The organism is Rhizobium sp. TH135, from assembly GCF_002855515.1.
Taxonomy (GTDB): domain Bacteria; phylum Pseudomonadota; class Alphaproteobacteria; order Rhizobiales; family Rhizobiaceae; genus Allorhizobium.
In genome coordinates this window covers 167,285-222,131 of the sequence record NZ_PKRP01000003.1, presented here as the reverse complement: position 1 = coordinate 222,131, position 54,847 = coordinate 167,285, and the positions used below count along the sequence as shown (strand labels likewise).

57 protein-coding genes and 3 tRNA genes (2 of these 60 cut by a window edge) are annotated in these 54,847 nt (G+C 60.8%); 30 read left to right on the top strand and 30 right to left on the bottom strand.

What is annotated here, in order from left to right:
• From C0V73_RS09995 to C0V73_RS09980, 4 genes are all read right to left on the bottom strand, one after another.
• On the bottom strand, positions 1-656 hold the 5' portion of the coding sequence (locus tag C0V73_RS09995) for a DUF2497 domain-containing protein (protein ID WP_102019855.1). 298 nt of this gene lie to the left of the window's left edge; only the first 656 of its 954 coding nucleotides appear in the window; the start codon lies at positions 654-656; its stop codon lies beyond the left edge, outside the window.
• Positions 657-850: 194 nt separating this feature from the next.
• The gene (locus tag C0V73_RS09990; protein WP_102019854.1) at positions 851-1,522 is read right to left on the bottom strand and encodes a protein-L-isoaspartate O-methyltransferase; all 672 of its coding nucleotides are present in this window, start codon (positions 1,520-1,522) and stop codon (positions 851-853) included.
• A gap of 144 nt (positions 1,523-1,666) precedes the next feature.
• The gene (locus tag C0V73_RS09985; RefSeq protein ID WP_102019853.1) at positions 1,667-1,993 is read right to left on the bottom strand and encodes a hypothetical protein; all 327 of its coding nucleotides are present in this window, start codon (positions 1,991-1,993) and stop codon (positions 1,667-1,669) included.
• 195 nt (positions 1,994-2,188) lie between these two features.
• A tRNA-Cys gene (locus C0V73_RS09980) sits at positions 2,189-2,262 on the bottom strand.
• Positions 2,263-2,518: 256 nt separating this feature from the next.
• Between C0V73_RS09980 and C0V73_RS09975 the strand changes: the two genes are divergently transcribed.
• Positions 2,519-3,331: a hypothetical protein gene (locus C0V73_RS09975; protein WP_102019852.1), complete on the top strand. Its 813-nt coding sequence runs from the start codon at positions 2,519-2,521 to the stop codon at positions 3,329-3,331.
• Positions 3,332-3,417: 86 nt separating this feature from the next.
• Here C0V73_RS09975 and C0V73_RS09970 read toward each other — a convergent pair whose 3' ends face one another.
• Together C0V73_RS09970 and C0V73_RS09965 are read right to left on the bottom strand one after the other, a co-directional pair.
• A complete protein-coding gene (locus C0V73_RS09970) occupies positions 3,418-3,642 on the bottom strand; it encodes a hypothetical protein (protein ID WP_143708329.1) in 225 nt (74 codons plus the stop codon).
• Positions 3,643-3,801: 159 nt separating this feature from the next.
• Positions 3,802-4,083 carry a hypothetical protein gene (locus C0V73_RS09965; RefSeq protein WP_102019850.1) on the bottom strand — a complete coding sequence of 94 codons (282 nt, stop codon included), beginning with the start codon at positions 4,081-4,083 and terminating at the stop codon, positions 3,802-3,804.
• Positions 4,084-4,246: 163 nt separating this feature from the next.
• Here C0V73_RS09965 and C0V73_RS09960 point away from each other — a divergent pair.
• The 3 genes from C0V73_RS09960 to C0V73_RS09950 all read left to right on the top strand — a co-directional run bounded on the left by C0V73_RS09960 (position 4,247) and on the right by C0V73_RS09950 (position 6,275).
• Positions 4,247-4,321 (top strand) — tRNA-Asn (locus tag C0V73_RS09960).
• A gap of 172 nt (positions 4,322-4,493) precedes the next feature.
• Complete coding sequence (locus tag C0V73_RS09955; RefSeq protein WP_102019849.1) at positions 4,494-4,721, top strand: hypothetical protein; 228 nt, start codon at positions 4,494-4,496, stop codon at positions 4,719-4,721.
• 105 nt (positions 4,722-4,826) lie between these two features.
• Positions 4,827-6,275, top strand: coding sequence for a deoxyribodipyrimidine photo-lyase (locus tag C0V73_RS09950; RefSeq protein WP_102019848.1), 1,449 nt, complete (start codon positions 4,827-4,829; stop codon positions 6,273-6,275).
• Positions 6,276-6,348: 73 nt separating this feature from the next.
• Here the strand turns inward: C0V73_RS09950 and C0V73_RS09945 are convergent, their stop codons facing one another.
• Complete coding sequence (locus C0V73_RS09945; protein ID WP_102019847.1) at positions 6,349-7,080, bottom strand: hypothetical protein; 732 nt, start codon at positions 7,078-7,080, stop codon at positions 6,349-6,351.
• Positions 7,081-7,264: 184 nt separating this feature from the next.
• On the opposite strand from C0V73_RS09945, the gene C0V73_RS09940 reads away from it, so the two are divergent.
• The 4 genes from C0V73_RS09940 to sseA all read left to right on the top strand — a co-directional run bounded on the left by C0V73_RS09940 (position 7,265) and on the right by sseA (position 10,973).
• Positions 7,265-7,516, top strand: coding sequence for a type II toxin-antitoxin system Phd/YefM family antitoxin (locus C0V73_RS09940; protein ID WP_102019846.1), 252 nt, complete (start codon positions 7,265-7,267; stop codon positions 7,514-7,516).
• A gap of 215 nt (positions 7,517-7,731) precedes the next feature.
• Positions 7,732-8,769: a cysteine synthase A gene (locus tag C0V73_RS09935; protein WP_102019845.1), complete on the top strand. Its 1,038-nt coding sequence runs from the start codon at positions 7,732-7,734 to the stop codon at positions 8,767-8,769.
• A 20-nt stretch (positions 8,770-8,789) separates the two neighbouring features.
• The gene (locus tag C0V73_RS09930; protein ID WP_102019844.1) at positions 8,790-9,521 is read left to right on the top strand and encodes an alanyl-tRNA editing protein; all 732 of its coding nucleotides are present in this window, start codon (positions 8,790-8,792) and stop codon (positions 9,519-9,521) included.
• Between the two features lie 27 nt (positions 9,522-9,548).
• Positions 9,549-10,973, top strand: coding sequence for a 3-mercaptopyruvate sulfurtransferase (gene sseA / locus C0V73_RS09925; protein WP_102019843.1), 1,425 nt, complete (start codon positions 9,549-9,551; stop codon positions 10,971-10,973).
• A gap of 10 nt (positions 10,974-10,983) precedes the next feature.
• Here sseA and C0V73_RS09920 read toward each other — a convergent pair whose 3' ends face one another.
• On the bottom strand, positions 10,984-11,898 hold the full coding sequence (locus tag C0V73_RS09920; RefSeq protein ID WP_102019842.1) for a DUF4344 domain-containing metallopeptidase: 915 nt from the start codon (positions 11,896-11,898) through the stop codon (positions 10,984-10,986).
• 160 nt (positions 11,899-12,058) lie between these two features.
• Here C0V73_RS09920 and C0V73_RS09915 point away from each other — a divergent pair, with 160 nt between their 5' ends.
• Both C0V73_RS09915 and C0V73_RS09910 read left to right on the top strand, forming a co-directional pair.
• On the top strand, positions 12,059-12,526 hold the full coding sequence (locus tag C0V73_RS09915) for a DUF1203 domain-containing protein (RefSeq protein ID WP_102019841.1): 468 nt from the start codon (positions 12,059-12,061) through the stop codon (positions 12,524-12,526).
• 116 nt (positions 12,527-12,642) lie between these two features.
• Complete coding sequence (locus tag C0V73_RS09910) at positions 12,643-13,740, top strand: catalase family protein (protein WP_102019840.1); 1,098 nt, start codon at positions 12,643-12,645, stop codon at positions 13,738-13,740.
• 59 nt (positions 13,741-13,799) lie between these two features.
• Here the strand turns inward: C0V73_RS09910 and ald are convergent, their stop codons facing one another.
• The gene (gene ald / locus C0V73_RS09905) at positions 13,800-14,918 is read right to left on the bottom strand and encodes an alanine dehydrogenase (RefSeq protein WP_102019839.1); all 1,119 of its coding nucleotides are present in this window, start codon (positions 14,916-14,918) and stop codon (positions 13,800-13,802) included.
• Between the two features lie 159 nt (positions 14,919-15,077).
• Between ald and C0V73_RS09900 the strand changes: the two genes are divergently transcribed.
• The 4 genes from C0V73_RS09900 to C0V73_RS09885 all read left to right on the top strand — a co-directional run bounded on the left by C0V73_RS09900 (position 15,078) and on the right by C0V73_RS09885 (position 18,556).
• Positions 15,078-15,539, top strand: a complete 462-nt coding sequence (locus C0V73_RS09900) for an Lrp/AsnC family transcriptional regulator (RefSeq protein ID WP_102019838.1) — start codon at positions 15,078-15,080, stop codon at positions 15,537-15,539.
• A gap of 90 nt (positions 15,540-15,629) precedes the next feature.
• Complete coding sequence (locus C0V73_RS09895) at positions 15,630-15,965, top strand: PilZ domain-containing protein (protein WP_102019837.1); 336 nt, start codon at positions 15,630-15,632, stop codon at positions 15,963-15,965.
• A 161-nt stretch (positions 15,966-16,126) separates the two neighbouring features.
• Entirely contained in the window at positions 16,127-16,465 is a 339-nt protein-coding gene (locus tag C0V73_RS09890) for a PilZ domain-containing protein (protein ID WP_102019836.1), read from the top strand.
• 102 nt (positions 16,466-16,567) lie between these two features.
• The gene (locus tag C0V73_RS09885) at positions 16,568-18,556 is read left to right on the top strand and encodes a bifunctional 2',3'-cyclic-nucleotide 2'-phosphodiesterase/3'-nucleotidase (protein ID WP_102019835.1); all 1,989 of its coding nucleotides are present in this window, start codon (positions 16,568-16,570) and stop codon (positions 18,554-18,556) included.
• Between the two features lie 66 nt (positions 18,557-18,622).
• Here the strand turns inward: C0V73_RS09885 and C0V73_RS09880 are convergent, their stop codons facing one another.
• Positions 18,623-19,561: a LysR family transcriptional regulator gene (locus C0V73_RS09880; protein ID WP_102019834.1), complete on the bottom strand. Its 939-nt coding sequence runs from the start codon at positions 19,559-19,561 to the stop codon at positions 18,623-18,625.
• Between the two features lie 131 nt (positions 19,562-19,692).
• Between C0V73_RS09880 and C0V73_RS09875 the strand changes: the two genes are divergently transcribed.
• On the top strand, positions 19,693-20,304 hold the full coding sequence (locus C0V73_RS09875) for an FMN-dependent NADH-azoreductase (RefSeq protein ID WP_102019833.1): 612 nt from the start codon (positions 19,693-19,695) through the stop codon (positions 20,302-20,304).
• 71 nt (positions 20,305-20,375) lie between these two features.
• Here C0V73_RS09875 and amt read toward each other — a convergent pair whose 3' ends face one another.
• Positions 20,376-23,513, bottom strand: coding sequence for an ammonium transporter (amt, locus tag C0V73_RS09870; RefSeq protein ID WP_245407935.1), 3,138 nt, complete (start codon positions 23,511-23,513; stop codon positions 20,376-20,378).
• A gap of 201 nt (positions 23,514-23,714) precedes the next feature.
• Entirely contained in the window at positions 23,715-24,035 is a 321-nt protein-coding gene (locus tag C0V73_RS09865; protein WP_102019832.1) for an HlyU family transcriptional regulator, read from the bottom strand.
• 112 nt (positions 24,036-24,147) lie between these two features.
• Here C0V73_RS09865 and C0V73_RS09860 point away from each other — a divergent pair, with 112 nt between their 5' ends.
• Positions 24,148-25,137 carry an alpha/beta fold hydrolase gene (locus C0V73_RS09860; RefSeq protein WP_102019831.1) on the top strand — a complete coding sequence of 330 codons (990 nt, stop codon included), beginning with the start codon at positions 24,148-24,150 and terminating at the stop codon, positions 25,135-25,137.
• On the opposite strand, the gene ilvA is transcribed toward C0V73_RS09860, so the two are convergent.
• Positions 25,130-26,380, bottom strand: coding sequence for a threonine ammonia-lyase (gene ilvA / locus C0V73_RS09855; protein ID WP_102019830.1), 1,251 nt, complete (start codon positions 26,378-26,380; stop codon positions 25,130-25,132). The genes C0V73_RS09860 and ilvA overlap by 8 nt on opposite strands.
• A 96-nt stretch (positions 26,381-26,476) precedes the next feature.
• Between ilvA and C0V73_RS09850 the strand changes: the two genes are divergently transcribed.
• Both C0V73_RS09850 and C0V73_RS09845 read left to right on the top strand, forming a co-directional pair.
• The gene (locus C0V73_RS09850) at positions 26,477-27,931 is read left to right on the top strand and encodes a TrkH family potassium uptake protein (RefSeq protein WP_102019829.1); all 1,455 of its coding nucleotides are present in this window, start codon (positions 26,477-26,479) and stop codon (positions 27,929-27,931) included.
• Between the two features lie 95 nt (positions 27,932-28,026).
• Entirely contained in the window at positions 28,027-28,626 is a 600-nt protein-coding gene (locus C0V73_RS09845) for a hypothetical protein (protein ID WP_102019828.1), read from the top strand.
• 30 nt (positions 28,627-28,656) lie between these two features.
• Here the strand turns inward: C0V73_RS09845 and C0V73_RS09840 are convergent, their stop codons facing one another.
• The 3 genes from C0V73_RS09840 to C0V73_RS09830 all read right to left on the bottom strand — a co-directional run bounded on the left by C0V73_RS09840 (position 28,657) and on the right by C0V73_RS09830 (position 31,438).
• The gene (locus C0V73_RS09840; protein WP_102019827.1) at positions 28,657-29,475 is read right to left on the bottom strand and encodes an ABC transporter permease; all 819 of its coding nucleotides are present in this window, start codon (positions 29,473-29,475) and stop codon (positions 28,657-28,659) included.
• On the bottom strand, positions 29,472-30,260 hold the full coding sequence (locus tag C0V73_RS09835; protein ID WP_172450121.1) for an ABC transporter ATP-binding protein: 789 nt from the start codon (positions 30,258-30,260) through the stop codon (positions 29,472-29,474). Before C0V73_RS09835 ends, C0V73_RS09840 begins: the two co-directional genes overlap by 4 nt.
• Before the next feature lie 143 nt (positions 30,261-30,403).
• A complete protein-coding gene (locus C0V73_RS09830; protein WP_102019826.1) occupies positions 30,404-31,438 on the bottom strand; it encodes an ABC transporter substrate-binding protein in 1,035 nt (344 codons plus the stop codon).
• A gap of 280 nt (positions 31,439-31,718) precedes the next feature.
• Between C0V73_RS09830 and C0V73_RS09825 the strand changes: the two genes are divergently transcribed.
• The 5 genes from C0V73_RS09825 (at position 31,719) to C0V73_RS09805 (ending at position 35,821) form a co-directional block, all read left to right on the top strand.
• Entirely contained in the window at positions 31,719-32,120 is a 402-nt protein-coding gene (locus C0V73_RS09825) for a DUF350 domain-containing protein (protein ID WP_102019825.1), read from the top strand.
• Between the two features lie 108 nt (positions 32,121-32,228).
• Positions 32,229-32,714 carry a DUF1190 domain-containing protein gene (locus C0V73_RS09820; RefSeq protein ID WP_210200160.1) on the top strand — a complete coding sequence of 162 codons (486 nt, stop codon included), beginning with the start codon at positions 32,229-32,231 and terminating at the stop codon, positions 32,712-32,714.
• Position 32,715: 1 nt separating this feature from the next.
• Entirely contained in the window at positions 32,716-33,873 is a 1,158-nt protein-coding gene (locus tag C0V73_RS09815; RefSeq protein ID WP_102019823.1) for a glutathionylspermidine synthase family protein, read from the top strand.
• Positions 33,874-33,957: 84 nt separating this feature from the next.
• The gene (locus C0V73_RS09810) at positions 33,958-34,917 is read left to right on the top strand and encodes a DUF808 domain-containing protein (RefSeq protein WP_102019822.1); all 960 of its coding nucleotides are present in this window, start codon (positions 33,958-33,960) and stop codon (positions 34,915-34,917) included.
• A 328-nt stretch (positions 34,918-35,245) separates the two neighbouring features.
• Positions 35,246-35,821 carry a hypothetical protein gene (locus C0V73_RS09805; protein ID WP_102019821.1) on the top strand — a complete coding sequence of 192 codons (576 nt, stop codon included), beginning with the start codon at positions 35,246-35,248 and terminating at the stop codon, positions 35,819-35,821.
• A 37-nt stretch (positions 35,822-35,858) separates the two neighbouring features.
• On the opposite strand, the gene C0V73_RS09800 is transcribed toward C0V73_RS09805, so the two are convergent.
• From C0V73_RS09800 to wrbA, 9 genes are all read right to left on the bottom strand, one after another.
• Positions 35,859-36,878, bottom strand: coding sequence for a hypothetical protein (locus C0V73_RS09800; protein ID WP_143708328.1), 1,020 nt, complete (start codon positions 36,876-36,878; stop codon positions 35,859-35,861).
• A gap of 146 nt (positions 36,879-37,024) precedes the next feature.
• The gene (locus C0V73_RS09795; protein WP_102019819.1) at positions 37,025-37,585 is read right to left on the bottom strand and encodes a recombinase family protein; all 561 of its coding nucleotides are present in this window, start codon (positions 37,583-37,585) and stop codon (positions 37,025-37,027) included.
• Between the two features lie 746 nt (positions 37,586-38,331).
• Complete coding sequence (locus tag C0V73_RS09785) at positions 38,332-39,207, bottom strand: hypothetical protein (protein ID WP_102019817.1); 876 nt, start codon at positions 39,205-39,207, stop codon at positions 38,332-38,334.
• A gap of 613 nt (positions 39,208-39,820) precedes the next feature.
• Positions 39,821-40,279 carry a hypothetical protein gene (locus C0V73_RS09780; protein ID WP_102019816.1) on the bottom strand — a complete coding sequence of 153 codons (459 nt, stop codon included), beginning with the start codon at positions 40,277-40,279 and terminating at the stop codon, positions 39,821-39,823.
• A 133-nt stretch (positions 40,280-40,412) separates the two neighbouring features.
• Positions 40,413-40,577: a hypothetical protein gene (locus tag C0V73_RS23255; protein ID WP_245407934.1), complete on the bottom strand. Its 165-nt coding sequence runs from the start codon at positions 40,575-40,577 to the stop codon at positions 40,413-40,415.
• Between the two features lie 72 nt (positions 40,578-40,649).
• Positions 40,650-42,329, bottom strand: coding sequence for a hypothetical protein (locus C0V73_RS09770; protein ID WP_143708327.1), 1,680 nt, complete (start codon positions 42,327-42,329; stop codon positions 40,650-40,652).
• Between the two features lie 95 nt (positions 42,330-42,424).
• A tRNA-Leu gene (locus C0V73_RS09765) sits at positions 42,425-42,509 on the bottom strand.
• A gap of 81 nt (positions 42,510-42,590) precedes the next feature.
• Positions 42,591-42,869 carry a PilZ domain-containing protein gene (locus C0V73_RS09760; RefSeq protein WP_245407933.1) on the bottom strand — a complete coding sequence of 93 codons (279 nt, stop codon included), beginning with the start codon at positions 42,867-42,869 and terminating at the stop codon, positions 42,591-42,593.
• Between the two features lie 166 nt (positions 42,870-43,035).
• Positions 43,036-43,632, bottom strand: coding sequence for an NAD(P)H:quinone oxidoreductase (wrbA, locus tag C0V73_RS09755; protein WP_102020337.1), 597 nt, complete (start codon positions 43,630-43,632; stop codon positions 43,036-43,038).
• Between the two features lie 195 nt (positions 43,633-43,827).
• Between wrbA and C0V73_RS09750 the strand changes: the two genes are divergently transcribed.
• The 5 genes from C0V73_RS09750 to C0V73_RS09730 all read left to right on the top strand — a co-directional run bounded on the left by C0V73_RS09750 (position 43,828) and on the right by C0V73_RS09730 (position 48,530).
• Complete coding sequence (locus tag C0V73_RS09750) at positions 43,828-44,613, top strand: competence/damage-inducible protein A (protein ID WP_102019813.1); 786 nt, start codon at positions 43,828-43,830, stop codon at positions 44,611-44,613.
• Between the two features lie 106 nt (positions 44,614-44,719).
• Positions 44,720-45,562, top strand: coding sequence for a universal stress protein (locus C0V73_RS09745; protein ID WP_102019812.1), 843 nt, complete (start codon positions 44,720-44,722; stop codon positions 45,560-45,562).
• A gap of 235 nt (positions 45,563-45,797) precedes the next feature.
• Entirely contained in the window at positions 45,798-46,295 is a 498-nt protein-coding gene (gene gpt, locus C0V73_RS09740; protein ID WP_006728625.1) for a xanthine phosphoribosyltransferase, read from the top strand.
• A gap of 157 nt (positions 46,296-46,452) precedes the next feature.
• A complete protein-coding gene (locus tag C0V73_RS09735) occupies positions 46,453-46,890 on the top strand; it encodes a DUF2231 domain-containing protein (protein ID WP_102019811.1) in 438 nt (145 codons plus the stop codon).
• Positions 46,887-48,530, top strand: coding sequence for a sorbosone dehydrogenase family protein (locus tag C0V73_RS09730; protein WP_102019810.1), 1,644 nt, complete (start codon positions 46,887-46,889; stop codon positions 48,528-48,530). The genes C0V73_RS09735 and C0V73_RS09730 overlap by 4 nt, the downstream gene beginning before the upstream one ends.
• Positions 48,531-48,622: 92 nt before the next feature.
• On the opposite strand, the gene C0V73_RS09725 is transcribed toward C0V73_RS09730, so the two are convergent.
• The 3 genes from C0V73_RS09725 to C0V73_RS23075 all read right to left on the bottom strand — a co-directional run bounded on the left by C0V73_RS09725 (position 48,623) and on the right by C0V73_RS23075 (position 49,762).
• Entirely contained in the window at positions 48,623-49,156 is a 534-nt protein-coding gene (locus C0V73_RS09725) for an SRPBCC family protein (protein ID WP_172450119.1), read from the bottom strand.
• Between the two features lie 2 nt (positions 49,157-49,158).
• On the bottom strand, positions 49,159-49,521 hold the full coding sequence (locus C0V73_RS09720) for a metalloregulator ArsR/SmtB family transcription factor (RefSeq protein WP_102020336.1): 363 nt from the start codon (positions 49,519-49,521) through the stop codon (positions 49,159-49,161).
• A gap of 76 nt (positions 49,522-49,597) precedes the next feature.
• The gene (locus tag C0V73_RS23075) at positions 49,598-49,762 is read right to left on the bottom strand and encodes a hypothetical protein (RefSeq protein ID WP_172450117.1); all 165 of its coding nucleotides are present in this window, start codon (positions 49,760-49,762) and stop codon (positions 49,598-49,600) included.
• Between the two features lie 160 nt (positions 49,763-49,922).
• Here C0V73_RS23075 and C0V73_RS09715 point away from each other — a divergent pair, with 160 nt between their 5' ends.
• On the top strand, positions 49,923-50,750 hold the full coding sequence (locus tag C0V73_RS09715; RefSeq protein WP_102019808.1) for a DUF1206 domain-containing protein: 828 nt from the start codon (positions 49,923-49,925) through the stop codon (positions 50,748-50,750).
• A gap of 36 nt (positions 50,751-50,786) precedes the next feature.
• On the opposite strand, the gene C0V73_RS09710 is transcribed toward C0V73_RS09715, so the two are convergent.
• Together C0V73_RS09710 and C0V73_RS09705 are read right to left on the bottom strand one after the other, a co-directional pair.
• The gene (locus C0V73_RS09710) at positions 50,787-51,416 is read right to left on the bottom strand and encodes an NAD(P)H-binding protein (RefSeq protein WP_102020335.1); all 630 of its coding nucleotides are present in this window, start codon (positions 51,414-51,416) and stop codon (positions 50,787-50,789) included.
• A 168-nt stretch (positions 51,417-51,584) separates the two neighbouring features.
• The gene (locus C0V73_RS09705; RefSeq protein ID WP_102019807.1) at positions 51,585-53,495 is read right to left on the bottom strand and encodes a methyl-accepting chemotaxis protein; all 1,911 of its coding nucleotides are present in this window, start codon (positions 53,493-53,495) and stop codon (positions 51,585-51,587) included.
• A gap of 837 nt (positions 53,496-54,332) precedes the next feature.
• On the opposite strand from C0V73_RS09705, the gene C0V73_RS09700 reads away from it, so the two are divergent.
• Positions 54,333-54,847, top strand: partial view of a vitamin B12-dependent ribonucleotide reductase gene (locus tag C0V73_RS09700; protein WP_102019806.1) — the 5' portion only. Its footprint extends 3,268 nt past the window's final position; the window shows 515 of its 3,783 coding nt (coding positions 1-515); it begins with the start codon at positions 54,333-54,335; its stop codon lies off the right edge, out of view.

Here is a 54,847-nt window from a genome sequence, read left to right as displayed (position 1 = left end):
GGTGCGGGCTCTGCAACAACAGGTGCGGCACGCTCGACGCGCACCTCAACCGAGGCGCTGCGGGCCATCGGAGCTTCCGTTGCAGCAAACGGCGCATGCTGCTCGTCGGACTGGGCGTGCAGCGAACCGGACATCACGGGCACGGTCGGCAGCGCTGCGCGCAGATCCGGGTGACGGATCTCGGCCAGCCGCGCCGTCATCGAGGGCACATCGACCGTACGGGCATCATGGGCTTCCGCAACCGGCTCGCGACGCAAAGCTTCCGGCAGGCCGGGCATTTCGGGGCGGCTTGTTGCCTGCACCGGACGCTCCATGCGCTCGGAGGCCGAGCGGACGCGGGCTGCGAGGTCGGCAAGCGAGACGCTTTTCGGCATGTCTTCCGCCTGAGACTGCGGCGCTTCGCGACGCGGCTCGGCTTCGACGCGCGGAACCTCGCGCTCGAACATCGGGAACGAAGGGCCGGCATCGTTGGCTGCAATAAAATCGCCACCGTCATAGCCAAGATCGGCCTCGCCGGCGCCGTCCTTGTCTGCGAAATGCGACGGGTCCTGCGACAGGCTTCCGCCATTCACCGGATCGTTGCTTTCGATGATCCGGCGGATGGATGCCAGGATCTCTTCCATGGACGGTTCACGCGCTACGCTTGGCTGAGCCATACTAATCCCCGTTGTCCTCAGAAACTTCGGCCGCGTCGATTTTCGCCGGGCCGATTCGCGCTCACCCTAGGATACGCGCTTGCCGAAAAAAATCACGCCCTGACAGGGAATTGCCGTGATGCACAACTTTGTTGCGTCGATGCAAAAAGGCCCGCACGCGGCGGGCCCTGTAGCACTCGTCTTGGAGACTGAGATCAGAAGACGAATTCAGCCGCCTTGCGGAAGCCCGGCAGCGGCTTGATCGCCGCATTGAAATATTCGGTGTAGGAGGTGATGCCGCCATTCTTGACGTAGAGGCGCGCACGCGCCGCGTTGCCGTAACCGACGACAGCCACGAGCCGACCACCCTCGCGGAGCTGCGACAAAAGCGCTTCCGGCATTTCCTCGATGGCACCATTGACGAAGATCACGTCATAGGGCGCCTCGGCCGCATAGCCGCCTTCGAGCTTTGCCGAGACAACGGCGACATTGTCGTAGCCCAGTTCGGAGAGCTTTTCGGTCGCCTTGGTCACCAGCGCCTCGTCGCTCTCGGTCGCGACAACAGAGCCCGAGAGCAGCGAGAGCAGCGCGGCCGCATAACCTGCGCCACAGCCGATCTCCAGGACCACGTCATCCTTGGTGATGGCGGCGAGCTGCAGGAGCTTGGCGAGCGGCGACGGCTCCATGATGTAGCGCGGCGGATTACCGTTCTGGGCGGGACAGACCAGCATGTCCTCGTCGATATAGGCGAGCGGCTTCAGTTCGGCCGCGACGAAGGCTTCGCGCGGCACCGAAAGGAAAGCGTTCAGCACGGAATGGGACGTGACGTCCGTGGTCCTGATCTGGTTGTCCACCATCTTGGTGCGTGCTGCTGCGTAATCCATCATCTTATTCGCGCCCCGTATCGACCGGCCATAGCGGCAATTAACCCCCGTGTCTTTAATTGCAGGCAGAGGCGCTTTCAAGCCGGTCGACGCATCGCACACCATAATATCGCGGCTGCGCGCTATCGCAGCCGCGAGGGAGCCGGGTCAGTCGGCCAGCGTGTAGCTGTCGCTCTCGCAGAAATCGACTTCATCACGCACATCATAGAAGCTGTCATTCTCGAAGACGGCGCGGATCTTGTAGACGCAGGCGTCGCTGCCATCGGCGATGGTGAGCTTCCGCGTCTGGCCGCCAAAGAGCCCCTTTTTCTTCAACAGTTCCGAACGCGTGCCGCCATCAGCCGGCGTCGCATAAAACTGCACGATCATGTTCGGGGTCTGGTTGTCGAGTGTGAAGGACAGATTGTCGGCGAGCGCCGGAGAGCCGGTGAGGCCAAGAAGGGTTGCAGCGAGAAGAGAAAAGGTGTTGCGCATGAGAGAGGCTCCGATTGCAGGAAACCAGCTCATGAAAGAGCGTGCCCGCCCGCGCAATCGGGTGGATCGGCCAAGATCGGGCGCACCTGCGCCTGTGGCGGGATCGGCTCAAGTTTGGCCGATCGCATGCACAAAACGATGAGGCCGACAGCGATGTCGACCACGCAAGACTTCAAGTTTTCAGAAAGGTTCGGATGGAGGCCTCGCCCGGAATTGAACCGGGGTACAAGGATTTGCAGTCCTCTGCGTCACCACTCCGCCACGAGGCCATCCGAGTAGAAAAGTGCGTGTGGTGGCGCGGATTTAGACGCGTTCCAGAAAAACCGCAAGAGTCATTTTCCGAAATTAGTCCTTTTAATTTTCTGGAATGGCGTTCCTTTTGGTTCCAAACCTGAAGCCGTCGGTCCGACCACGTCTAAGCCAGGACACACCAATGAGCCGCACCCCGAACAATTGACAACCTTAGCTCAGCCGATCGAAAGTTCCTCAACCAACCAGCATCCAAGGGATTGAACCAGAACCGACATGCGTAAAGTCAACTTCGTTCTCATTGGTGCCGTCGGCGGAGCCGTCGCCGTCTATGTTGCCCTAACCGCATTTGCGCAGGACGTATATCTTCCGGCAATCTCGGTCTCGGACGGCGCTACACTGATTTCGGGATTTGGTGGCGCTTTACTCGGCGCCATCGCTGGTGGTGCGGTTTCAGCTTGGTTGGCCAAAGCTTCAGCAGACAGAGCGGATGACGCTGAGCGAGAGAACCGAATATCGCGAGAAACAGTCCAGTGCCTCTCTGTAATGTTGAAAGTCCAGGAAATCGCGGACGGGTACTACACTCAGCGCAAGTACATTTGGGATGGTTTAAACCTTGCGAACGAGAAGGGTGCAGCTCACCTTCCAAAATGGCAATTCGTTCAACAGCAGGCGGGCGCGCCTGTCACGGCGCCGATCTTTGACTCCGAAGAGTTAGTACCCTTCATCAAGGGAAAACGTCCTGACCTTGTGGACAGGTGCAGACTTGCATCCCGGCGATATGCCGTATTGGAAGCGACAATTGATCTATATGGAAGCAAACGAGCTGCCCTTCAGGATCTGCTCGTGCCTTACAGCACGGCCTTACCAGGCGGCGAAGTCATCACGTCATTGCCTACATCAGGAACAGTCGACTCTAAAAAGGCAAGCTTAATGATATTGGAGCTGGAACGCTTGCTCCAAGACATCATAAAAACAGTCAATGAGGACTTCGAAACTACTAAGCGACTTTGTGACGACGTTTCTGACGCAATCCAGGATATATATGGCAGGAAAGCCCTTGGGAAACTAACGCTAATAGACGATTGAGCCTGCATCTTTGTCCGCACCAGCCGCATGTACGAACTGAAACCATGGCCTAATCGAACGCCGGAAAGCGCCCCGTCCGGCGGGTATCAGGCGTCCGCGCGCCAGCGGCGGCGGTCGAGCAGGCGGGTCGCGGCCATAGCGCTTGCGGCTTCTGCGAGCCGCACGGGATCGGTCACACCCGAGGTATAAAGCCGGATCACGGCCTTGCCTACGGCCTCGCGGTGGCCGTCATCGGGATGTTTCACTTCGCCGCGCTCGGCGGCGCGCATCGCTATATCGATGATGTGAAAATCGTTCGGCGTCAGAATCATCGAACTCTCCGCCTGAATGCAATTGTTCATGTGGTGCTGCCTTTCAGGGAACGAAACGACGAATGCCGTGTTCTGTATCCCGATCGAATCCGTCCACCTTAATGAACCCTTACCAGCGGGTCATTTCACTATGACATGCGCCTCCCCTTATCCGGGAGGTCAGTTTCCGCGTCTTGTTCCGGATCCACTCTTCCGCCGGCTCCACCAGACCGTCAAACGACGGCGGCGACGGCGGACGGCGGGAATATCATGCGACAGCACGATGAGGCCGAGCGGCACCATCCAGAAGCCGAGGATCGGGAGAAAGCCGAGAAATCCGCCGCCGACCAGCGCAGTCCCGGTGACGATTCGACCCGCGCGCGAGCGCGGCACCGGAATTTCGAGCCCGCCCAAGACGAGACGCCCGCGCGCATGATCAAGGCGGTAGCGGCGTTCGGGCATGCTAAAAACTCCTCGATTTCAGGGGATTCCTAGCCCCATTCAGCGCCCCAGCAGATGGTGCGTCCCCATATAAAAACAAGAGGATGACATTTTTTTTGAAAAACCGCTTGGCAAACGGGGCGAGCATCAGTATTACCCCGCTCACACCGCGGCAAGCGGCTGTTCCCTGGTAGCTCAGCGGTAGAGCATTCGACTGTTAATCGACAGGTCGCCGGTTCGAATCCGGCCCGGGGAGCCATCTTATTCCAAGGCCCGCGCCTCAACAGGCAGCGGGCCTTTTGGTTTTTCTGGCCTTGCGATCGAAACTACCAGTTCTCGCATGGTGATTCCGGCAGTCGTCTCGAAACCCCCTCTTCACCTTTCGCTGTTATCTCCACTTGTAACGAAAAGGCATGCAAGGAGGACGGCCGATGTGGCTCGAGCTTCACGACGGGGACGGCTTTCCCTTCTACGTCAACATGGACAATGTGGTGGATTTCCGCTGGTACGAGCGGGAGGGTTATACCTGCCTGCTGACGACCGCCCCGGTCGCCGAAAAGCTGCATCGCCTTTATGTGCGCGAGAACGCCCAGCAGATCATGGCAATGATCCGCGCCGAGCAGGCGCGCCGCGCAGCTCCCGGCCGCTCCGCCGCCTGACGGCACTTCCGGGTCCCACAACGGCAACGCAGAATCGTGATCGCGGCGTGATCCCCTGACCGTCGCGTTTCGTATGGCTAGAAAAGCCAACGAAGAAGATATTGCATGCCCCACACCTCCCCCAAGACCCTCATCCTCTGGTTCCGCAAGGATCTCCGGCTCGGCGACAATGCCGCGCTCGCGACCGCAGCTGCCGAGGGTTTTCGCATTCTGCCTCTTTATATCCGCGAGCCCGAGGACGCCGGCACCGGGCCGCTGGGGGCCGCTCAGGCATGGTGGCTGCATCATTCGCTCACGGCATTGGCCAAAAACCTTGAGGATCACGACTCAAGGCTGACCTTCCACAGCGGCTCGGCCGAAACCGTGCTTGCCGAGTTGATCAAGGAGACCGGCGCTTCTGCCGTCTTCTGGAACCGCCGCTACGATCCGCCGGGCATCGCCATCGACAAGGCCTTGAAGGCTAAGCTGATCGCGGACGGGATCGACGTGCGCACCTTTGCCGGCCAGATCCTGCACGAGCCGACCAAGCTCAAGACGGGTGCCGGCGGCCATTTCCGCGTCTATACGCCCTTCTGGAAGGCGCTTGACGGCTCCGGCGAGCCGCACGAGCCGATCCCGGCGCCAAAGGCCCTGCCCGCTCCCGATCACTGGCCGAAGAGCGAGGCGATCGACAGCTGGGACCTTTTGCCGACAAAGCCCAACTGGGCCGAGAGCTTCGAAGGACATTGGCAGCCCGGCGAAGCGGGGGCCCAGACGCGGCTCACGGACTTTGTCGAAAAGGGCCTCAAGAATTACCGCAACGGACGCGACCTGCCGGCCAGCGAGCATGTCTCGCGGCTTTCGCCGCACCTGGCGCTCGGCGAAATTTCGCCAGCGACGCTCTGGCATGCGACGCGCGGGTTGCCCGACAGCTATCCGCTCGACGATGTCATCCATTTCCGCAAGGAGATCGTCTGGCGCGATTTCTCCTATCACCTGCTCTTCCACTTTCCGGACCTCGCAACCAAAAACTGGAACGCCAAGTTCGACGCCTTCCCCTGGCGCGATGCTCCGGACCTGCTTCAAAAATGGCAGAAGGGCCAGACCGGCTACCCGATCGTCGATGCCGGCATGCGCCAGCTATGGCAGACCGGGTGGATGCACAACCGCGTGCGCATGATCGTCGCCTCCTTCCTGATCAAAGACCTTTTAATCGACTGGCGCGAAGGCGAGCGCTGGTTCCGCGACACGCTTGTCGATGCCGACCCGGCATCGAATGCCGCCAGCTGGCAATGGGTCGCCGGCTCCGGCGCCGACGCCGCCCCCTTCTTCCGCATTTTCAACCCGACCAGCCAGGGCGAAAAATTCGACCCCGAGGGCCAATATGTCCGCCGCTTCGTGCCGGAGCTGAAGGACATGCCGAACAAATTCATCCACAAGCCATCAGAGGCGCCGCTGACGGTGCTGAGGGACGCAGGCGTCAGCCTCGGCAAGACCTATCCGCTCCCGATCGTCGATCACGGCAAGGCCAGAGATGCGGCGATGGCGGCGTTTCAGGGGTTGAAGGGGGAGTGAGGAGTATGGGGCGGGGGTTGTTCAAATCAACCGGATGCCTTTGACGCCTCGCTGGAGCGCCGCAGAAGGCGGTTCATTTTTCGCTGTCACTAATCGAGTTGACCATATCAAGCGACCAAAAATCGAGAGCCGATAGCGTGGTCCACCCCCGTGGGCTGGAGTCTTTCAGCTTGAGGGAAACCATTTCGTTGTATGGCCCGGCTCGGAGATCTAACCACCACCCCAGCACATCCTTCACCCGCCCCTCGGTCACCGGCTCATCCGTGATCGACAGCGTGATCGCATTGAGCCTAAAGCCGGGACCGAAACTAGCCGCGAGATCGCCGGGACTGATGCGGCGCACCGAGGCCGGGTCGCTGATGTCGTCAAAGGTGACCAGCAGCGGATAATGCTTGCGCGGCACGTCGCGAGACTGGCCGGTGCTCGCCACCATCAGGTCGAGATAGGGAAACATCTCCTCCTTCAGCATCGCTTTTCCCTCAAGTTCCGGAAAAAAGGCGGTATAGGCCGTCCATTCGGTATAGTCCTGCAGCAGCGCGAACAGATAGCGACCCTGGCCCAGATCGACCGCGACCGCCTCGCCCGAGACACCGCCGCGCTGCATGCCCGCCGCGTCGCCCACCCCCGTCCATTTCGGCGGAAACTCGATCCGCGCCGATGTCACCGAACTTCCGGACTTCATCCCCTCCGGAGTCATCACGGACACCGTCAGTTTCTGATGCCATTGCCATTCCGGGAAATCGAAGAGCAGATCGCAGCCGGCGATCGGCAAACACATGGCCAAAGCCGCGAAAATCCTCAGCATCCCCTCCCCGCACAACCTTGAGCCGTGTCATCATCAGACTTCCCGGTCAGGCGTGAAGATCCGATGAAGAGAATGCTTCAATTTGTAACGATCGGCACACGTCTAGGCCCTCACCAAACTCGCACTTGACCTATCCGTCGCCCCGCATTCAATAGACCACCTATAGACACCTCCGGAGGCGAGCATGTCGAGCGTGAGCGTTGCCAATGCCAAGGTCAGACTTGCCAGCCTTGTCGATGAAGCCGCCACCGGCGCCTTCGTCACAATTACCCGTCACGGCAAGCCTGCCGCTATGCTTGTCAGTATCGAAGTGGGAGAGGCAGCGAAACGTGCGATGGCGAAGCCCAAGCCAAACTTTGGCGAATTCCTGATGTCCTATCCCGGCCCCGCCGATGTTGGGGTCCAAACACTTACATCCGTCGCCTTCAGAACCTAGCCTCCTCCCCCGAACGCATTTTCCCTCCCCCCGCCGCTGCGCGAAAAGCCATTCCTTGCCATTCCCTGCCTCCGAGCCGAAAACACCGGTTCACTCCCGCGCCAGCCGCTCCGCCCGCATAATCTTGTCCAGAAGGACAAAATTGCAGCGTTCCCCGGTTTTCTTCCCCGCGCATTTGGTTCTAGTGTCCGCGTCAGACAAAAAAGGCAGACATCATGGCATTCCACCCCTCCGTGCTCGAGGCGATCGGCAATACGCCTCTTATCCGGCTGAAAGGCGCCTCGCAGGCGACCGGCTGCACCATTCTCGGCAAGGCCGAATTCCTCAATCCCGGCCAGTCGGTGAAGGATCGGGCCGCCCTCTTCATCATCCGTGATGCCGAGCGGCGCGGGCTCTTGCGTCCCGGCGGTGTGATCGTCGAGGGCACGGCCGGCAATACCGGCATCGGCCTGACGCTCGTTGCTAAGGCGCTCGGCTATCGCACCGTGATCGTCATCCCGGAGACCCAGAGCCAGGAGAAGAAGGACGCGCTGAAGCTGCTCGGCGCCGAGCTCGTCGAAGTGCCGGCGGTGCCTTACAAGAACCCGAACAACTATGTGAAGATCTCCGGCCGCCTGGCCGCAGAGCTTGCGAAGAGTGAGCCGAATGGCGCGATCTGGGCGAACCAGTTCGACAACACGGTCAACCGCGACGCCCATATCGAGACGACCGCGAGGGAAATCTTCGAGCAGACCGGCGGCGCCGTCGATGGCTTCATCTGCGCGGTCGGCTCGGGCGGGACGCTTGCCGGCACCGGCATCGGCCTTCGCAACATGAAGCCCGGCGTCAAGATCGGCATCGCCGATCCGGAAGGGGCTGCCCTCTTCGAATACTACAAGAACGGCGAACTGAAATCCTCGGGCTCCTCGATCACCGAAGGCATCGGCCAGGGCCGCATCACCGCGAACCTCGAGGGTTTCACCCCGGACTTCGCCTATCAGATCCCCGATTCCGAAGCGCTCGACATCGTCTTCGACATCGTCGAGAACGAGGGCATCTGCCTCGGCGGCTCCTCGGGCATCAATATTGCGGGCGCCATGCGCCTCGCCGGGGATCTCGGCCCGGGCCACACGATCGTGACGATCCTCTGCGACTACGGCAATCGCTATCAGTCGAAGCTCTACAACCCGGATTTCCTGCGCTCGAAGGGTCTGCCAGTCCCGGCCTGGCTCGAAAAGCGCCCCGCCTTCGACCTGCCCTTCGAGACCGTCTGACATTTTTTGAAAGCACTGCCATGACCACCATCGCCCTCTACCGCGACGATTTCTATCTCTCGACGGCGGAGGCGGTGGTGACTTCGGTGCATGAGGACGGCGCGGTCGAACTCGATCAGACCTGCTTTTATGCCGCATCGGGCGGCCAGCCTGGTGATACCGGCTTCTTCGAACGCGAAGACGGCAGCCGCATCCAGCTTGGCGAAACCCGCCACGGCGCCACCAAGGACGTGATCCTGCACCGCCCTTCTGACGGTGAGCCGCTGCCTTCCGTTGGTGAAAAGCTCGTCCTGCATGTCGATTGGCAGCGTCGCTACAAGCTGATGCGTATGCACACCGCCTGCCACCTGCTGTCGGTCGTCTGCTCCTATCCGATCACGGGTGCGGCCGTCGGCGAGGATGAAAGCCGGGTGGATTTCGACATGGGCGAGACCATCGATAAGGATCAGGTGACGGCAGACCTGATGAAACTCGTCGGTGAAAACCACCCGATCACGCTGCAATGGATAACCGACGAGGAGCTTGCGGCTAATCCCGGCATCGTCAAGTCGAAGAATGTGCGGCCGCCCGTCGGCCTCGGTCGCGTTAGCCTTGTCTGCATCGGCGAGAACTCCGCCGTTGACAGCCAGCCCTGCGGGGGCACACATGTTTCGGAGACCCAGGAGGTCGGCGCGATTCATATCGCCAAGATTGAAAAGAAGGGCAAGGAGAACCGCCGGTTCCGCATTCGCTTTGGAGCCCCGGAGACCTAAGCCATAGGAACACTACGGGAGAAGTGCATGTCCGGTGAAAGAAGCCGTTTCGTCGTTTCGGCGGATTGGGTCGAAAAGAACCTCGGGTCTCCCGGCTTCAAGCTCGTCGATGCCTCCTGGTATCTGCCGGCGCATAATCGCAACGGTGCCGTCGAATATGCCTCCGGCCACATTCCGGGCGCCGTCTTCTTCGATCAGGATGTGATTGCCGACACAACGACCGGCCTTCCCCATTCCCTGCCCTCCCCTTCGTTCTTTGCGCAAGCCGTCGGTCAGCTCGGCATTTCTGCCGAGGATACGATCGTCGTCTATGATGGCCCGGGCTTCTTCTCTGCCCCCCGTGTCTGGTGGATGTTCCGCGTCATGGGCGCACGGCGCGTCTATGTGCTCGAAGGCGGCATCGATGGCTGGAAGGCGGAAGGCCGCCGCCTCGAAACGGACCTGCCCGAACCTGCCCCTGTCACTTTCGAAGCCCAGTTCGACCGGGCAAGGCTCACCTCGTTCGACCAGATGTCCGGGATTGCCGACGAGGGCGACAAGCAGATTGCCGACGCGCGTCCTGCCGGCCGCTTCACGGGCGATGAGCCCGAGCCGCGCGAAGGCATGCGCTCCGGCCATATTCCCGGTGCCCGCAGCGTGCCTGCGGCATCGCTGTCGGAAAACGGCCGCCTCAAGGATCTCGCCACCCTGCGCTCGATTTTCACCGACGCCGGCATCGATCTCAACAATCCCGTGGTCACTTCCTGCGGCTCTGGTGTCACGGCAGCGGTCGTGACGCTTGCGCTCGAGAGCCTCGGGCATACCGACAATTCGCTCTATGACGGCTCCTGGTCGGAATGGGGCTCGAAGTCGGACACGCCCGTGGTAACCGGTCAGGCAGAACCGTTAGGATCGAAGACATCAGGACCGCTCACGGCCCATGTCACCCGGCTCGAAATGACCGCACCGCCGAAATCCAGCCTGCCGGTGCCGGTCAATATCCAGACGGCGATCATGCGCACGCATGAGATCCCGCTCCCCTTCTACCGCTTCCTGCATCGCCAGGTCGGCGCCCGCTGGCATTGGTATGAGCGCCTGCGTTTGCCCGACGACCAGCTGAAGGCAATCATCCACCATCAGAAAGTGTCGATCTCGGTTCTCTATGTGAACGGAGCTCCTGCCGGCTTCTACGAGCTGTCCCAGGAAAGCGACGATCTCGTCGAGCTCTCCTATTTCGGCCTCTTCGAACATGCGCTCGGCCTTGGCATCGGCAAGTGGTTCCTGCTGCAGTGTCTTTACGCCGCCTGGACCAGCAATCCGAAGACGGTGACGGTCACCACCAATTCGCTTGACCATCCCCGTGCGCTGCAGCTCTACCAGCAGTTCGGCTTCTCGCCGGTCGGGACCTATGAAGCGCTGGTCGATCCGATGACCGACCAGGAACTTCTGGCGCTGATCAAGCGCGACGGCTAAAGGCCGTCGCTCAGTCCTTCTTCTTCAGCTTGACGCTGGTGGCTTCGGTTTCCTCTTCGGAAAACTCGTCAGCCACCTCTTCGCCGCTGGCATCCTCTCCGCCAGCGGTCTGGTTCTCGAACCAGTTGGCGATCAGACCGGCATGGAAGGCCGCCATCTCGTAGCAATAGGTGATCTCTCGGTTTTCGGCGTACCAGAAGGCGTTTTCCGTGCCGCAGGTCTTGCCGGTGATCTTGATGCCGTCCTTCAGACCATAGCCTTCGCCGAATACGGTCGCGATCGTCTCCAGCGCGCCCGCACTCTTCAGGAGATCGGCAAAGCCCTGCAGGTCCTCGTTGCCGGCAGGCTCGTAAGTCACCTCGAACTTGGTCTTGGCGCCTTCCTTCATGTTGGCGGCGAGCAGGCTCATCCAGCTGTCGCGCGCCTTCTGGTATTCGAAGGCACATTCCTGGCGCCGCTCTTCGGGAAAGTCCAGCGAATCGGCAAAGACCTTGAAGAATTCAGCATTCGCTCCGGTCATCATGCAAACGATCGCAAAGGCGCGCTGGCGGTCGAGGCCATGCGTGCCCATGAAGTCGTCCTCCTGAGGGCCGTCTTCCTTGGCCTCATCGAGCAGGAACCAGCCGTCGGCGGCGTCCTGGATCGTGGTGTTCAGGTCTTCGTCCTCAGCGCCGAGCAGCAGCACGGAGGAAAGCGCGTCGACGGCATCCTCCTCGCGGCCGAGCACCGGCAGGTTGAATTCCGACACCAGCATGTGGCCGGCCTCGTGGAAGAGGATGAAGATCGCGTTGTTGACGACGAAGCGCTGGCCTTCTTCCACTTGTTCCGCGGTCAGCTCGGCCGCCCGGACAGGCGTGGATGGCTGGAAAAGACATGCAGCGGACAAAGCCAATACCGCCGCAGCTGCGGACTTGATAGACGTCATGGGAGCCCCTCACCCGATGTTTGATCGCCGCATTATCTATCGCAGAGGTTAAGCGAGAGAAAAACGCCATTTTTGACAACATCTCCCCGCGCAGGAATCGGGTGGCGGCTCTGGTGCGGCTGAGAGGACAATGCGACATCCAACCTCAGGAGAGATGTCCATGACAACCGTCCACTTCATCCCCATGCCGTCCGCAGAAGCCGCCGCCTACCGGGAGGGTACCCCCGATGCCTATGGCCTTGCCCCGGAGCAGCGCATCTCGCCCGGCGGCTATCCCTGCCGCCATTGCCTCGGGCCCATCGCGTCGGGAGAGCCTTATCTCACCCTTGCCTACCGCCCCTTCCCGACGCTCCAGCCCTATGCGGAGACGGGTCCAATCTTCCTGCATGCAATAGCCTGCCCGCGCTACGAGGCCGCAGAGGTGCTGCCCCCGATGCTTGAAAGCCCCGACTATATCGTCCGCGGATATGGCTACGACGACCGCATCGTCTATGGCAGCGGCGGCGTGGTGGAGACTCGAGCGATCACCGAACGCGCCGGAGAGCTCTTCGCCAATCCCGATATCGCCTATCTGCATGTCCGCTCGGCCCGCAACAACTGTTACCAATGCCGGATCGATCGACCCTGATCGCGTCTGCCCTGGATTGACTGGCGCCACCGCCGGGCCGCCCTCCCGTGGTCCGGCAGGAACCTGCAGTGCCCGCCTGCGTTCCCGTTTGCGGAACAACACGGACGGAGACCTCAATGCAGCCCAATCCACCGATCCCCTATCGCGCCGACCTCGAAACGATCGATCCCGACGAGCAGACGGCCATCGCTGATATCACCGAGAGCATGCTCTACATCATCGGCAAGACGCATGAGGATCTCGGCCATGCGCAGCGCAGCGTGCATGCCAAGAGCCACGCCCTGCTGGAAGCGAGCGTCACCGTCCATCCCGATTTGCCCGCCGAGCTGCGGCAGGGCCTCTTCTCCCGGCCCGGCCACAGCTATCCGGCCGTTATCCGCATCTCGACCATCCCCGGCGACCCGCTGCGCGACAGTGTCTCCCTGCCAAGAGGGCTTGCGATCAAGCTCTTCGAGGTGGAAGGCGAGCGCTTGCAGGACAGCCTCGACGACACCACGCAGGACTTCCTCTTCGCCACGGCCCCCGCCTTCGCCGCACCGGATGCTGCAGGTTTTGCCAAGAACCTGAAGCTGATCTCTCGGACCACCGACCGGGTAGAATGGGCAAAGTCGGCCTTGAGCTGGATCCTCCGACCGATCGTCAGGGGTCTCGAAGCCATGGGTGCCGATGCCGGCGCGCTGAAAGCCATGGGGGGCTATCCCGAGACGCATCCTCTCGGCGAGCACTACTACACCCAGGTCCCGTCCCGCTTCGGCGACTATGTTGCCAAGCTCGACATCGTGCCGCGCTCGGCCAATTTCCGTGCGCTCACGGATCTCCGGCTCGACCTCTCCGAAGGTCCGGACGTGCTTCGCCATGCCGTGGCTGATGTCATGGAGCGCGAGGGCGGCGAATGGACCCTGCGCGCGCAGCTTTGCCGCAACCTCGAGACCATGCCGATCGAAGATGCCTCGGTCGTCTGGCCGGAGGAAGAAAGCCCCTATCTGGAGATCGCGACCATCCGGGTTGCACCCCAGACCTCGTGGTCCATGGATCGCTCCCGCGCGGTGGATGACGGGCTGACATTCCGCCCCTGGCGCGGCGTCGAAGACCATCGACCGCTCGGCAATGTGATGCGTGCCCGCCGACACGTCTATCCCATCGCTGCCGACCGACGGTCGCAGCTGACCGGCTGTCCTATGCATGAGCCGAAAACGCGCCCGATGCTGCCTTGAATGACCAAGGGCTCCGGCATGTGCCGGAGCCCTTCTGACGTTACGGGAGGAAACTTCCCTTAAGCGACGTTGAGAACCGCTTCGGGTGCATGGGCCGGATAGCCCAAGGCATCGGCCACCGGCTTGTTGGTGATGCGGCCCTTGTGGACGTTGAGGCCATTGCGCAGGTGACGGTCTTCTGCAATTGCCCGCAGGCCGCGATCGGCCAGCGCCAGACCGTGGACCAGCGTCGCATTGTTGAGCGCATGTGCCGAGGTTATCGGAACCGCACCCGGCATGTTGGCCACGCAATAATGCACGATGCCGTCAACGACATAGGTCGGGTCGGAATGGGTCGTGGCATGCGAAGTATCGAAGCAGCCGCCCTGGTCGATGGCGACGTCGACGATGACGGCACCCTTCTTCATGCCGGACAGCATTTCGCGGGTCACGAGCTTCGGAGCCGCAGCACCGGGGATGAGGACCGCGCCAATGACGAGATCGGCGGAGAAGCTTTCCTGCTCAAGCGCATCGATCGTGGAGTATACGGTGTGGACGCGACCGCCGAAGATGTCGTCGAGCTGGCGCAGGCGCGGCAGCGAGCGGTCGAGGATGGTGACATCGGCGCCGAGGCCGACGGCCATCTTGGCCGCATGCAGACCAACCACGCCGCCACCGATCACGGTGACCTTCGCGGGCAATACGCCCGGCACGCCGCCGAGCAGGATGCCGCGGCCGCCATGGGCCTTCTGCAGAGCCGTTGCACCCGCCTGGATGGCCAGCCGCCCGGCGACTTCCGACATCGGGGCGAGCAGCGGCAGACCGCCGCGCTCGTCGGTCACGGTCTCATAGGCAACGGCGGTAACACCGGATTCGAGCAGGCCCTTGGTCTGTTCCGGATCTGGTGCCAGATGGAGATAGGTATAGAGGATCTGGCCTTCGCGCAGCTGCACCCATTCGGAAGGCTGCGGTTCCTTGACCTTGACGATCATGTCGGACTTTTCGAACACGTCCTTGGCTGTGGCTGCGATCTTCGCGCCAGCGGCGATATAGGCGTGGTCATCGGCACCGATCCCGGCGCCCGCACCCGTTTCAATCAGGACATCATGGCCATGCGCCACATATTCTCTGACGGCACCGGGGGTCAGACCAACACGGTATTCATGGTTTTTGATTTCCTTCGGGCAACCGACACGCATGAAGCGTTCCTCTCTCTTATTCGCAGCCGAAGCTGCTTTGTTTCAGATACGGAAATTCAAACATTCTCCGCGCAAAATGTCCTTGCAAAGTGAAGGCCACGACCTCAGACAATTCGCAGCTTCTTGCGTCAGGAAGCCCTAAAACGGAGAAAGCTACGAATGGCGGACTTGGATGCCATCGATCGTGCCATTCTGAAGGCGCTTCAGGAGAATGGTCGAATGACCAATGCGGAGCTTGCCGAAACGGTGGGCCTGTCACCATCCGCCTGCTCGCGGCGCCACGACATGCTGGAAAAATCGGGTGTGATCAGCGGCTATCATGCACGCCTGTCGCACAAGGCGATCGACTACAAGATGATGGTCATCGTCCACATCTCGCTGTCGGGTCAGTTCGCCAAGACGCTGACCGAGTTCGAGGCTGCCGTGAAGCGCTGTCCGAACGTGCTCGTCTGCTACCTGATGTCCGGTGAATACGACTATATCCTGCGCGTGGCTGCCAAGGACCTTGAAGACTATGAGCGCATCCATCGCGACTGGCTCTCGGCGCTGCCGCATGTGGTGAAGATCAATTCCAGTTTTGCGCTGCGCGAAGTCATCGAACGCCCCAATGTGGGGCTTTGAAGACAATCCCGAAAATCCTAATGATTTGATTTAGACCGTTCTTACGGATGAGGCGTAGGTTGCCATCATTGTATTCACCAGGACGGCATCATGAGCAATAATCTCGGAATGGATGTTCGCAAATCTCCGCGCAGCCGCTGCCGGCTCGACAGCAAGATCCACTATTTCCAACAGCAGGCGGATGCGCGCGTGATCAACATATCACGCACAGGCCTTGCCCTTGAACTCAGCACCAAACTGACCGCCGCTGCCGGCAGCCAGGTCACCATCGAGAATGACGATATCGGCCATCTCGAAGGCGTCGTCCGCTGGAACTATGGCGGCCGAATCGGAATCATGTTCCGCCCCAACAGCAATTCGATCGCCAAGATCGCCGCGTATTTCCGCCACTTCCATCAGGAAGTCCGGCCGGTGCTGACGCGCTGAAACCCTGCCGAATTAACGGTAAATCGCGGGGATAAGCCCCCAAATACCTAAAATCTCCTAGGGAGTTTGCTCGCATTCTAATGACCTTGGCCAGATGCCGTTAAGGCGCCTGGCCGAGGCTTCCTGCGTTTCATTCAGTCATTTTGACGGAGCGCATAGGAATGCTTGCAGCCAAACTCAGCCCCGACGGGCGCCGGACCCAGCGCATTCGCTGCCATATCAGGGGTACCCTCGAATACATGGGGCATAAGCTGGACATCCGCATTCTCGACATTTCCAGAACCGGCATGGCCTTGAAGCTCGAAGGCTGGATCGAGGCCAAGCGCGGGGCAACTGTCGCGGTGCGCTGCGCCGAACTCGGGCATATCGAGGGATCGGTGCGCTGGTACCGGGCGGGCAAGATGGGCGTCGAGTTCGAGCAGACCAGCAATTCGGTTGCCCAGATCACCGCATACTTTCGCAACTTCCACCGCGACCCGCGCAACCTCGTGCCGGCCTGAGCAGCGGAAAGGGCAACGTCTCACCCCTGTCATTTTACAGGTGCAAGCATCTTGAAAGCGACTTAACCTCTGTCGCTTTCAGAACCAGTTTGTGAAGCCCTCATGCCGTCCCTGCTCGATTTCTATCCGCTGTCCCGCCGCTCCTTCCTGGGCGGCATCGCCGCCTCTGCCGCGCTCGTCACGCTGCATCCCTTCGCCGCCCGCGCCAATGGCAATCAGGCGCATCTCCGGCTGATGGAGACCACCGACATCCACGTCAACGTGATGCCCTACGACTATTATGCCGACAAGCCGAACGACACGATGGGTCTGGCGCGCACCGCAAGCCTGATCGACAGCATCCGCGCCGAGGCCGGAAACTCGATGCTCATCGACAATGGCGACTTCCTGCAGGGCAATCCGATGGGCGATTACATGGCCTATCAGAAGGGCATGAAGCCGGGCGACGTGCATCCCGTGATCAAGGCCATGAATGCGCTCGGCTATGATTGTGGCACGCTCGGCAATCACGAGTTCAATTACGGCCTGAACTTCATGTTCAACACGTTGGCCGGTGCGCAATTTCCCTTCGTCTGCGCCAATCTCACCAAGGGTCAGCTCGCCTCCGACCCGAAGCAGGATGCTCTCTACTTCAAGCCCTACCACATCATAGAAAAGCAGATCCGCGACGGCTCGGGTGCGACGAGCCCCATCAAGGTCGGCTTCATCGGCTTCGTGCCGCCACAGATCATGCTCTGGGATGCGAAAAACCTCGAAGGCAAGGCCCAAACCCGCGACATACTGCAGGCGGCGCGCGCCTGGGTGCCGCAGATGAAGGAGGAAGGTGCCGATATCGTCATTGCCCTCTCCCATTCCGGCATCGACGGGCACGGCGAGACGGAAGGCATGGAAAACGCCTCGCTCTATCTTGCCGGCGTCGAGGGTATCGACGCGATCTTCACCGGCCACCAGCATCTCGTATTTCCCGGCCCGAAGGATTTCGACAACGTGCCGGGCGCTGACGCCGTGAAGGGCACCCTGCTCGGCAAGCCCGCCGTGATGGCCGGCTTCTGGGGCTCGCATATGGGTCTCATCGACCTTCTGCTCGAAAAGGACGGATCAGCTTGGAAGATCGTCGACTTCACCTGCGAGGCGCGGCCGATCTACCACCGCGATGACAACCGCAAGGTCGTTGCCGACACCACAGACAAGGCCGAGATCGTCGCCTCGGTCGCCGCCGAGCACCAGGCGACGCTCGACTATGTACGCACGCCAGTCGGCAAGACGTCTGCGCCGCTCTATTCCTATTTCGCCCTGGTGGCCGACGATCCCTCGATCCAGATCGTCTCGATCGCGCAGTCGTGGTACATCAAGGACATGTTGAAAGATGGGCCGCACAAGGATCTGCCTGTGCTGTCGGCAGCGGCCCCCTTCAAGGCCGGAGGTCGCGGCGGTGCGGACTATTTCACCGACGTTCCCGCCGGCGATATCGCGATCAAGAACGTCGCCGATCTCTATCTCTATCCGAACACGATCCAGGCGGTGGCGATCACCGGCGAGCAGGTGAAGAACTGGCTGGAAATGTCCGCCGGCATCTTCAACCAGATCGAGAAGGGCGCGAAGGATGCGGCCCTCATCAATCCGGACTTCCCGTCCTACAATTACGACGTCATCGATGGCGTCACCTACCAGATCGACCTCACCAAACCTGCCCGCTACGACAAGGACGGCGTCGTCGTTCATCCGGAATCAAGCCGCATCGTCAACCTGCAGTTCGACGGAAAGCCAATCGATCCCGGCCAGACCTTCGCGGTTGCCACCAACAATTACCGTGCGGGTGGCGGCGGCAAGTTTCCGGAAATCACGGCCGACAAGGTGATCTTTGTCGGACCGGATACCAACCGCGACATCATCGTCCGCTACATCGTCGACCAGGGCACGATCAACCCGTCCGCCGACGGCAACTGGTCGTTTGCGCCGATTGGCGACACCACCGTTGTCTTCGAAACCGGACCGAAGGCCCGCGAGCATCTCGCCGGTTTCAAGGGCGCCAAGATCGAGGATGCAGGTGAAGGCTCGGACGGCTTTGCAAAGTTCCGGCTGACGCTCTGACCGGAGCAACATTGCTCGCTGCATGATAAAAACTACGGAATCGATTCAAGGTGTTGAATCGATTCCTTAAACCACTTTAGCAAGTGGCGCGGGTGCGAAATCCATGGGGCAATTCGACAACTGCTCCTCGAAGGCGCGGATCAGCCAGGTGCCGGCTGGCCCCGGCGGATTGTCGGTCCGGCGGATGGCATAGAGATTGTAGGATCCCTGTTCATAAGCCGGCAGATCCAGATGCACGATCCGGCCCTTGGCCAAATCTTCGCGAATGATCGAAGCCGGCAGTCCGCCCCAGCCAAGGCCACCGCGGATCAGCTGGTGCTTCGTCGCCATGTCGCTGACCCGCCATGTCTTGAAGGACAGCACGTTGAAATCGCGACCGGAGGTGAGGTCCGAGGCGTCGCTCACGACGATCTGGGTTTCCTCGCGCACGTCCTGCAGCGAAAGCGTCCCCTTGCGTGACGCCAAGGGATGATCGACGGCTGCAGCCGGTAGCAGGAAGTTGTGGCCGATGCGGGTGACGATCAGCGTATCGTCCTGCCGGGTCGGGGAGCCGCCGATCCCGATGGTCGCCCTGCCGCTCATCACAAGCTCCACCAAGCGCCCGAGTTCGCCAACCTCCAGGCGCAGCGAAACGGTGGGGAACTGCCGCTGGAACTCACGCAGCACCGCCAGCATGGCGCCCGTCGGCACGAGAACGCTGATGGCAACCGACAGCTCCGCTTCCAGCCCCTGATGCATGCTGCGGACCTTGGCGCGCATCACCTGCAGATCGCCCACGATCCGGCGCGCGTCGGTCAGCATGGCCCTGCCTTCGTCCGTCAGCCGCGGCTGACGCGTGCCCGTCCGCTCGAACAGCGTCACGCCAAGCTGGCTTTCCAGGTTGCCGATCGTGTAGCTCACTACGGACTGGGCGCGGTTGAGCTGCCGGGCGGCGGCCGAAAAGCTGCCGGTATCGGCCACAGTGAGAAAGACCTGCAACTGGTCGAGGGTCGGGTTGGCATCCATGGCGATCGGGCATCCATCCAGTTATTCGATATGACCAATCTAGATTATCACAGTTTCATTGATGCGTGCTCGGACATAGATGCATGGCAGGCCTGCTCCCAAGGGCCAGTCATCTTTCGAGGAAATTGCACATGTCATCCATCCTTCTCGTCACCTCCAGCCCGCGCGGCTCGGAATCCCTCTCGAACGCGATCGCCACCGAGCTCGCCGAGAAGTTTGCCGGTACGGCAGGCACGCTGGTTCGCCGTGATCTCGTCGAGACCCAGCTCGACCACGTCGACGGCACCTTCACCGCCGCCATCCGCAAGCCGGCCGATGCACGCAGCGCTGAAGAGGCTGCTTCGGTTGCCATCTCCGACGAGCTGGTCGCAGAACTCATGGCTGCCGATACCATCGTCATCGGCACCGGCCTCATCAACTTCAACATCTATTCATCGCTGAAGAGCTGGATCGACCATATCGCCCGCGCCGGCCTCACCTTCAGCTACACCGAGAACGGCCCGGTCGGTCTCGCCACGGGCAAGAAGGCCTATCTCGTGCTCGCCGCTGGCGGAATCTATTCGTCCGGCCCGGGCGCGCCGATGAACCATGCCGTACCCTATCTGAAGACGGTTCTCGGCTTCCTCGGCATCGAGCTGGTCGAGACGGTCTATGTCGAGGGCGTAGCATACGGTCCGGAAGCCGCCGAAAAGGCAGTCGCTTCGGCCAAGGCCAAGGTCGAGGAACTGGCGCGCGCCGCCTGACCTTAGATACTCAACGTCACGGAAGCGCGGCCCTTACGGTCGCGCTTCCTGCAAGATCCGCCTGAAAGACTTTACGCGCCGGCGGCCCTCACGCCCGGCAGATCCTGGTCAACGCGGGCAGACCGCTTGTCGAGACGGATGGCAAGCCTGGCGATCTTCTTCAATTCCGTCACGACCGTGTCGACCACCGCATTCGCCACCTCGCCCACCGGCAGTGGCCTACCCAGCAGGTAGCCCTGCAATTCGTCACAGCCCGCCGCACTCAGATAGCGGGCCTGCTCGACCGTCTCCACGCCCTCTGCCACGACCCGCATGCCGAGCCCGCTGCCAAGATCGATGATCGTACGGACGATGGCGTCGGCTGTGTCCTCCGTGCCGAGCGCCGACACAAAGCTGCGGTCGATCTTGATCACGTCGAACGGGTAGCGGCTGAGATAGCTCAGCGACGAATAGCCTGTGCCGAAATCGTCGAGCGCGATCCTGAGGCCAAGCATCTTCAGATGACCGAGAATGAGGCGCGCCCGCTGGTCGTCGTCAATCAGCACGCTCTCCGTGATCTCAAGCTCAAGCTGATGCGGCGAAACGCCGGAGGCTCCGAGATTGGCCTCGACCCTTTCGAGAAACTGCGGGTGGCGGAACTGGACCGGCGAGACATTGACGCTGATATGCAGGTGTTCAGGAAAACCCGCTGCCAGGCGGCAGGCTTCGGCAAGCACCCATTCCCCGAGATCGATGATCTTGCCTGACACCTCCGCCACCGGGATGAAGTCCCCCGGCTGGACCATGCCGCGATCCGGATGCTTCCAGCGGACAAGCGCCTCATAGCCGATGATCGCGCCATCGCGGGCGGCGACCCGCGGCTGGAGATAGAGCTCGAACTCGCTGCGCTCCAGCCCGCGCTCGATATCGGCCTCCAGCGCGCGCCGCTTCTCGATCAACTCGTCCATGCCCCGGCGATAGGCACGGAACGTGTTCCGGCCGGACTTCTTCGCATGATAGAGCGCGACGTCGGCGCGGCCGATCAGTTCGTCGAGTTCACCTGCATGTTCGGGGCAAAGCGCACCTCCGATGCTGACGCCGCATTTGATGCGCTCGCCCTGGCCGGTGTCAAAGGGTTGCCGGAAGGATTCGATCAGTCGACGGCTGACGTCTTCGAGCTGCGCTTCGAAATGGCAATTGCCGAGAATCACAGCGAATTCGTCGCCACCCAGTCGCGCCGCCATGTCAGAAGGACCGAGAACCTCGGTCAGACGCCGGCTGGTTTCGCGGATCACCTCGTCACCCGCCGGATGCCCGTAAAGGTCGTTCACATCCTTGAAATGGTCGAGATCGACGAGCAGAACCCCGCAGCCCCAGCCGTCGTTGGCTTGGGCGACATGCGCGGCCAGCGTCTCGGTGAAGAGCGCGCGGTTGGCAATCCCGGTCAGCGGATCATGCTGGGCGAGATGGCGCATGCGCCCCTCGACGGCCTTGCGCTCGCGCAGATCCACCAGGCAGCTGATGCGGATGTGGCGTCCGCGATATTCGATGTTGCGGCCACGCGCCTCGATCGGGATCGTCGTGCCATCCATGCGGACGATCTGGAATTCCCGCGACACGTCGGGCGCCGGGTTCGGGTCATCGATCAGCAGACGTCGGCCCGTTTCATCGACCAGATCGAGGATCGAGGTGCCGACAAGGTCCCTGATCTTCCGGGCAGTCAGCACTTCGAATTGCTCGTTGCCGTCGATGATCAAGCCGTCTTCATGCATCACGATGGCTTCGAATGTCGCATTGGCGAGCGCCGTCACCCGATCTGCTTCCTCCTGGTCGCGGACCTGCGCCTCAAGTTCGCTACGGCTGCGCTCCTGCTGCTGGATATTGTCCATCAGACTGTTGAAGAGCCGGGTGAGCTTCTCGGCCTCATCGCCGGGATCGACTGCCAAGCGGTCGCCGAGATCCGCCTTTCCGGAGACGAGCTTCGACAGCGCATCCTCGACATGGCCGACGCCCAGGCGCGTCCCGTGCTCGGCAATATTCAGGCCGATATCCTCGGCCTCTGCCGTCACGCGAATGGGCACAAGCTTGTCGAGCGTCCAGAAGAAGGCATAACCGAGACCGAAGGCCCAATAGAAATTGAGCGCAGACCCGAAGATCTGGATGTAAAGCTGGTCGAAACGACCGCCCGCGGGTAGCCTGTCGACGGGAGCCAGAAGCGCAAGCGCCACGGTTCCGGCAACGCCTGCAAAGGCATGCACGCCAACGGCACCGACCGCGTCGTCGATCTTCAGCTTCTCCTCCATATACTGGTTGCCGTAGAGCGCGACGATCGAACCGAGCGCGCCGATCAAAAGCGCGCCGCCGGGCTCGAGGAGGTGGCAGCCGGCCGTCACCGCGACCAGGGCGCCCAGCATGCCGCAAAGCGCCTTTTCCGGCAGCACGACACCGTCCTGCTTGGCACCGATCACGTAACCGACGCAGGTGCCCATCCCACCCGCCAGCACGGTATTGAGGATGATAGGGGCGACATCGGCATTGGCCGCGAGCGTTGAGCCGCCGTTAAAGCCGATCCAGCCGAAAAACAGGATGAGAGCCCCCGTCGTCGAGAGCACCGGATTGTTGCCGGCAATGCGGATCGGTCGTCCCTCGGCATCGAAACGCCCGCGCCGCGAACCGATCACCAGGCAGGCGGCAAGTGCCACCCAGCCGCCCGTGGCATGCACCACGGTCGACCCGGCGAAATCGACGAAGCCGAGATTGGCGAGAAATGCACCGGAATTGGGGCCGATGGCCGTGCCCCAGACCCAGTGGACGAAAACTGGATAGATGAGCGTCGAAAGAACGATCGAGCCGAGCACATAGGCAGAGAGCGACATCCGCTCGGCGACCGCGCCCGAGACGATGGTCGCCGCCGTGCCGCAGAACATCACCTGAAAAACAAAGAAGCCGGCAAGCCAGCTGTCGAGGCCCTTCAGCAGGAAATAGTCAGCATCGATGCCGAACGGAAGCACACCGGAGCTGCCGAAAGCCAGCATGAAGCCGATGGCGGCAAAGCCGACCACGCCGAAGACGAAATCGAGCAGGTTCTTCTGGGCGACATTGATGGAGTTCTTCGATCGGACCATGCCGGCTTCGAGGAGCAGGAAGCCCACCTGCATCATCATCACCATGCCGGCGGCGGCCATCAGCCAGGCGAGATCCGCCGAAGCCTTGGCGGCTTGGATCGTCACGGCCTCTTGTGCGGCTACAGAGGGTGTCGCCGCCAGAAGGGCAGCTCCCGTTGCAAACAAACCGAAACGAAGAAAAAGTCCGGAGAAAAACGCATTAATCACTTGAAAAACCCGAGCAATATCTCGGGCGTCAGTGTTGCGCTGCATCATTAACATTCGGTGACCGCAAAGAAACATTTCTTCGCGATACTACGGTAAGCCTCAGACGATACGCGTCTGTTCCCCGTCACCGAAGAGAGCCGGGCCGTTCTGGTCGATGATCTGCTGCGCCTTGCGGAAGGTGCAGTCGAGCGCATCGTCAAGCGAGGTGAAGACGTCGGCGCGGATGAACTTCCGCTCCAGTGTCCGACCATCCACCTCCCGCTCGATACGGCCGGCCAATCTGAACTGGCTGCCTTCCCGGATAGGTTCGGCGTGGATGACGCAGTCCTTATAGGTCTGCGGCTCGGCCATGGGCTTGGCAGAGGCCTCGGACGAGGCGCCACCGGTGAAAATGGAGAGGATGCTGGACAGGATCGACATGTTTTTCCCCTAGCACAGCGAGGGGCGACGCGGAAGAGCGGGCGGCGCGGCTTTCCGTCGCCAAAGGTCATGCTAAGCTCGGTCCGGGCGGCTGAGACCCGGGGTTGAGGGAATGCGGAGCATCATGGGCCTATCGCTTGTTGTCATCGCCGTCGCGATCGTGGCGCTTGTCGTGCTCTATCGCTGGCCGCCGACGCTTGCCCTGGAGCGGGAGGCGACGATTCTCGCCGAGACTTCGCTGGGAGCCATTGAAACCCTCATTGCGGATCAAGAGAAAGCCGTGGGTGCCTTAAGGACAGGCCTCGCCAAAGAGATCGTCTGGGCCGATCCTGCCCGGCACCAGAAAACGCCGATCTCGGTTGTCTATGTGCACGGCTTCTCCGCCTCGCCCGCCGAGGTGCGCCCCCTGCCCGATCTCGTGGCCAAGGCGCTCGGTGCCAATCTCTTCTTCACGCGGCTTGCCGGTCATGGCCTCGCAGATCCGGATGCCCTGGGCCTCGCGACGATCGAGGACTGGGCCCATGACATCGGTGAGGCTCTGGCAATCGGGCGCTTGCTGGGCGATCAGGTGGTGGTGATCTCGACCTCGACAGGCGCTTCGCTGGTCACCTGGGCACTTGCCCGCCCCGCGCTTGGCAACCAGGTCGTAGCCTCCGTTTTCCTGTCGCCGAATTACGGCGTGCAGGCCTCCGGCAGCTTCCTGCTTACCGGTCCGTTCGGCGCGCAGCTCGCAAGGCTGATCATCGGGAACCGCACCGGCTTCCAGCCGATCAGCCCGCTCAATGCACATAACTGGACGACCGATTATCCGGTGACAGCGCTCATTCCCATGGCGCAATCGGTGCGGCTCGCGACCCATACGCCGGTCGAAGAAATCCGCATTCCTGCCTTCTTCCTCCAGTCGGCCGCAGACAAGGTCGTACGGCCCGGCCGGACGGCGGCCATCGCCGCCCGCTGGGGCGGTCCGCATCGGCTCGTCGATCCCGGCCAAACCGGCGACGCCAACAATCACGTCATTGCCGGGGACACCTATTCGCCTCAGACAACCGAACCGATCGCGCAGACGATCCTCGACTGGCTGGGCGAACAGGGAATCAGATGATCAGGTTGGCGAGGATTTCGTTTTCGGTGATGTCCTCGAAACCGAGGCCTGCCTGATCGAAACGATCGAAGAGTTCGGCGAAGTTTTCGCGCTTGCCGGTCTCGATGCCGATCAGGATGGAGCCGAAGTTGCGGGCCGACTTCTTGAGATATTCGAAGCGGGCGATATCGTCCTCGGGGCCAAGCAGATTGAGGAAGTCGCGCAGGGCGCCGGGCCGCTGCGCCAGGCGCAGGATGAAGTATTTCTTCAGGCCCGCGTACCGCATGGCGCGTTCCTTGACGTCGGGCAGCCGCTCGAAATCGAAATTGCCACCGGAGACGACCGCGACGATCGTTCGGCCGCTCAGGGCCACGCGCGGCAGAAGATCAAGGGCTGCAAGCGCCAGCGCACCCGCCGGCTCAAGCACCACGCCTTCGACATTCAGCATGTCGGTCATCGTCACGCAGATCGCGTTTTCCGGAACGATCAGCACCTGATCCGGCCGGAAGCCCTTGAGGGCTTCGAAATTATAGTCGCCGATCCGGGCAACGGCGGCACCATCGACGAAATTGTCGACCTTGGGCAGCGTGACCGCCTTGCCGGCTTCCAGGCTCTTCTTCAGGCTCGGCGCGCCTGATGGTTCGCAGAAGATCATCGCCTCAGGCGACACCCGGTCAGCCAGATATCCCGTCATGCCGGACGAGAGCCCACCGCCACCGACCGGCATCACCACGAGATCGGGCGTCACACCTTCCGGCAATTGCTGCATGACTTCGGCCGCCACCGTCGCCTGGCCTTCGATGATATCGGGATGGTCGAAAGGCGGCACCATATAGCCGCCGATCGCCTCGACATGCTCGCGCGCTGCTGCATAGCACTGATCGAAGATGTCGCCGACCAGCCGGATCGTGATGAATTCGCCGCCGAAGATGCGGGTCTTGTCGATCTTCTGCTGCGGCGTCGTCACCGGCATGAAAACCACGCCCTGCACGCCGAAATGGCGGCAGACATAGGCAAAACCCTGGGCGTGATTGCCGGCAGAGGCGCAGACGAAGGTGGTACCGGAGGGGCTGTCGCCGACGATCTTGCGGAAGAAATTGAAGGCGCCGCGGATCTTATAGGAGCGAACCGGCGTCAGATCCTCGCGCTTCAAATACACATTGGCGCCATACCGCGCGCTTAAATGTTCATTGAGCTGCAGAGGCGTCTCGGGAAAGAGGCCGCGCATCGCCTCCAGCGCTTCGTCGACTTGACTGGGGCTCACGTCGCCCTCCGTTGAATTTTGGACCAAGCCCCGCTATGGCATACACATCGGGCAGAGACAAAGCCTCTTTGCGCTGCAACAGACGGAAGTCATTCCTTGAATACCAATCTGCTCCGCTCCGTCGTCTACATCGCCGCTCTCTGCGGGCTTTATTTGTCCACCGCGATGCTCATCCCGGCTATGGTCAGCCTCTATTATGGCGACGACGCCTGGTCGGCCTTCACGATTTCGGCTGCGATGATTGGCGGCCTGTCGCTGACGGCCGCGATGGCGACGCGCGGCGCACCGCCCGCCTTCACCAAGCGCATGGGCTTCCTTCTGGTCAACGTGCTCTGGGCCGTCTTTTCGGTGGTCGGCGCGATCCCGCTCTATCTTTCCGATCTCGGGCTGACCTTTGCCCAGTCGCTGTTCGAGGCCATTTCCGGCATCACCACGACAGGCTCCACGGTCATCTCCAACCTGCATCAAGTGTCGCCAGGCATTCTGATGTGGCGCGCTTTGCTCGCCTGGCTCGGCGGTATCGGGATCGTCGCGCTCGGCCTCTTCGTGCTGCCGTTCCTGCGCGTCGGCGGCGTCTCCTTCTTCAAGATGGAATCGTCTGACATCGCCGACAAGCCGTTTGCCCGGATCGCCACCTTCACCCGCGCCTTCATTGCCGTCTATCTGGGCATCACACTTGCCTGCATCGTCGCCTATGATGTGACGGCCATGGGCCATTTCGATGCGATCGTGCACGCCTTCACCACCGTTGCGACCGCGGGTTTCGGCAACTACGACAATTCCTTCGCCGCCTTCGACAGCCTGACGCTGCTCTGGGTTTCCACCTTCTTCATGACGCTGTGCAGCCTGCCCTTCTCGATCCTGATCGTGCTTCTGGTGCGCGGCCGCCTGGATGCCCTCAGGGACCCGCAGATCTTCATCTTCCTCGGCTATCTCATCGCCTTCGCGATTGCCGGCGGGCTCTACAATCACCTGCGCAACGGCGTAGATCTACCCATCGCGCTCACCCATTCCTTCTTCAACTTCGCCTCGATCCTGTCGACGACGGGTTATGCGAGCGAGGACTACACACTCTGGGGACCGTTTGCGGTCGCAGCCGCCTTCTTCGCCACCTTCATGGGCGGCTGCTCCGGCTCGACCGCGGGCGGCATCAAGGCCTATCGATTCGTCATCCTGTTCAACATCATCGTGACCGGCCTGAAGAAGCTCATCTATCCCAACGCCGTCTATTCCGTGCGCTATGGCAGCCAGACGGTCGATGCCGATGCGCAGCGCGCCGTCTTCCTGTTCTTCAGCGCCTATGTCTTCATCTGGGCGATCGGCTCGATGGCGATGGGGCTCGCCGGCTATGAATTTGCGACAGCGACCTCCTCGGTCATCACCGCTCTTTCCAATGTCGGCCCTGGCATTGGCCCGCTGATCGGACCGGTCGGCAATTTCGCCATGATGAATGACCCGGAACTCTACATCCTGTCGCTCGCCATGCTGCTTGGACGTCTCGAGGTCCTGACCGTGATCGTGCTCTTGGTGCCGATGTTCTGGCGGTCCTAACCCTCCGCCCTTCGTGATGCAGGTTTCCCGCGCCGCCGCTTGACGCGCCCTGTCGCTTCTTCCCACACTCCCGTCATCAAACACGGGAGAATCACGTGACGCTGAAACACACCGGACCGTCCCGTCACTTCGCCGCTGCCCTGCTCGGATCCCTCCTGATTGCGGCACCGGCCATGTCAGGACCGCTTCTCGATGCCGCGATCGAGGCGGAAAAGCTGGCCGCACAGAACGATGCGCGCGGTGCCTTCGAGGCGATACGCTCGGGGCTCGCCGCCTTCTCCCAGTCGCTGCCGCTCACTGTCCCCCGGGCGATCTTCGTCACAGAGGTGCCCAAGGCCTACCGCGCCTACACTCCGAAGGCAGAACCCGTCTTCCTCTCTGGCGAGAAGCTGATCACCTATGTCGAAGTCACCGGCCTCAAATGGCAACCGGCCGGCGGCAGCCAGCGCCAGTCGCATTTCACCGTCGATCTGGAACTCACCGATGACGAGGGCAAGACGCTGGCGCTACAGAAGGAATTCGGCAATTTCACCTTCACCGCCCATTCGGATGCGGTCGAGGTCTACACCCACCTCACCCTCGATGTGGCGGGTGCCAAGCCCGGCGGCTATGTGCTGCGCTACACGGTCAACGACGTGATCGCCGAGCGCTCGACACCGTTCGAGCTGCCCTTCACGCTGAAAGACAAGAGCTGAACGCCGCAGTCGGGCGTTCAGCCGGTCCGGTCAGTTGGCCATGGTCGAGCGATGCGCCCAGCCGGTCATGCGCTTCTCGATCCAAGCCATCAGCGCGTACATGGCGATGCCCTCGATCGCGAGCATCATCAGGCCTGCAAAGACCAGCGGCACGTTGAACTGGCTCTGGGCCGAACTCATCATGTTGCCGAGGCCGTAATTCGACGCGACCGTCTCCGAGACCACCGAGCCGACAAAGGCGAGCGTGATCGCGATCTTCAGCGAGCCGAAGAAATAGGGCATCGAGCGGGGAATGCCGACCTTCAGCATGATGTCCATCTTGCGGGCACCCAGCGCCCGCAGCACGTCCTCGGTCTCCGGCTCGATCGTGGCGAGGCCCGTTGCGACATTGACGACGATCGGGAAGAAGGAAATCAGGAAAGCCGTCAGCACCGCAGGCACCGTGCCGATGCCGAACCAGATGACGAGAATCGGCACCAGTGCCACCTTGGGGATGGCATTGAAGCCGATCATCAGGGGGTAGAGCCCGGCATAGATGGTCTTCGACCAGCCGATGAAGAGACCCAGCCCCAGCCCCGCCACGACTGCGATCAGAAAGCCTAGTGTCGTCGTGTAGAGCGTCTGCAGCGAATTCTTCCAGATCGGCGACCAGTATTGCACGATCGCCTCGAAGACCCTTGTCGGCGCCGGCAGCAGGGTCTGCGGCAGGGCAAAGACGATGACCGAGAGTTCCCAGATGACGAAGAGGCCGAGCGTGTAGAGAAAGGGAGCCGCCCGGACCCAGTTGATCCGCTGCGAAAGCGGCTTGGTCGCGGGTTTTGTGACCGTGGTTTCCATCGTCATGGTCATGCCACCACCCTCGCCTTTGCGATCTCGCCATGCAGGACATGCACCATGTCGTTGAAGGCATTGTCATAGGTCAGTTCGATGTCGCGCGGTCGCGCAAATGGCACGGTATGCTCCTTCACCACCTTGCCCGGACGCGCGCTCATCACGAAAATCCGGTCGGCGAGGAACACCGCCTCGCGCAGGTCGTGCGTCACGAGCACAATGGTCACGCCCTGGGCTGCATGCAGGTCGCGGATGACGCACCACAACTCTTCGCGAGTGAAGGCATCGAGCGCGCCGAAGGGCTCGTCGAGCATCAGAAGTTCCGGCTCATGGATGAGGGCGCGGCAGAGATTGGCGCGCTGCTGCATGCCGCCCGAAAGCTGCCAGGGGAATTTCGAGCCCACCCCTTTGAGGCCGACGATCTCCAGCAGGTTTTCCGCCTTCTCGACGTATTCCTTTTTATTCGCCCGCAGCCGATGACGATGCCGCTCGACGATCTCAAGTGGCAGGAGGATGTTTTCGAGCGTGGTGCGCCAGGGCAGCATGGTCGGATTCTGGAAGGCCATGCCGACGATCGAGACGGGCTTGGTCACCTGCTGGCCGGCGACGATCACGACACCCGATTGGGGGATATGCAGCCCCGTCACCAGCTTCATCAGGGTCGACTTGCCGCAACCCGACGGCCCGACCACGGCTGAAAACTCGCCCTTGTCGACTCGCATGGTGAGGCCGGACACGGCCAGCGTGCCGTCGGCGCCGCCATAGCGCATGTCGACATTGTCGATGGAAACGAGGTGAGACATGGGGGCTCCGGTCAAAATGGGATTTCCCAACCTCCCCTTGAGGGGGAGGTCGCTGCGAAGCAGCGGGTGGGGTGATCTCGCCAAGGGTCACCCCACCCCAAACCTGCGGTTCGACCCTCCCCCTCAAGGGGAGGGTGAGACCATTAAGGCAACATCCGCTCTTCCTTGGCCGGCAGGAAGCTTGCGTCGAAGACCTGCTCGGCCTTGACATTGCCCTTCAGCCCCATCGACACCTTCAGCGTCTCGATCGAGGCTGATAGACGCGCCATGTCGACGGTGCCCATGCCGTTTTCGACCACGTAAGGCGTCTTGATGTTCATGGCATTGGCCATATCAAGGCGCTCCTTCTCGATCTCGGGATTGAGCGTCTCGTTGCGCTTCAAGACGGCGGCGACACCCTCTTCCGGATTGGCGACAGCGTCGGCAAAGCCCTTGGCGAGTGCCTTGAGGAAGCCCTTGACGGCCTCGGGGTTTTCGGCGGCAAAGTCTGAGTTCACCAGCACGCTGTTGCCGTAGAGGTTCAAGCCATTGTCAGCCATCAGGATGGTCGAGATATCGTCGGCGGCAATACCTTGCGCCTTAAGGTTCAGGATCACCGAGAAGGCGAAGCCGAAGACCGCATCGACGTCGCCCTTGGCGAGCATCGGCTCGCGCACAGGAAAGCCGATCGATTCGATGGTGATCTTGCTGTCATCGATGCCGGCGGCCTGCTTGAAGGCCGGCCACTGGGCAAAGGCGCCATCCGGCGGCGGCGCGCCGAGCTTCTTGCCTTCCAGCGACTTCGGATCTTCGGTGACGCCCAGCGACTTGCGGCCGACGACCGAGAAGGTCGGCTTTTCATAGACCATCATCACGGCCTTGACCTTCTGGGTCGGATCCTCGTCAAGGAACTTGATGACGGAATTGATGTCGCCAAAACCCATCTGATAGGCGCCGGTCGCCACCCGCGGGATCGCCTCGACCGAGCCATTGCCCGAATCGATCGTCACATCCAGGCCTTCGGCCTTGAAATACCCATTGTCGAGCGCCAGCAGGAAGCCGGCGGCCGGGCCCTCGAACTTCCAGTCGAGCGTAAACTTAATGGCGGTCTCGGCATGCGCCTGGCTCACCGGCAGCGTGACGCCGGCCATCAGGCCGGCAGCGAGAACGGCCGCCGAAAAAAGACGTCTAGTGATCATGGATTTAGCTCCCCTTGTTTTTGATGAAGGCCATCAAAGCAGGAATCGAGGAGGCCGCAAAGCGGAAAATGCTCAAACTTTCGTCAATCAAGGATCTGCACAAATTTGGCGCATCTCAGCAATATCTGAAGCGGCGAGCAATGGTCGCCCCAGCCGAAGACGCTCCGGCTTTTCCTCCTCCTGTGCACGAGGCAAGGCCAGAGCCATTTGCGTCTTGTAATTGTATCCGTTTTCGAGATTCTGTCCGCCGATGCCGTCTGTTCGTTTTTGAAAGTCTTTTATGTTTGGCTATTTGACCGGTCTGCCTGCCTTTCTTTCTTACTTCGTCAGCGGCCTCGGATGTTATGCAGCATTTGCCGTGATTTACACGCGCATGACACCGCAGAAGGAATATCAACTGATCAGAGAGGGCAATCTTGCCGCCGTCGTGGCCTTCCTGGGCGCGCTGCTTGGCTTCAGCTTTCCCCTTGCGTCCGCCGCCGCCCATTCGGTGAGCCTTGTCGATTTCCTGATCTGGGCCGTGATCGGCATCGCGATCCAGGTCCTGGCATTCTACATCGCGAATTTCACGATGAAGGATCTGCACGGCAAAATCTCCGAAGGCAACGTCGCGGCTGGTCTGTGGGGTGGCGGGATCGCCGTCGCGATCGGCATGCTGAACGCTGCCTGCATGACCTATTGAGGTTCGGCTATGCCCAGACGTCTGATCGGGGATCACCCTTACCTCGCCTTCGGCACCATCGCGGCCACTGCCTTTCTGCTTCACACCTGCAGCAAGGATCAGGCTCTCGTGTTTACCTCTGCCGACCAGTGCCTGACCTCCGACATGGATCCGAGAGTGTGCAGGGCAGCGGCCGAGGATGCCAAGCAGGACCGCCTCCTAGCCGCGCCACGTTATCGGAACATGGCGGCATGCGAGATGAATTACGGTCCGCGCAATTGCCTGGAGCATGCCGGAAACACGGTGCCGTACAATCCGGATGGCAAGCCGGTGTTCATCCCGAAAATGGCAGGCTTTGTCCTCTCGTCCGGGATCAGGAACCTCGACGACTACCACGCGTTCCGGCGGAAAAAAGAGGAGGAGGAAGGCTCTTCCTCGAGCGGATCGACGGTTTACCGGAACACATTGGGACAGACGGTGACACCCGTTGCAGAGAAGCGCGGGGGAGAAAAAGGGACCGCAGCTCAGGGAGCAAACGACCCGAAGCAATTCAATGCAAAGACGCAAGCGGCAAGCAGAGGCGGTTTTGGCGTCCGCCTCTTCTCGGGCGGGTGAGATGAAGCGCTTGTGCATGCCCGCGCGCCCGGATTGGCGTGAGAAAGCCAATGCCGTTGGGTTTGGTTTTCATGAGATGTATGGCGAGCCCTATTGGGTCGACGATGCCGCCTATTGCTTCGAACTCGCAGAAATCGAGGACCAGATCGAGGGGCCCAGCCAGGAACTGCACGCGATGTGCCTCGATCTGGTCGCAGAGGTCGTCAGAAGCGAGCAGGCCCTCGATCGACTGGCAATTCCCCGCGCATTTCACGATGTTGTCCGCAGATCCTGGGAGCGGGCGGACCGCCATCTCTATGGCCGCTTTGACCTTGCCTATGACGGGAATGGTCCGGCGAAGCTGCTGGAATACAATGCCGACACACCGACTTCCGTGTTCGAGACGGCCTATTTTCAGTTCAACTGGCTGACGGACCAGATTGCCGCGGGCAATCTTGCGCCGGACACGGACCAATTCAATTCCGTGCAGGAGTCTCTGATCGAGGCTTTCGCCCAGTTCTCGCGCGACAGAATCTTCCATTTCGCCGCGATAACCGACAGTTCCGAAGATCAGGGCACAGCCGCCTATCTGATGGATTGCGCCATTCAGGCCGGCCACCGCGCCCAGTTTCTCGATATTCGCGACATCGGTGTCGACGATCAGGGACGCTATACGGACCTCCAAAATCGGGTCATTGACCGCTGCTTCAAGCTCTATCCCTGGGAGTTCATGTTTCAGGAAACCTACGCAGCTCAGCTCACCGATCATAGTGGCGTCTTCGTCGAGCCGGCATGGAAGAGCATCCTGTCGAACAAGGGGCTGCTGCCACTGCTCTGGCAGCGCTATCCGGGCCACCCCAATCTGCTTCCGAGCTTTTTTGCCGACGATCCTGCGGCAGCCGACCTCCAAGACTATGTCGTGAAGCCTCTGTTGTCGCGCGAGGGCGAAAATGTCCGGCTGGTTCGCGCCGACCAGGAGATTTTGTCGACACCAGGGGACTATGGCGCTGAGGGTTCTGTGGTACAGGCCTATGCACCGCTGTTCCAGAGCGACGCCGGCTATGCCGTTCTGGGGAGCTGGATCATCGGGGATAGGGCGTGCGGGCTTGGCATCCGGGAAGACAGGTCGCAGATTACGGCAAACCTCTCGCGTTACGTTCCGCATATCATCCGGGGATGACGGGTCACAGATTGGTCCAAACCTCTCCTCGGAAAGAGTGAACAGAAAATCGATATTCCAACCGACCGAACAGATTGGGAACTTATGGCAACCGGACTTCTTGCACTCCTCGACGACGTTATAGCCATCGCCAAGCTGGCCGCCACCTCACTGGATGATGTTGCCGCGCAAACCGCGAAAGCAGGAACGAAAGCCGCCGGCGTGGTGATCGACGATGCGGCCGTCACACCGACCTATGTGGTTGGCCTCGCTCCGGCGCGCGAACTGCCCATCATCGGCAAGATCGCGCTGGGATCGCTGCGCAACAAGCTCCTGTTCCTGCTCCCCGCGGCACTGATTCTCGGCTATTTCGCGCCGTGGTCCATCACACCGCTGCTCATGCTGGGCGGTCTGTATCTTTGCTACGAAGGGGCAGAGAAGCTTTACGAGGTCGTGATGCCGCATGGCGCCCATGATCATGAGGCGGCGGTTTCTGGCACTCTGGACCCCGTTGCCCTGGAAGACCAGAAAGTGTCCGGTGCGATCCGGACCGACTTCATCCTCTCGGCCGAGATCATGGCGCTGACACTCGCCAGCGTCGCCTTATCCAACATCTATACGCAGGCTGCAGTTTTGGCTTCCGTCGGCATCCTCATCACCATCCTGGTCTACGGTGTGGTCGCCTTGATCGTGAAGGCAGATGATGCAGGTCTCGCACTTGCCGGATCCTCGCATGGCTTCCTCAAACCCATCGGTCGTGGTCTCGTGGCTGGCGTTCCTTACCTGCTCAAGGGCCTGGCGATGGTCGGAACCGCTGCCATGCTCTGGGTTGGAGGCAGCATTCTGGTCCACGGGATCGCCGAGTTCGGCCTGCACGGCCCCGAACATCTGATCGAGGCCGTGGCCACCCGTGTCGCCAGCACCTCCAGTTCCCTGGCGGGCGTTTTGCATTGGCTCGCAACATCCGCCGCACAGGCAGTCCTCGGCATCCTCGCTGGAGCCGTGACAATCCTGGTGGTCCAGATTGCGGCCCCCCTGATCCGCCGCCTGCGCGCAAAAGCTTGATGGCCACGCCCTGCGAAACCTGGCCCTCGCCTGATATCGTCTGGACAATGACAAATCGCGGGGGCCGGGACTGCAGCCATTTTTGGCGGAGAGTCTCATCCAGGATTGCGGCTTGGGATTGGATTCATGGTGCGGACGGCGGGGGACCGGATGGAGCCGCCTGACACACTGATATCATTGAGCTATTTCGAACGCCCTGACGGCTCTTTGTAACGCCTTTTGTAGCGGAGGGCAACGGAGGTCAGGGTAACGGGCTTTATGCTATGGTCGGTCAACACGAGGCACAGTCCTCGATTCGTTTCTGATCTGCGAGACTTGCGGTACCCTTATGATCGATATCGGCAAACTCGATGATGAGACTGTATGCTTTACCCTAGTTGGACTTTACCTCCATCACTGGGCTGAGGTTGAGCAGGCAGTCAACGAAGCGATCGGCAATGCCTTGGACCTCGACTACATGCAGATGGTGGCAACCACCGCCAACATCAGCTTTGTGAACAAGGTGAACATACTCCAGTCAGCGATCGCCCTAGCTACTTTCAATGAGAAGCAGCAGAAGAAGTACCATACGGTCTTGGATGGCTTGATGCCCCCATATGGCGAGCGGTGCATGGTAGCGCATAGCCAGTTTGGCCCAATGCCCCATCAAAGGGGCGTGACTTTTTTCAAAAACGGCGTCAAAAAGAAGGTGAGTTTGCAGGAGGTCTATTGGAACGAAGACGCCTGCATTTCCCGCATTGAGGCACTCGTAGACAAGACAGAAGAGGTCAACGGCTTGTCACTCGAGTTGGAAAGACGCAAGGCGGCATTTTCCAGCAGTCTTGCGCGGCTATTTGTTGGTCCACCTCAGCCATATGGCGCGAAGCGGGCACTGGTAGAGGACGATTCCGAACCATCCCCATAGAAAAACAAACTGCCTGCGAAACGTGGCATAAATCCACTCAGGCTATTCCCATCTGTACACTCCGCTCATAACGGACAAGCGCGTTGTTGAAGTTCTCAACCATGTCATCAGGCAGGTCAAAGACCGCCCGCCAGTCCAAAATGCGAGGGTTTTCCTTAGTACCGCCGTGATCTGTTCCGATCAGAGCGACCATTTCGTCTAGCTTAGTCGGCAACTCGACAAGTTGCGCGAGATTGCTGCCTACCACATCGATCAGGGTCCATCGCAACTCCTCCCCTTCCTCGGGAAGCAGTGTGAACCGAAGAACTTCCTCATGATTGACAAACTCTCCTAGGGCCGCACCGATCAACATACAGACGTGGTGTATCTCCTCAGCATCTCCAGCCTCTCCCGGCTTACCAAATGCTTCGGTAAGACGTTCGAACAGGCGTGGAAGTGGCCCTACCAAATTGGACATCACCTGGGTTCGCTCTTGTATCCACCGGATAAACTCACCCGATTGAACAAGTGGGTATGGTCTGTAGTAGTCCCCTGCAACGAGATCATTGAAACGCCGCAGATGTGGTGTGGTGAATTGCCTCAACAATTCCGCCGCTAGGCGCCACTCCCATCCGGCCGCTTTATCGATCGCTATCCGCTGGATGATAGGTGAATACGCACTAAGAAAGTGGAACGAGGCCTTTTCGACCTCATGTCGAATGCGATCCCCTCGCGTACCTAGCTCAAGAAGCACACGCTCCTCATGCTCTTTTCGCCACGCAAAAAGCAATTCAGAAGGAAACCGAACTGCGTCACGATCAACAAGACCGTGGCAGTTGCGACAGAGCCAAATACCATTGGTGATCTCTGCGCGTGTAGCATCTGACATTGTGGGGTCGTACCGAAGCGACCCGGGCTTGGCACCAAAGATATGAGCGGCTTCGCCAATGGTAGTCGCTTTATCATCTGACGAGTTTGGACCAACAGTGTTGATGCCACAATCAGGATTTGAGCAGAGATATCGGGCGCGACGGGCAAGGACCTCAGCGGTCTGTCGGGAGAATTCTGGTATCGCCACGCTGTCTATTCCCTCTCTGTTCCGTCCTAAGAATAGACCGAATTTGTCTGGGCCGCACACAACATTCGGCTGTATCAAATAGAACGCCAAGCAAGGTTTTGACAGTTCGAAAACACATTATCGTTCCCCAATAAACGGAGGCGAGATTATTCCGCTCTAAGCGCCCTGAAAACGCTCGATCTGCTAATCTCTAAATCCACAACTATTTGATCGATCGTCTTGCCCTCAGCCTTCATCCTCCTCACTTCATCGGCTTTTCGCTGCGCGGTTGGTGCCCTGCCCTTGTACTTGCCTTCCTCCCTCGCCTTCGCGATCCCCTCCCTCTGACGCTCAAGCATGATGTCCCGTTCAAACTCCGCAATGGAGCCGAGGAGGTTCATCATCAGCTTGCCTGTCGGTGTGGAGGTGTCGATCCCGAGGGTCAGGATCTTTAGCGTTACGCCCTTGGTCTGAAGCGTATCCCTGATCCTGACTAGATCGGGCATCGAACGGGCAAGGCGGTCCAGCTTGGTGACGATGAACACGTCACCCTCGCGGGCATACTCCATGGCCCGCTCCAGTTCTGGCCGGTTCTTATCCACCGAGGAAACCTGTTCCTGAAACACCTTCTCACAGCCTGCATCTTCAAGATCGCGAAGCTGGGCAGCAAGGCCATAGGTCTGATCGAGGGTCGAGGTGCGGGCATAGCCGATGATGGTAGAGGGCATGGGTGAAGCTCCGAAGGTGCCATATGACTCTAAGATTTTGTGGCACCATCAGTTCCAAAAGTCAATGACCATTCATGTGACACTATTCCCGAGCCCAGACCGAGGGAGTCACTAGGGCGTGGTCTATTGGCACTGGTGTGCCTTCTGGGGTGCTGCAGCGCCTCTTAGCGGTGCGACTTCGATCAAGTACCAGCTGCCGATATTCAGGGTCACTGTGGTAACGCCTCTTGTTCGCCTCACGGCTGACCTCCAACCTCTTGGCTCGAAAGTCAGGGTCTGTCCTGTAACGCTCCTTGATGCGCTCCAGCTTCCGCTTCTGCTTCGCCTGATATGCTGCCTGCCTCTTCTCCAGCTTCGCCTGACGCGCTGCTTCGTCGTCCGACCGCTGAGGGATCTTCTGGAGCTGGTGCTGCTGACCATAATGATCATGGGCTCTTGCCTCGTAGTCGTCACCCCAGCGGAGATCGATCAGAATGTTGCTTTCGTCCATGGTGTCCTTTCTAAGACGCGACGAGCAAGCACCAGCCCCTAGAGGGGGGGGGGCATCGCTATGGCTCTCTATATGATTGGGGGAAAGAATTTTTGCGGCAAAACATCGTGACCCCTCGTCAGGCTCGACCTCGAAGAAGGCAATAGAGGGAACCCGATAAGGGGTCACGAAGGGTAACCGGCAAGGGTGGCAAGAGGTGCCGGTCAGGGGGCGGGGTGTACAAGATGTACACCTCTAGAAATGTACACCCTTGGCTTCAGAAGTCGGCTTCTTCCTCGTCGTCGGTGAAGCCATCCAGATCGCCTTCAGAAAGCAGCCGTATGATGTCCTCGACCCTGCCCGGGCAAAGCTTCTCAATGGTAGCCGCCATGATCTCCGTGTTCTTGAAAAACTGGGGGCCAACGGCTCGTTGTATTCTGTCAGCGTATTCCTTCGCCTTCTGCTCCACGACATCCTCCCAATCTAAATCCATCTTCCATGTTCGGCCCTTGGCCAACGACAGAGCCGCATTCCAAGCCGAAGGCAGCGTTTGATCCGCCTTCAGCAACTCCTTCCTCACCTTCCGCATGTTGCCGATGGTGCTGGTAGGAAGTCCCGTAAGCTTGCTCTCCTGTTGTTTGGAGTAGATCCCAAGGCAGACCAGCATCCATGCGTGGTTGCTCCTCTGTGCCGATGTGAGGGGAAGCTTGATGTCGAGGTGAGAACCAGTGGCGAAAGCTAGTGCGTCTTGAGGTGTGCCTTCAAACCAACTGACAGGGATCGTCACCGGCTTCCCGGTCCGCCTCCGATACAGCTTGTAGGCCTTCACGCGATGATGGCCATCAAGGAGGATGATCGAGCCACCGCATCTCCAAACAGAGATGGGTCTCAGATCGTCCCCAGTGGTCAGGGTGTAGTGCAGGCTCTCAACGTGTCTGTTATCGATCTCCCCCGCTCCCCGTGCCTGAAACAGGGCTTCGATGTGGAGCAGGTCATTAGGATTGATCCTGTCTGGCTTGGCGGGATCGTCGCGCCCCGTAGCTTTCACCTCTCCCAACACCTTCAGTATGTCGGCAGGATCTCGCCACGGCAAATCAGCCGGTAATGTTCCGAAACCCTCCAATGAGGGCGCATTGTGTTCCTCGGTCGTCATCGTTGTTTCCATTGATTGTCATGATGTTCGTTTTGTTGTTGTCGTCTCCACCACCGACCAAAAAGAAACCCCGCAGTCGCAGGACCACGGGGCTAAGCTGACAATGGAAACGTGAGCGGGACAGAGGCCAACTCTCGGGTGTCGAGTGGTCACATAGACCGGCCTTCTCTCTCCCTATGTGAGGGGCATTCGTGCCTCTTCCCTATAGGGGTGGCAATCGGCCCTTGCCCTCAGGCTGCACTGCCTTTCCTGTCGAAACACCAGTGTCGGACCCCGCCATTCTTCCCCTCGAACCGCTCATGTCTCGACCAAAAGGCCTCGAACGAGTTCGTGCTGACATAGGCCCAGTGAGTCCCGGCGACCTCGACCAACAGCTTCAAACCCAAAACATCGATATTCCAGCGCATGACTTCTCCTTCGGGCTTTGTGCCCGTTGCAAATAAGGCCCACAGAGGGGCGTGATGTCCTTCGAAGGTCAGGCGAAGAAGAAATGAAAATCAGAGTTATGTCAACAAAAACATGTATTTAACCCACGCGTGGGACAGTTGCAGTCGTGGGTGGATCAGCTGCTGACGCTGCGGCAAATGGAAATCGTCAAGGCTTAGCCAGTCCGCTATCTACCCCAAGCCCAATGCAACGCTTTCAGACTGACAACAGCGACAGCCGCCAGCAGGAGTGTGGCCACCACCCCCAAGATCGAAGCTATTAAGACCGAGATCGGGTAGAAGGCTTTCTTGAAAGGAACGAACCTCATCGCTCCGCTCCTTACGTCCCGGATCTCCTTCATTGAAACGTAGAAGTCATCCGTTGCACAACCAAACTTGCGAACGTTGATGTTGCCAAAGTCGTTCTGATTTGGCGTGAGGATGTCATCTGCCAGACGGGCCGCGCATTCATAGCCCAACTGAGAGGTGACGGTCCGCCTCACGTCTTCCTGATAGTCTGAGAAGTCGTCCCACGCTTGTTTTCCACCAGCGAGCAGCCCAACGAGCAAACTAAACCGCGCTCCGCGCAGCAGCCATTTGCGGCCCCATTGGTTCTTAGGTCCGTCGTTGCCCACACTCATGCTCATAGCCGTGCCCCATGAACTTCGTCCCATCACGGCTCACAGACAAGCGCATATCGAGACGGGCCGCAACGGGACGACGCTGACCTTCTCCTCAACGATCACGCACATGCCATCGTTGCGGATAGACGGGAGGACTTCACGGGTGACCCAGTCTCAGAACTTGCGGGCCCGGTTTGCCGGAGCGCATGAGCAGCTTGTAGAGGCCACCCTCGGAGATAAGCTTCATAGGAAGGCCGCGTTGACCCTTTACCTGATGAAGGGTCACCTCATCAGAAGAGAGCGGTCTGACTGCGTTGCTCACGTTCTGGATTTCAAGGACGCGGCAGACATCAGCCGCAACGAACCACGGATTGCCACAGCCAAGCGCACGGCTCTATCCGCTTGCACTCGCTTCGTCAGGATCAAGGTAGAGTTCCTCAACCGGCTCGCTGTCCTGTGCCTCCGCTTCTTCTGTCAGGTCGTAGCGGGGGAACTTCGTTAGTTCCTTGGCCATATCGTCCAACGTTGGGATTTCGTAGATGTCTCCAACCTCGTCCGTCTCATGGCCACAGTAGGCGAACCTGAACCGCCGTTCTATCCCGGCCCTTGCGGCGATCCGCTTGAACGTATGACGCCAAGCGTGGTTTGGGGAAATGTCAGGATCGGTCACACCAACATCCTGACGGACCCATTCCCCAAGCTTCTGGCGAACAATGACATGAGGGGCACGAACCGGCTTCAAGGGGTCCGTGCTTTCTCTCCGTTTTTCATTGGGATCATAGAACAATGGTCCCTGTCCCTTCCCCCGAACGAAGTCCAGAAAGCCCTGCTCGATCAGATGTTCATGGATCGGAACCTTGCGCCACGACGAACCCTTGACTGAACCGTCATCCGGGGTGATTTCGATGATCCAGTGACCATCCTCCCGATAAACGCTTGATCCATGCAGTTGGGTCATTTCTCCGGGGCGGGAGCCGGTATAAGCGCATAGCCAAGGAACCCAGCGGCGGGCGGCTGCCTTGTCAGCCTTAACCCTCGTGAGGTTGGGGTCGAGGGTTGCCCGTAGTATTGCCTTCCATTCATCCGCCCTGAACGCCCGTTCCCGCCTTTTCATCTTCTTTCCAGCGGCAACGCGAACACCACTAAAAGGGTTCTTGTCCAGTTTCTTGTTTGTAACCAGCCAGTTGAATACAGTTACCACAGACCTGATCCAAACCTCGTTGACCACGCGGGCGCTACGATCCTCGGTCAGCAGCGTGTCCTTCCATGCCACGGCGTCATCGGCAGTGATAAGGGCAACGTCGCGTTTGTCGAAATGGTCATTGAGGTTCATGAACACGCTACGCCAACGTGTCACGGTAGCTGGTGCTGGGTTTCGTTCCTTTACCCAAGCGCTAAAGGCTTGCCAACTGTCCTGACCAGCCAGCTTCTTTTTCCTAGCGCCAACCTCAAAGCTGACTGAATTACCGAACCGTGATAGCCGTTCATCAGGGGAGTAGTCACCTCCCGCCCGTCTGCGAAGGAGGGCTAGAGCAGCGACAAGGTCAGTCTTCACTGCCGACAGGAACGCATCCATCGCGGTCGGTGAAAGGCGTGTCTGCTTCTCCGCAAGGAAGCTTGCGACCTCCCCAATCTCCAGCACCCGGGCATGAACGCGGCGCTTCACCATGGGGATGCTGTCAATGTCCTCAATGTCTTCGGTCCCAGCAATGCCGTCATAGGCGGACATCAGACGCTCATGGAAACTTTCCCATGTCTCGGGACTGCCCGGGTCTTCTTCTCGGCTTGAGGTGAACCAAGAGTACCACTCACCACAAAGGGCGCTTATCTGGCGTGGAGTGAGGTCAAGGACAGCGCCCGAGTTCACGGCCCTTAATTTCTCAATCCGCTGGGCAATAGTGGCGTCCCAATCCCGCAACTCGGCTTTGGCGGCATTCGCGCTCATGGCTGCGGGGCGTCTGAACCGTTCCTCTTGGGAAACGCCATAGGCTGATTTGTATTCTTCCCGAATGTCCTTGGGGATAGCCTTCCTAGCGAACCAATCCCCGTTCGGTGCTCTGCTAAGTGTCGTCATCGAAACCATGCTTTGTAGCGCCCTTTGTAGCGATGGGCGTCTGAAAAGCTCTGATATCAATCAACAATCTGAAACTACAAGGGTTTTCTTTGTAGTGGTGCGGACGGCGGGGATCGAACCCGCATGACCAAGGCCGAGAGATTTTAAGTCTCTTGCGTCTACCAGTTTCGCCACGTCCGCGTGCGGGCGTTTTCGATCAGTTCGGCGGATGCGTCAAGGGCGGCGGCAGGTGTGGGCGGCCTGCGGCGTGTCTTCGATCACTCAGCTGGCGAGTGCGTCCAGGAATTCCACGCCCATTTCGCGTTCGCTTCGCCATTTGACGGCGCAGTCATGGATTGTGCCGTCGTCGAAGCGGAGGCGGAACTGGGGAGGAATGTCGGCGGTCGATTCGAAGGTCACTTTTGCGCCAACGGGCGAAATGTTGCGAATCATGCAGTCGAAGGTGGAGTGGCCGCCGGGCAGAATGGCACGGCCGGCCTTCAAGGCCCTGAGACGGGGCTGGCGACGACGTTCGGGCTGGGTCACTGCTGGCTGGTTCATGGCATGTATCCGGTTATGCTTTACAACCAGCAGCATGCATCACAACGCTGAAGAGACCGTTTTGCAAACCGGTCGCATTTTAACGATTGCCCCGCGACAGAAGCGCGCGCAAGAAAAAAGGCGGAGCATGAAGCCCCGCCTTTCTGGATTGTCGTCTGTGCAGAACTCAGGCGAGCTTGGCAGCCAGCTTTGCGACATGGGCGCCCTGGTAGCGGGCACCTTCGAGTTCGATCTCGGAGGGCTGGCGCGAACCGTCGCCGGCCGTGATCGTCGAGGCGCCGTAGGGCGAGTTGCCCATGACTTCGCTCACACCCATCTGACCCTGGAAGGCGTAAGGCAGGCCGGCATAGAGCATGCCGTGATGCAGGAAGGTCGGAATGAAGCCCATGATCGTGGTTTCCTGGCCGCCATGCTGGGTGGCGGTCGAGGTGAACATCGAGCCGAGCTTGCCGGTCAGCTTGCCCTGCGCCCAGAGGCCACCGGTCTGATCCCAGAAATTGCGCATCTGCGAGGCGACCGTGCCGTAACGGGTGCCGGCGCCAACGATGATGGCGTCATACTGGTCGAGTTCGGACGGGTCGGCGATCGGGGCCTGCTGGTCCATCTTGTAGTAGGAAGCCTTGGCCACGTCGTCCGGCACCAGTTCGGGAACGCGCTTGACGGTGACGTCGGCGCCAGCCGACTTTGCGCCTTCGGCAACGGCGTAAGCCATCGTCTCGATGTGACCGTAAGCGGAATAGTAGAGAACCAGTACCTTGGCCATGTCGTATCTCCCTTTGAACATGCGGACCCGCCGCGCTGAATGGATGAGCCAGATGTAGCGCATTCCACGGTTGCGACCAGTCATGCCCTCGGGAACGCACTGTTCAATCAAACACCGCCTTTACTTCTCTTCTCAGACACAAAACGGTAACCTCTAAGCCTTCAACCGCCTGCCCCATCCCATAGGACCTCATCCATGACCTCCACGATCAAGACCGCCGCGATGCTCGCCATCGGCGACGAACTCCTGTCCGGCCGCACCAAGGACAAGAATATCGGCCATCTCGCCGATCTCCTGACAGTCGCCGGCATCGATCTGAAAGAGGTGCGCATCGTCTCAGACGAGGAGGATGCGATCGTCGAGGCGCTGAATGCGCTTCGCGCCAAATACACTTACGTCTTCACCTCGGGCGGCATCGGCCCGACGCATGACGACATCACGGCGGATGCCGTGTCCAAGGCTTTCGGCGTCCCCTGCCTGCATGATCCCGCCGCCATGAAGCTGCTCGGCGACATGTATGCGGGACGCGGGCTGGAATTCACCGAGGCGCGCCAGCGCATGGCGCGCATGCCGGAAGGCAGCCGCCATATCCCGAACCCGGTCTCGACGGCGCCGGGCTTCATCATCGGCAATGTGCATGTGATGGCGGGCGTGCCGCAGGTCTTCCAGGCGATGATGGCGCATGTGATCGACACATTGCCGGCCGGCCAGCGGGTTTTGTCCCGCTCCATCCCCTGCCCCTTCGGCGAGGGCGATATCGGAACCGCGCTCGGCGCCATCCAGAAGGCGCATCCGGAGACCTCGATCGGCTCCTATCCGCATTTTGACGGCATTCGCTTCTCCACCGAACTGATCGTCAGGGCGCGCGACCAGGCAGTGGTCGATGCGGCAGCGGCCGATGTCGAGGCGATGATCGAGGCCTTGCGTTCGGGGAAGGATGCGGCTGCCAAGCGCGATCTCGGCACCGGCGAGGTCGCCTAAGCTGTCAGGCCCCTCCCGACTTGACCGAGGTCAAGGCGGAACAACGTAACGGAACCCATAGTTATCTCATGCGGACAATACATAAGGGCCGCGAAGGGAGACGACCATGGGTTACCGGACACTTCTTTCCATATTGGACACCCCGAAGACCACGCGCCAGGTGACGGATTTCACCGTCGCCATCGCCAACCAGTTCCAGTCGCATGTGATCGGCGCGCATGCGGAAGCCGTCGCCATGGTGCCGCTCGTCGCACCGATGGAGATCCCGGACCCTGCGACCGTGCAGGCGCTGCAGGATATGGCGCATCAGGAAACCGAAAGCGTCGAGAAGATCTTTCGCGAGATCGGCACCCGCGAGGGGCTCTCGCATGAATGGCGCAGCTTCGTCACGTCCTCAGGCTTCAACTCGACCTCGCTGATCGACAGCGCCCGCAGCGTCGATCTGGTCATCGCCGCCCAGGGCGAAACCGGAATGCTGTCCGAGACGCGCTCGGAACTCGAGAGCTTCCTGTTCGAAAGCGGACGCCCGGTGCTGCTGATCCCGCATATCCTGAAAGAGCCGAAGCCGATCCGCCGGGTGCTCGTCGCCTGGAACGGCTCGCGGGAGGCGGCCCGCGCCACCTTCGACGCACTTCCGTTCCTGAAAGCCGCCGAAGTGGTCGAGATCTTCACGGTCGATGCCTCCGACACCGCCACCCAGACAGGCTCGATGGCCGGCGCCGAGATCGCCGCGTCGCTTGCCCGCCACGGAATCAATGTCACGCTCACCGCGTCGGAAAAGACCGGCCTTGCACCGGCCCTGGCGATCGAGAACCGCCTGTCGGACAGTTCCATCGACCTCCTGGTCATGGGTGCCTATGGCAACAAGCGCTGGTGGGAAATGCTGTTTGGCGGCGTTACCCGCACTCTGCTCGATTCGATGACGGCGCTGACGCTTCTGTCGCGCTGATCTGGGCAGAGATAAGGGCGCCAAGCAGGATGGAACACGGGCCTTGCCAGAGGCTTCGGATTCCCGCTAATAGCAACGGCCAAAGACTGGAGCCCCTCGGGGACGAGCTTCGCGCGGTACCTGCCGCGCGAAACGCGTTTCAGGACCGCGCATTTGGCGGCCCGCCCAAGGATCCGGTCCATGGCGCCGCAATCCGGCGCGGACGATATCATCCAGCCAGCGGAGCCCTCTTTCCATGTCTCTTCCCGATAAAGCCTTCCCCGTCTCCTGGGACCAGTTCCACCGCGATGCCCGTGCGCTTGCCTGGCGCCTTGCCGGCCTCGGCCAGGAATTCCGCGCCATCGTCTGCATCACCCGTGGCGGTCTGGTGCCGGCGGCGATCATCTCGCGCGAACTCAACATCCGCCTGATCGAGACGGTCTGCGTCGCCTCCTATCATGACTATGTCAACCAGGGCGAAATGAACCTCCTGAAGGGCATTACCGCCGAGCTGATGGTGAATGGCGGCGAAGGCGTGCTCGTGGTCGACGATCTGACCGATACCGGCAAGACCGCTCTTGAAGTCCGCCAGATGATGCCGAAGGCGCATTTCGCTTGCGTCTACGCCAAGCCGAAGGGCGTTCCGACCATCGACACATTCGTCACCGAAGTCTCCCAGGACACCTGGATCTACTTCCCCTGGGACATGGGCTTCACCTATCAGGAGCCGATCGCCAAGGGCTCGAAGGGCTGACAGCTCTCCTCCTTTATCACCCCAAAAGCCCGCGCATCGCCGCGGGCTTTTTTGTGCCTGCATTTCTCTCGGGTGTGACGCCACGGCTGAAAGACGGAACAAAACCGGCGCTCGGTCGTCTGGCTTAGGTATCCCATCCCTCCAGATCGAGATCGCCATGGCCATCCATTCTCCGCCCGCAGCCGGAAACGCCTATCCGTTTTCAGCACTTTTCGCCCCCTTCCCCTTCGTCTGCTTCACCCTGACGCTGATCACCGACATCCTCTATTGGCGGACGTCGCATCTGATGTGGAGCAACTTCTCCGACTGGCTGCTGTTCTTCGGCCTGATCTTCGGCGCGCTCGCCGTGCTTGCCGGGCTCATCGATCTGGCCCGACCGGCCACCCGTGCGCTTCGTCCGCGCTGGCCGGCTTCGCTTGCCTTCATCGGCATTCTGGTTCTCGCCATCCTCAACAGCTTCATCCATGCCGGTGACGGCTGGACCGCCATCGTGCCCTACGGCCTCATCGCCTCGACCGTCACCGTGATTGCCATGATTGCTTGCGTCTACCTCACGGCAGACCAGCGCGCGGCCGATGCCTGGAGAACACCATGAACCGCCATACCCTGCGCCATGCAGCGCTCGCGTCCACAGCCGTCCTCATCATCGCACTGACAGGCTGCAGCGACGACAATGACAATTTCGACATCACCAGCCAGATCGGCCCCGATCCGGTTCTTCCGGAACCGAGCCAATCGCTGGTGCCGGATCTCAAGGTCGCGCCGGTCGTCGGCTGGGGTGACAACGAGACGCCTGATGTCATCGAGGGCTTCACGATCACGGCCTATGCCAATGATCTCGCCAATCCGCGCACCGTGCACACGCTGCCGAATGGCGACGTGCTGGTCGTGCAGAGCAAGGCACCACCCGGCAAGCCGGTCGAGCGGCCGAAGGACGTCATCCGCGGCTTCATCATGTCGATCGCCTCGGGTGGCGGTGGCGGCGGCAAACCGACCAATCTCATCACCCTCCTGCGCGACACAGACCGCGACGGCACGGTCGATGAGCGCCACGACATCCTGAAGGATCTCAACTCGCCCTTCGGCCTCGCCTTCGTTGACGACACGCTCTATGTCGCGGCCGCCGACGCCGTGCTCGCCTATGATTACCAGCTCGGCCAGAACGAGATCACCACGCCGCCGCAGGTGCTCACACCCCTGCCCGGTGGCCCGATCAACCACCACTGGACGAAGGATCTGGCGCTCAGCCCGGATGGTCGTTTCCTCTACGCCTCGGTCGGCTCCAACTCCAATGCCGGCGAACGCGGGCTGGAAGCCGAAAAGGGTCGCGCCGCCATCTGGCAGATCGACCGGGAAACCGGCGCCTCGCGTGTTTACGCATCGGGCCTGCGCAACCCGAATGGCCTTGCCTTCAACCCGGAAAGCGGTGCGCTGTGGACCGTCGTCAACGAGCGCGACGAACTGGGTCCCAACCTCGTTCCCGACTACATGACCTCGGTCCAGGATCGCGGCTTCTACGGTTGGCCTTGGTCTTACTATGGCCAGCATGTCGATCCGCGCCTGCATCCGCCGCGGCCTGACATGGTCGAACAGGCCATCAAGCCTGACTATGCGCTCTCGAGCCACGTCGCGGCTCTGGGCCTCGCCTTCTCCATGGGCACAGCCATGCCTCAGGACTTTGCCAACGGTGCCTTTGTCGGCAATCGCGGCAGCTGGAACCGCGATCAGTTCAACGGCTACAAGGTGCTTTACGTGCCCTTCGAAAATGGCCGACCGACGGGTGAACCACGCGATGTGGTCACGGGCTTCCTGAACGCCGAAGAAGAGGCCCGCGGTCGCCCTGTCGGCGTCGGCTTTGATGGCACAGGCGCGCTTCTGATCGCCGACGACGCCGGCAATACGGTCTGGCGTGTGGCCGCCGAAGGGGCAACCGCCCTCGCCGCGCCGCTCGGCACCGACCAGATGCCGGCGGGTTCTCCGGTGGCCGCGGAACAGGCCGCAGCCGGCGATGCCGTTGAAGGCACAGCGCCCGCCACGGGTGCTACTCCGCCTGCCCCAGCGCCGTCTACCACAGCGCCGGCCGAAGATCCGGCTGTCGCGCCGACACCGGACGCACCCGCTAATACCGGTGACGGAACGCTTGCTCCGCCGACGCCGCCCCAGACGGATGTCCCGGCAACCGCCCCGGAAGGTGCGGTTCAGGATGCCCGCCCGCCGGCACCGGCACAGCCCTAATCGGTTGATCGGCAACTGTTGAAACGACAAGGCCCTCCGGATCACTCCGGAGGGCCTTGCTTTTGCGTCGTGTAGATACGGACGCTCCAGCCTCAGGCTGGCAGGCGGCGATCATAGTCGTCCTTCAAGGCCAGCCAGCCATCCCAGAAGGGCTCTGCCTTCGTGCTGTTCAGCTTGGCTGAGAGTATGTCTAGATGCATGTGCCAGCCAGCGCCGACCATCAGCAAATTGGCGCGGTCCGAAATCCGCCTGTGCGTCACCGTCAGCAACACCTCGGCGCCTTCAGCCTTGAGATCGAAGGCCACCTCGCCGCTCTCGCCCCAGGTGAAGACGAGACGCTTGTCCTGCTGCACTTCGAGAACGCGGCTCTTCATCCGCATTTCCTCGCCAAAACCATCCGGCCTGTGGCCGGGCGGGTCGGTGAGTTCATCATTGCGCCAGACCAGTTCGAAGGCAGCGCCCGCCTTTTCTTCCATGGCGCCGGCCGCCAGCCATTTGCGACGCATCTCGCCATCGGTGAGATAGCGCCAGATCCGCGAGGCGGGGCCGGGCAAGAGGCGCTCGATCACCAGCGTCGCCGGCTCGCTCAGCCGGCCATAGGGGTTGATGCCAAGTCTTTCCGTCATCGTCATTCTCCATCGGTTTGCTCTCGGGTGAATGCGGCATCCTCCGCACGGAGGAGCCGTTCGAGGACATCCAGCCGGCCGGCCCAGAAGTGCTCGTAGTCGCTCAGCCACTGGTGAGCGCCGGCAAGAGGCCCCGGTTCCAGACGGCAGAGATGGGTGCGCCCCTTGACCTCACGGCGGATCAGGCCGGCCGTCTCCAGCACCTTGATGTGCTTGGAGGCCGCGGCCAGCGACATCGCGAATGGCTCCGCCAATTCGCCGACGCTGAGTTCGCCCTTGGACAGGGCCGCCAGCATGCGGCGACGGGTCTGGTCGCCCAGCGCGTGAAAGATCGTATCGAGGGGGTGTTCTGATAATTCAACCATGTGGTTGAACATGCGCCTGCAATGGACCATTGTCAACCATATGGTTGAACAATTCCAAGCCTCGCGGATATCGCTCTCAGATGAGGATCAGTCCGCCGAGGACCAGCACCAGAAATAGGCCGCCGATGACAAGCGACCAGGCAGAGAGCACGACGCCGGGTTTGGCCCCGCCGTCGGATCGTGAGGCATAATCGGTGTCATCGCGTGGCTCCCCGCCATCCTGTCCTGGTTCCAGCGCCATCGGATGCTCCAATTTGATTGCCTTTGCGGCTAACCCCTGGCTTCAGCTGTCGGTTCCGCTGGGCATGCAAAGAAGGCCCGGCCTGGCGTGATCAATGTGGGCGCCACGGAACCCCCCCCCTTTCTTCTCCGTTCTCTTCGGACATAAGGAGAGGGCTTCCATGAACACGCGGTCGAAATTTCACTTGCTTGCACGGGCGGGCTACAGCGCACGCGGCATCGTCTTCCTGCTGATTGCGGCACTGGCCCTGTTTTCCAGCTTTGCCGGCGGCAGGCCGGATACACAGTCGGCGCTATCAGCAATCCTGCAGCAGCCTTTCGGGCGGATCTGGATTGGCCTGATCGGGCTCGGACTTGCCGGCTTCGTTGTCTGGCGGCTCGCCCAGTCGCTCGCCAACGCCGATGGCCAGGATGATGACCTCAAGGGCTATGCGATCCGCGCGGCGCTCTTCGGCAGTGCCATCACCTATGCGGGCCTTGCTGTCACCAGCCTGATGATGGCCCTGCAGATGTCGGGTGGTGGCGGGTCCGGTGGCGAAGAGGGGCTGGCCGCCTGGGTCATGGCCCAGCCCTTCGGCCGATATCTCGCCGGTATCATCGGCATCGGCTTCGTCATCGGCGGCGTGGTCACTGCCATGAAGGGGATCAAACGCCGGTTCGGTCGATATCTGGACCTTGATGCGGAGAAGAACTCGCCGGCCGTGCTCATCTCCATCTACGGCCTTGTTGCACGCGGAGCGGTCTTCGCCATCGTCGGCGTCTTCTTCGTCTATGCCGGCTTCACCGTCGACCCGGAGCAGGCAGGCGGCATGGCCGATGCCTTGGCCTGGGTGCAGAGCCTTCCGTTCGGCAGCGTCATCTATGCCGTGGTCGCAGTGGGTCTCGCCGCCTTCGGCATTTATAACTTCGTCGAGGCGCGCTATCGGCGCATCGAGGTGCCTGATGTCGCTGGCATCCGCCGTCAGCTACCGCTCGGTCGCTTCAACTAAAGGCCATGGAAGACCCGTCGATGCCGTCCCTCGCTGTCACACCAGCTTCTCGGACGGCACGACGGTCACGCCAGGTGCCGCCGAGATGGCAGCATCGAGCATGGCGCGGGCGATGGCCTCCGGCCGGTTCGCCTGCATGGATGAAGGCAGGACCGGCTTCAAAACCGAAAGCACTTTGCCTGCCCATTGCTCCATGGGCCGTGGCTCAGGACGCGGACCGTCTATCAGGCCGGGACGAACCAGCACGGTGCGCTCGAAACCGAGTGCCAGGATATCCCGCTCCGTCTCGCCCTTCACCCGGCTGTAGAAGAAGAGCGACTTGATGTCGGCCCCCTTGGCCGAGTTGAGCACAAAGCACCTGGCTCCATGAACTTTTGCCAGCTTGGCAATCTCGACCGGATAGTCGTGGTCGACGCGGTGGAAGCGCTCGCGCGATCCGGCGGACTTGAGCGTGGTGCCGAGCGCGCAGATCACCGCATCCGCGGTCCAGATCGACGGATCCTGCGGAAGCTTGTCGAAGTCCAGAATGGGTGCGGACAATCCCGGTCGGGACGGCAGAGGCTTGCGGGCCGGAGCGGTCACCGCGGTCACCCGCGGGTCGGCGAGCGCCAGTTCCAGCACATGACTGCCGACAAGCCCGGTAGCGCCCAACAACAACAGATGCATGATCCCGTCTTCCTTCATGTAAACAGCCGGCTCGGATCGGCCGGCCCCTGCCCGAGCTTGGGTCACGACCTCAATGCCCGGTCACACTGCCTGTTCCATCATACAAACGCAAAAGGCGCCGCATCGCTGCGGCGCCTTGTGTTGTGACCGGTAATCCGGAGCCTTGGCTCAGGCTGCCGTGCGGTAGCTGGCAGAACCGGACGATGCGCCGCCTTCGAGCTTGAAGCGGGCGAGCTGAGCCTGCAGCTGGCGAGCTTCGCCGGCAAGCACCTGGCTGGCAGCCGTGGTTTCTTCGACCATGGCAGCGTTCTGCTGGGTCATCTGGTCCATGTGGTTGACCGAGGTGTTTATCTCGCCAAGCGCTGCCGACTGTTCTTCGGCGGCACGGGCAATCGTCACGACGTGGTCGTTGACGCGATTGACCAGCGATTCGATCTCCTTCAGCGCTTCGCCAGTCGACAGAACCAGCGACACGCCACCCTTCACCTCGTCGGCCGAGGTGTTGATCAGGGTCTTGATCTCCTTGGCGGCATTTGCCGAACGCTGGGCCAGTTCACGCACTTCCTGGGCGACGACGGCGAAGCCACGACCGGCTTCGCCGGCACGGGCTGCCTCGACACCGGCGTTCAGTGCCAGAAGGTTGGTCTGGAAGGCGATTTCGTCGATGACCGAGATGATCTGGCTGATCTTCTGCGAGGACTGCTCGATGCGGCCCATGGCGTCGATCGCGTTGCGAACGATATCACCCGACTTGCCGGCGCTCGACTTGGTCTCGTCGACCATGTGCGAGGCTTCCTTGGCACGCACGGTCGAGGTCTTCACCGTGGTGGTGATTTCCTCGAGCGCTGCGGCAGTCTCTTCGAGCGAAGCGGCCTGCTGCTCGGTGCGGCGGGCAAGCTGGTTGGCAGCCGACGACAGTTCGCCGGAGTTGCCGGTGATGGTGCCGGCGGCAGTCAGGATGTTCTGCATGGTCTGGCGCAGGACGGCCATGGTCTGGTTGACGTTGCCCTGGAGTTCGGCAAACGCGCCCTGGAACTGGCCCTGCATCTCATGCGTCAGGTCGGCATCGGCAAGCGCTGCGATCACGCGGCGAACTTCCGAGACGCCACGGTCGACGCTTTCGACCAGTTCGTTGACCGAGGCTGCAAAGCGCTGCAGGTCGGCATCTTCGTAGGTCTTGGAGATACGCTTGGAGAAGTCACCGGCAGCGGCCGCAGCAACAATGCCGCTGATCGAGGTCTGCAGGTCGCGGCTCTGGGCATGCAGTGCGGCTTCCTGGGCTTCCATGGCGCGCATCTGCTCTTCATTGGTGCGGAAGACTTCCAGCGCACGGGCCATTTCGCCGATCTCGTCCTTGCGGTCGGTCCCGGGGATGGCGCTGCCGAGCTTGCCAGATGCCATTTCGGACATGATCAAGGTCAGGCTGCGGATCGGGTTGACGATGCCGCGGCGGGCGAGCAGGAAGCTGATGGCCACACCGGCGAGAATGCACACGCCCGCGGTCACGACCTGGAGCAGCATGGTGAAGCCGGAGGCGGACAGCGCGTTTTCACGCGAGCCCTTCAGCGTGTCGGCGGAGTAGGTCGAGTATTCCTTTACCGCGGCCGTCACCACCTTCTGGGCGTCGAGCGCCTTGCCGAGTTCCGTCTTCATCACGGCGAGATCCTGGCCGGCCGGCGTGGCGGCAACTGCCACCATGGCGCGGATCTGGGCGAAATAGGCGTCGAGTGTCGTCTTGATCTTGCCCAGCAGCTGGGTTTCCGTCGCATCCGCGGTTGCTGCGATCTTCGGCAGGCGAGCGAGCATTTCGGAAGACCGCTTGTCGGTTTCAGCGGCGAAGTCGGCGGCCTTTTCCGGCGCCAGCGCCAGCTGGTATGTCATGCGCGAGATCGCGATGATGTCGACGCGCAGGTCCATCGCCTCGCGGGCAACCTCTTCGCGCGCGCCGGTGTCCTTGAGGGCCGATCCCAGCGAGGACAGACCGCTTGCGCCGACCGCTGCAATTGCCGCAGCCGCCACGCCCATCAGCACCACGACAAGGCTGACCTTTTTCAGAATGGAAAGATTGGCAATACTCATGAAACTTACTCCGTGCGACCCGCCATCCTGGCAGGCGGCCTTGTGCGGCCGTGCATGGAGCTCATTCCATACTGATCACCTTCCTCACTACACGGGACATGTTTCCATTTCGTTGATGCGAAATAGAGGAATTACGCATAGGAAATACAGGGTATGGACCGACACCCGAGGGCCTGCCAGCGCCTGTCAAGCCCGTGATGTGTGCAGTGTGTCATCCCCAGCTTTTTCGCTGTCCGATTCGAAGTGGCCGAAAGAGCGCCGAAATAGTGGCTCGGCCCTGCAAACCAGCTCGTTTCGACACGAAATTCTGACTGTGACAATTGATTGCTGCCACAACATCTGCTGACCCTTGCGTCACACCGCACGAGAAAGCCGTGTCATTCCCGTGACTTCGCTCTTTTGCCCGTTATCCACAATCTAACACCACAACATATAGCGTTAACATTTCCTTCACAGACCACCCCTTGACGGAATCAGTCGGGACGATGTTAATGGACCCTGTTGCGGCGGCGACTGGACCGGGCATAACGAGGCCGGGTTTCATCAAACATTGTGGCGGCTTTCTTTGAGGTGGAACGACGTTCTGACGACGTCGTCCGCGACAGGAAATTTGTGCGATTTTTGACCGCCCGGCAGGGGGTCTGGGTCTGGCGGCAATAATCTGTTAGTACTATATTTAGTGTTTGCAGCCACCATCACCACAATATACAGAGTGCCATCATCTCCGGATGAATCACCTGACGGACGACCAAGTCAACGGCTGCGCGACTTTACCGTGCGACCGAAGCAATATTTACGCGCCGGTTTTCGGCGCCCTAGATCGAGGGACATAGGCAGATGCGCATTGAACGTCGCTTCACCAAACCGGGACAGTCCGCTTACGCGGAGATCGAGTTCCGCAAGGCCATCAGCGAGATCAAGAACCCCGACGGCTCAATCGTATTTCGTCTTGCCGACATCGACGTGCCCGCTCAGTTCAGCCAGGTGGCAGCGGACATTCTCGCTCAGAAATATTTCCGCAAGGCCGGCGTGCCGAAGATCCTGAAGAAGGTTGAGGAGAATGATGTTCCTTCCTTCCTCTGGCGCTCGGTTGCCGACGAGAAGGCACTTGCCTCGCTTCCTGAAAACGAGCGTTATGGCTCGGAAACCGATGCTCGCCAGGTCTTCGATCGCCTGGCCGGCACCTGGGCCTATTGGGGCTGGAAGGGCAAGTATTTCTCCTCCGAAGAAGACGCTGCCGCCTTCAAGGACGAGCTCTCCTACATGCTCGCCACCCAGCGCGTCGCACCGAATTCCCCGCAGTGGTTCAACACCGGCCTGCACTGGGCCTATGGCATCGACGGCCCCGGCCA

Excerpts from the sequence above, each read along its gene's own strand:
- C0V73_RS09805 (WP_102019821.1), top strand. The coding sequence starts at position 35,246 with ATGATCGATATCGGCAAACTCGATGATGAGACTGTATGCTTTACCCTA.
- C0V73_RS09930 (WP_102019844.1), top strand. The coding sequence starts at position 8,790 with ATGACCACCATCGCCCTCTACCGCGACGATTTCTATCTCTCGACGGCG.
- C0V73_RS09880 (WP_102019834.1), bottom strand. The coding sequence starts at position 19,561 with ATGGATGCCAACCCGACCCTCGACCAGTTGCAGGTCTTTCTCACTGTG.
- C0V73_RS09750 (WP_102019813.1), top strand. The coding sequence starts at position 43,828 with ATGACCTCCACGATCAAGACCGCCGCGATGCTCGCCATCGGCGACGAA.
- C0V73_RS09915 (WP_102019841.1), top strand. The coding sequence starts at position 12,059 with ATGACAACCGTCCACTTCATCCCCATGCCGTCCGCAGAAGCCGCCGCC.
- C0V73_RS09735 (WP_102019811.1), top strand. The coding sequence starts at position 46,453 with ATGGCCATCCATTCTCCGCCCGCAGCCGGAAACGCCTATCCGTTTTCA.
- C0V73_RS09900 (WP_102019838.1), top strand. The coding sequence starts at position 15,078 with ATGGCGGACTTGGATGCCATCGATCGTGCCATTCTGAAGGCGCTTCAG.
- sseA (WP_102019843.1), top strand. The coding sequence starts at position 9,549 with ATGTCCGGTGAAAGAAGCCGTTTCGTCGTTTCGGCGGATTGGGTCGAA.
- C0V73_RS09965 (WP_102019850.1), bottom strand. The coding sequence starts at position 4,083 with ATGCCCGAACGCCGCTACCGCCTTGATCATGCGCGCGGGCGTCTCGTC.
- C0V73_RS09720 (WP_102020336.1), bottom strand. The coding sequence starts at position 49,521 with ATGGTTGAATTATCAGAACACCCCCTCGATACGATCTTTCACGCGCTG.
- C0V73_RS09835 (WP_172450121.1), bottom strand. The coding sequence starts at position 30,260 with ATGTCTCACCTCGTTTCCATCGACAATGTCGACATGCGCTATGGCGGC.
- C0V73_RS09920 (WP_102019842.1), bottom strand. The coding sequence starts at position 11,898 with ATGACGTCTATCAAGTCCGCAGCTGCGGCGGTATTGGCTTTGTCCGCT.
- C0V73_RS09865 (WP_102019832.1), bottom strand. The coding sequence starts at position 24,035 with ATGTCGATCCTGTCCAGCATCCTCTCCATTTTCACCGGTGGCGCCTCG.
- C0V73_RS09910 (WP_102019840.1), top strand. The coding sequence starts at position 12,643 with ATGCAGCCCAATCCACCGATCCCCTATCGCGCCGACCTCGAAACGATC.
- C0V73_RS09730 (WP_102019810.1), top strand. The coding sequence starts at position 46,887 with ATGAACCGCCATACCCTGCGCCATGCAGCGCTCGCGTCCACAGCCGTC.
- C0V73_RS09990 (WP_102019854.1), bottom strand. The coding sequence starts at position 1,522 with ATGATGGATTACGCAGCAGCACGCACCAAGATGGTGGACAACCAGATC.
- C0V73_RS09725 (WP_172450119.1), bottom strand. The coding sequence starts at position 49,156 with ATGACGGAAAGACTTGGCATCAACCCCTATGGCCGGCTGAGCGAGCCG.
- C0V73_RS09710 (WP_102020335.1), bottom strand. The coding sequence starts at position 51,416 with ATGCATCTGTTGTTGTTGGGCGCTACCGGGCTTGTCGGCAGTCATGTG.
- wrbA (WP_102020337.1), bottom strand. The coding sequence starts at position 43,632 with ATGGCCAAGGTACTGGTTCTCTACTATTCCGCTTACGGTCACATCGAG.
- C0V73_RS09955 (WP_102019849.1), top strand. The coding sequence starts at position 4,494 with ATGTGGCTCGAGCTTCACGACGGGGACGGCTTTCCCTTCTACGTCAAC.
- C0V73_RS09875 (WP_102019833.1), top strand. The coding sequence starts at position 19,693 with ATGTCATCCATCCTTCTCGTCACCTCCAGCCCGCGCGGCTCGGAATCC.
- C0V73_RS09890 (WP_102019836.1), top strand. The coding sequence starts at position 16,127 with ATGCTTGCAGCCAAACTCAGCCCCGACGGGCGCCGGACCCAGCGCATT.
- C0V73_RS09770 (WP_143708327.1), bottom strand. The coding sequence starts at position 42,329 with ATGACGACACTTAGCAGAGCACCGAACGGGGATTGGTTCGCTAGGAAG.
- C0V73_RS09785 (WP_102019817.1), bottom strand. The coding sequence starts at position 39,207 with ATGACGACCGAGGAACACAATGCGCCCTCATTGGAGGGTTTCGGAACA.
- C0V73_RS09970 (WP_143708329.1), bottom strand. The coding sequence starts at position 3,642 with ATGATTCTGACGCCGAACGATTTTCACATCATCGATATAGCGATGCGC.
- C0V73_RS09985 (WP_102019853.1), bottom strand. The coding sequence starts at position 1,993 with ATGCGCAACACCTTTTCTCTTCTCGCTGCAACCCTTCTTGGCCTCACC.
- C0V73_RS09760 (WP_245407933.1), bottom strand. The coding sequence starts at position 42,869 with ATGAACCAGCCAGCAGTGACCCAGCCCGAACGTCGTCGCCAGCCCCGT.
- C0V73_RS09810 (WP_102019822.1), top strand. The coding sequence starts at position 33,958 with ATGGCAACCGGACTTCTTGCACTCCTCGACGACGTTATAGCCATCGCC.
- gpt (WP_006728625.1), top strand. The coding sequence starts at position 45,798 with ATGTCTCTTCCCGATAAAGCCTTCCCCGTCTCCTGGGACCAGTTCCAC.
- C0V73_RS09860 (WP_102019831.1), top strand. The coding sequence starts at position 24,148 with ATGCGGAGCATCATGGGCCTATCGCTTGTTGTCATCGCCGTCGCGATC.
- C0V73_RS09780 (WP_102019816.1), bottom strand. The coding sequence starts at position 40,279 with ATGAGCATGAGTGTGGGCAACGACGGACCTAAGAACCAATGGGGCCGC.
- C0V73_RS09825 (WP_102019825.1), top strand. The coding sequence starts at position 31,719 with ATGTTTGGCTATTTGACCGGTCTGCCTGCCTTTCTTTCTTACTTCGTC.
- C0V73_RS09945 (WP_102019847.1), bottom strand. The coding sequence starts at position 7,080 with ATGCTGAGGATTTTCGCGGCTTTGGCCATGTGTTTGCCGATCGCCGGC.
- C0V73_RS09795 (WP_102019819.1), bottom strand. The coding sequence starts at position 37,585 with ATGCCCTCTACCATCATCGGCTATGCCCGCACCTCGACCCTCGATCAG.
- C0V73_RS09815 (WP_102019823.1), top strand. The coding sequence starts at position 32,716 with ATGAAGCGCTTGTGCATGCCCGCGCGCCCGGATTGGCGTGAGAAAGCC.
- C0V73_RS23075 (WP_172450117.1), bottom strand. The coding sequence starts at position 49,762 with ATGGCGCTGGAACCAGGACAGGATGGCGGGGAGCCACGCGATGACACC.
- C0V73_RS09950 (WP_102019848.1), top strand. The coding sequence starts at position 4,827 with ATGCCCCACACCTCCCCCAAGACCCTCATCCTCTGGTTCCGCAAGGAT.
- C0V73_RS09895 (WP_102019837.1), top strand. The coding sequence starts at position 15,630 with ATGAGCAATAATCTCGGAATGGATGTTCGCAAATCTCCGCGCAGCCGC.
- C0V73_RS09975 (WP_102019852.1), top strand. The coding sequence starts at position 2,519 with ATGCGTAAAGTCAACTTCGTTCTCATTGGTGCCGTCGGCGGAGCCGTC.
- ald (WP_102019839.1), bottom strand. The coding sequence starts at position 14,918 with ATGCGTGTCGGTTGCCCGAAGGAAATCAAAAACCATGAATACCGTGTT.
- C0V73_RS09705 (WP_102019807.1), bottom strand. The coding sequence starts at position 53,495 with ATGAGTATTGCCAATCTTTCCATTCTGAAAAAGGTCAGCCTTGTCGTG.
- C0V73_RS09840 (WP_102019827.1), bottom strand. The coding sequence starts at position 29,475 with ATGACCATGACGATGGAAACCACGGTCACAAAACCCGCGACCAAGCCG.
- C0V73_RS09715 (WP_102019808.1), top strand. The coding sequence starts at position 49,923 with ATGAACACGCGGTCGAAATTTCACTTGCTTGCACGGGCGGGCTACAGC.
- C0V73_RS09940 (WP_102019846.1), top strand. The coding sequence starts at position 7,265 with ATGTCGAGCGTGAGCGTTGCCAATGCCAAGGTCAGACTTGCCAGCCTT.
- C0V73_RS09745 (WP_102019812.1), top strand. The coding sequence starts at position 44,720 with ATGGGTTACCGGACACTTCTTTCCATATTGGACACCCCGAAGACCACG.
- C0V73_RS09885 (WP_102019835.1), top strand. The coding sequence starts at position 16,568 with ATGCCGTCCCTGCTCGATTTCTATCCGCTGTCCCGCCGCTCCTTCCTG.
- C0V73_RS09830 (WP_102019826.1), bottom strand. The coding sequence starts at position 31,438 with ATGATCACTAGACGTCTTTTTTCGGCGGCCGTTCTCGCTGCCGGCCTG.
- C0V73_RS09935 (WP_102019845.1), top strand. The coding sequence starts at position 7,732 with ATGGCATTCCACCCCTCCGTGCTCGAGGCGATCGGCAATACGCCTCTT.